This window comes from Streptomyces californicus (assembly GCF_000717645.1).
Lineage (GTDB): Bacteria > Actinomycetota > Actinomycetes > Streptomycetales > Streptomycetaceae > Streptomyces > Streptomyces californicus.
Map to the genome: position 1 here is coordinate 111,343 of NZ_JNZZ01000009.1, position 57,377 is coordinate 168,719.

49 protein-coding genes (1 of these 49 running past the window's edge) are annotated in these 57,377 nt (G+C 74.1%); 34 read left to right on the forward strand and 15 right to left on the reverse strand.

Annotated features, from left to right (window positions below; translation table 11 throughout):
* Positions 1–40: 40 nt before the first annotated feature.
* From alr to IF19_RS0114550, 4 genes are all read left to right on the forward strand, one after another.
* Entirely contained in the window at positions 41–1,264 is a 1,224-nt protein-coding gene (alr, locus tag IF19_RS0114535; RefSeq protein WP_050493760.1) for an alanine racemase, read from the forward strand.
* On the forward strand, positions 1,261–2,517 hold the full coding sequence (locus IF19_RS0114540; RefSeq protein ID WP_030276825.1) for an alpha/beta fold hydrolase: 1,257 nt from the start codon (positions 1,261–1,263) through the stop codon (positions 2,515–2,517). Before alr ends, IF19_RS0114540 begins: the two co-directional genes overlap by 4 nt.
* Positions 2,486–3,133, forward strand: coding sequence for a tRNA (adenosine(37)-N6)-threonylcarbamoyltransferase complex ATPase subunit type 1 TsaE (gene tsaE / locus IF19_RS0114545; RefSeq protein WP_030112775.1), 648 nt, complete (start codon positions 2,486–2,488; stop codon positions 3,131–3,133). The genes IF19_RS0114540 and tsaE overlap by 32 nt, the downstream gene beginning before the upstream one ends.
* 134 nt (positions 3,134–3,267) lie before the next feature.
* The gene (locus IF19_RS0114550) at positions 3,268–3,456 is read left to right on the forward strand and encodes a hypothetical protein (RefSeq protein ID WP_030112774.1); all 189 of its coding nucleotides are present in this window, start codon (positions 3,268–3,270) and stop codon (positions 3,454–3,456) included.
* Positions 3,457–3,581: 125 nt separating this feature from the next.
* Here the strand turns inward: IF19_RS0114550 and IF19_RS0114555 are convergent, their stop codons facing one another.
* Positions 3,582–4,130, reverse strand: a complete 549-nt coding sequence (locus IF19_RS0114555; RefSeq protein ID WP_030112773.1) for a hypothetical protein — start codon at positions 4,128–4,130, stop codon at positions 3,582–3,584.
* 191 nt (positions 4,131–4,321) lie between these two features.
* Between IF19_RS0114555 and tsaB the strand changes: the two genes are divergently transcribed.
* From tsaB to IF19_RS0114575, 4 genes are read left to right on the forward strand one after another with little or no spacing between them, the layout of a single operon-like run.
* Positions 4,322–4,969, forward strand: a complete 648-nt coding sequence (gene tsaB / locus IF19_RS0114560) for a tRNA (adenosine(37)-N6)-threonylcarbamoyltransferase complex dimerization subunit type 1 TsaB (protein ID WP_030276827.1) — start codon at positions 4,322–4,324, stop codon at positions 4,967–4,969.
* 29 nt (positions 4,970–4,998) lie between these two features.
* Positions 4,999–5,484, forward strand: coding sequence for a ribosomal protein S18-alanine N-acetyltransferase (gene rimI / locus IF19_RS0114565; RefSeq protein WP_170757264.1), 486 nt, complete (start codon positions 4,999–5,001; stop codon positions 5,482–5,484).
* The gene (gene tsaD, locus IF19_RS0114570) at positions 5,484–6,608 is read left to right on the forward strand and encodes a tRNA (adenosine(37)-N6)-threonylcarbamoyltransferase complex transferase subunit TsaD (protein ID WP_030276828.1); all 1,125 of its coding nucleotides are present in this window, start codon (positions 5,484–5,486) and stop codon (positions 6,606–6,608) included. The genes rimI and tsaD overlap by 1 nt, the downstream gene beginning before the upstream one ends.
* Entirely contained in the window at positions 6,605–6,874 is a 270-nt protein-coding gene (locus IF19_RS0114575) for a hypothetical protein (RefSeq protein WP_030112767.1), read from the forward strand. Before tsaD ends, IF19_RS0114575 begins: the two co-directional genes overlap by 4 nt.
* A gap of 28 nt (positions 6,875–6,902) precedes the next feature.
* Here the strand turns inward: IF19_RS0114575 and IF19_RS0114580 are convergent, their stop codons facing one another.
* Positions 6,903–7,610: a TetR/AcrR family transcriptional regulator gene (locus IF19_RS0114580; RefSeq protein ID WP_030112766.1), complete on the reverse strand. Its 708-nt coding sequence runs from the start codon at positions 7,608–7,610 to the stop codon at positions 6,903–6,905.
* Positions 7,611–7,713: 103 nt separating this feature from the next.
* Here IF19_RS0114580 and IF19_RS0114585 point away from each other — a divergent pair, with 103 nt between their 5' ends.
* From IF19_RS0114585 to IF19_RS0114595, 3 genes are all read left to right on the forward strand, one after another.
* Positions 7,714–9,189 (forward strand): MFS transporter, encoded by a 1,476-nt coding sequence (locus tag IF19_RS0114585; protein WP_030120114.1) that lies wholly within the window; start codon positions 7,714–7,716, stop codon positions 9,187–9,189.
* Positions 9,190–9,400: 211 nt separating this feature from the next.
* Positions 9,401–9,865, forward strand: coding sequence for a VOC family protein (locus IF19_RS0114590; RefSeq protein WP_030112764.1), 465 nt, complete (start codon positions 9,401–9,403; stop codon positions 9,863–9,865).
* A 57-nt stretch (positions 9,866–9,922) separates the two neighbouring features.
* Positions 9,923–10,636 carry a hypothetical protein gene (locus tag IF19_RS0114595; RefSeq protein WP_050493759.1) on the forward strand — a complete coding sequence of 238 codons (714 nt, stop codon included), beginning with the start codon at positions 9,923–9,925 and terminating at the stop codon, positions 10,634–10,636.
* On the opposite strand, the gene IF19_RS0114600 is transcribed toward IF19_RS0114595, so the two are convergent.
* The gene (locus IF19_RS0114600) at positions 10,554–11,777 is read right to left on the reverse strand and encodes a THUMP-like domain-containing protein (protein ID WP_030112762.1); all 1,224 of its coding nucleotides are present in this window, start codon (positions 11,775–11,777) and stop codon (positions 10,554–10,556) included. The two genes, IF19_RS0114595 and IF19_RS0114600, sit on opposite strands and share 83 nt — an antisense overlap.
* A 111-nt stretch (positions 11,778–11,888) precedes the next feature.
* On the opposite strand from IF19_RS0114600, the gene IF19_RS0114605 reads away from it, so the two are divergent.
* On the forward strand, positions 11,889–12,857 hold the full coding sequence (locus tag IF19_RS0114605) for a polysaccharide deacetylase family protein (protein ID WP_030112761.1): 969 nt from the start codon (positions 11,889–11,891) through the stop codon (positions 12,855–12,857).
* 210 nt (positions 12,858–13,067) lie between these two features.
* On the opposite strand, the gene IF19_RS0114610 is transcribed toward IF19_RS0114605, so the two are convergent.
* A complete protein-coding gene (locus IF19_RS0114610; protein ID WP_030112760.1) occupies positions 13,068–13,541 on the reverse strand; it encodes a DUF6234 family protein in 474 nt (157 codons plus the stop codon).
* Between the two features lie 278 nt (positions 13,542–13,819).
* Between IF19_RS0114610 and groES the strand changes: the two genes are divergently transcribed.
* Together groES and groL are read left to right on the forward strand one after the other, a co-directional pair.
* Positions 13,820–14,128, forward strand: a complete 309-nt coding sequence (gene groES, locus IF19_RS0114615; protein WP_003966899.1) for a co-chaperone GroES — start codon at positions 13,820–13,822, stop codon at positions 14,126–14,128.
* A gap of 96 nt (positions 14,129–14,224) precedes the next feature.
* Complete coding sequence (gene groL, locus IF19_RS0114620; RefSeq protein WP_030192698.1) at positions 14,225–15,850, forward strand: chaperonin GroEL; 1,626 nt, start codon at positions 14,225–14,227, stop codon at positions 15,848–15,850.
* 273 nt (positions 15,851–16,123) lie between these two features.
* Here groL and IF19_RS0114625 read toward each other — a convergent pair whose 3' ends face one another.
* The 4 genes from IF19_RS0114625 to IF19_RS0114640 form a co-directional block, all read right to left on the reverse strand.
* A complete protein-coding gene (locus IF19_RS0114625) occupies positions 16,124–16,897 on the reverse strand; it encodes an SDR family NAD(P)-dependent oxidoreductase (protein WP_030112757.1) in 774 nt (257 codons plus the stop codon).
* 10 nt (positions 16,898–16,907) lie between these two features.
* Positions 16,908–18,437: a multicopper oxidase family protein gene (locus IF19_RS0114630; RefSeq protein ID WP_170757256.1), complete on the reverse strand. Its 1,530-nt coding sequence runs from the start codon at positions 18,435–18,437 to the stop codon at positions 16,908–16,910.
* Between the two features lie 106 nt (positions 18,438–18,543).
* Entirely contained in the window at positions 18,544–20,169 is a 1,626-nt protein-coding gene (locus tag IF19_RS0114635; protein WP_030112755.1) for an outer membrane protein assembly factor BamB family protein, read from the reverse strand.
* Between the two features lie 175 nt (positions 20,170–20,344).
* Positions 20,345–21,013, reverse strand: a complete 669-nt coding sequence (locus IF19_RS0114640; protein ID WP_030112754.1) for an MOSC domain-containing protein — start codon at positions 21,011–21,013, stop codon at positions 20,345–20,347.
* Positions 21,014–21,095: 82 nt separating this feature from the next.
* Between IF19_RS0114640 and IF19_RS0114645 the strand changes: the two genes are divergently transcribed.
* Positions 21,096–21,986, forward strand: coding sequence for a LysR family transcriptional regulator (locus IF19_RS0114645; protein WP_030112753.1), 891 nt, complete (start codon positions 21,096–21,098; stop codon positions 21,984–21,986).
* Positions 21,987–22,175: 189 nt separating this feature from the next.
* Here the strand turns inward: IF19_RS0114645 and IF19_RS0114650 are convergent, their stop codons facing one another.
* On the reverse strand, positions 22,176–22,511 hold the full coding sequence (locus tag IF19_RS0114650; protein ID WP_030112752.1) for a WhiB family transcriptional regulator: 336 nt from the start codon (positions 22,509–22,511) through the stop codon (positions 22,176–22,178).
* Positions 22,512–22,963: 452 nt separating this feature from the next.
* Between IF19_RS0114650 and IF19_RS0114655 the strand changes: the two genes are divergently transcribed.
* The 4 genes from IF19_RS0114655 (at position 22,964) to IF19_RS0114670 (ending at position 27,356) form a co-directional block, all read left to right on the forward strand.
* Positions 22,964–23,575 (forward strand): response regulator transcription factor, encoded by a 612-nt coding sequence (locus IF19_RS0114655; RefSeq protein ID WP_003948568.1) that lies wholly within the window; start codon positions 22,964–22,966, stop codon positions 23,573–23,575.
* 277 nt (positions 23,576–23,852) lie between these two features.
* Entirely contained in the window at positions 23,853–24,428 is a 576-nt protein-coding gene (locus tag IF19_RS0114660) for a sigma-70 family RNA polymerase sigma factor (protein ID WP_006126954.1), read from the forward strand.
* Positions 24,429–24,624: 196 nt separating this feature from the next.
* Positions 24,625–26,127 carry an IMP dehydrogenase gene (gene guaB / locus IF19_RS0114665; protein ID WP_030112751.1) on the forward strand — a complete coding sequence of 501 codons (1,503 nt, stop codon included), beginning with the start codon at positions 24,625–24,627 and terminating at the stop codon, positions 26,125–26,127.
* 104 nt (positions 26,128–26,231) lie between these two features.
* A complete protein-coding gene (locus tag IF19_RS0114670) occupies positions 26,232–27,356 on the forward strand; it encodes a GuaB3 family IMP dehydrogenase-related protein (RefSeq protein ID WP_030192713.1) in 1,125 nt (374 codons plus the stop codon).
* A 94-nt stretch (positions 27,357–27,450) separates the two neighbouring features.
* On the opposite strand, the gene IF19_RS0114675 is transcribed toward IF19_RS0114670, so the two are convergent.
* Positions 27,451–28,098, reverse strand: a complete 648-nt coding sequence (locus IF19_RS0114675; RefSeq protein WP_234310315.1) for a hypothetical protein — start codon at positions 28,096–28,098, stop codon at positions 27,451–27,453.
* A 201-nt stretch (positions 28,099–28,299) separates the two neighbouring features.
* Positions 28,300–29,562, reverse strand: coding sequence for a nucleotide sugar dehydrogenase (locus tag IF19_RS0114680; RefSeq protein WP_030112747.1), 1,263 nt, complete (start codon positions 29,560–29,562; stop codon positions 28,300–28,302).
* 241 nt (positions 29,563–29,803) lie between these two features.
* Here IF19_RS0114680 and IF19_RS0114690 point away from each other — a divergent pair, with 241 nt between their 5' ends.
* The 7 genes from IF19_RS0114690 (at position 29,804) to IF19_RS0114720 (ending at position 45,654) form a co-directional block, all read left to right on the forward strand.
* Positions 29,804–31,510, forward strand: a complete 1,707-nt coding sequence (locus IF19_RS0114690; protein ID WP_030112746.1) for a glycerol-3-phosphate dehydrogenase/oxidase — start codon at positions 29,804–29,806, stop codon at positions 31,508–31,510.
* Positions 31,511–31,830: 320 nt separating this feature from the next.
* Positions 31,831–33,945, forward strand: coding sequence for a serine/threonine-protein kinase (locus tag IF19_RS0114695; protein ID WP_030276829.1), 2,115 nt, complete (start codon positions 31,831–31,833; stop codon positions 33,943–33,945).
* A gap of 212 nt (positions 33,946–34,157) precedes the next feature.
* Positions 34,158–37,766, forward strand: a complete 3,609-nt coding sequence (locus tag IF19_RS1000000137420; RefSeq protein WP_030276830.1) for a protein kinase — start codon at positions 34,158–34,160, stop codon at positions 37,764–37,766.
* 144 nt (positions 37,767–37,910) lie between these two features.
* Positions 37,911–39,644, forward strand: coding sequence for a serine/threonine-protein kinase (locus tag IF19_RS0114705; RefSeq protein ID WP_030276831.1), 1,734 nt, complete (start codon positions 37,911–37,913; stop codon positions 39,642–39,644).
* 382 nt (positions 39,645–40,026) lie between these two features.
* A complete protein-coding gene (locus IF19_RS0114710) occupies positions 40,027–41,643 on the forward strand; it encodes a succinic semialdehyde dehydrogenase (protein WP_030112738.1) in 1,617 nt (538 codons plus the stop codon).
* A gap of 153 nt (positions 41,644–41,796) precedes the next feature.
* Positions 41,797–43,677: a GMC family oxidoreductase gene (locus IF19_RS0114715; protein WP_030112737.1), complete on the forward strand. Its 1,881-nt coding sequence runs from the start codon at positions 41,797–41,799 to the stop codon at positions 43,675–43,677.
* A gap of 168 nt (positions 43,678–43,845) precedes the next feature.
* Positions 43,846–45,654, forward strand: a complete 1,809-nt coding sequence (locus IF19_RS0114720) for a hypothetical protein (RefSeq protein WP_030112736.1) — start codon at positions 43,846–43,848, stop codon at positions 45,652–45,654.
* 567 nt (positions 45,655–46,221) lie between these two features.
* Here IF19_RS0114720 and IF19_RS0114725 read toward each other — a convergent pair.
* The gene (locus IF19_RS0114725) at positions 46,222–46,521 is read right to left on the reverse strand and encodes a chorismate mutase (protein WP_030112735.1); all 300 of its coding nucleotides are present in this window, start codon (positions 46,519–46,521) and stop codon (positions 46,222–46,224) included.
* Between the two features lie 349 nt (positions 46,522–46,870).
* Between IF19_RS0114725 and guaA the strand changes: the two genes are divergently transcribed.
* The 6 genes from guaA (at position 46,871) to IF19_RS0114755 (ending at position 52,910) form a co-directional block, all read left to right on the forward strand.
* Positions 46,871–48,457: a glutamine-hydrolyzing GMP synthase gene (guaA, locus tag IF19_RS0114730; protein WP_030112734.1), complete on the forward strand. Its 1,587-nt coding sequence runs from the start codon at positions 46,871–46,873 to the stop codon at positions 48,455–48,457.
* Positions 48,458–48,595: 138 nt separating this feature from the next.
* The gene (locus tag IF19_RS0114735) at positions 48,596–49,207 is read left to right on the forward strand and encodes a Uma2 family endonuclease (protein WP_030112733.1); all 612 of its coding nucleotides are present in this window, start codon (positions 48,596–48,598) and stop codon (positions 49,205–49,207) included.
* A gap of 43 nt (positions 49,208–49,250) precedes the next feature.
* A complete protein-coding gene (locus IF19_RS0114740) occupies positions 49,251–50,021 on the forward strand; it encodes an SAM-dependent methyltransferase (RefSeq protein ID WP_030276832.1) in 771 nt (256 codons plus the stop codon).
* An 83-nt stretch (positions 50,022–50,104) separates the two neighbouring features.
* Positions 50,105–50,893 (forward strand): class II aldolase/adducin family protein, encoded by a 789-nt coding sequence (locus IF19_RS0114745; RefSeq protein ID WP_030112730.1) that lies wholly within the window; start codon positions 50,105–50,107, stop codon positions 50,891–50,893.
* Positions 50,894–51,005: 112 nt separating this feature from the next.
* Positions 51,006–52,274, forward strand: a complete 1,269-nt coding sequence (locus IF19_RS0114750) for a hypothetical protein (protein ID WP_030112729.1) — start codon at positions 51,006–51,008, stop codon at positions 52,272–52,274.
* A 126-nt stretch (positions 52,275–52,400) separates the two neighbouring features.
* Entirely contained in the window at positions 52,401–52,910 is a 510-nt protein-coding gene (locus tag IF19_RS0114755; RefSeq protein ID WP_030112728.1) for a DoxX family protein, read from the forward strand.
* On the opposite strand, the gene IF19_RS1000000138250 is transcribed toward IF19_RS0114755, so the two are convergent.
* On the reverse strand, positions 52,817–53,080 hold the full coding sequence (locus tag IF19_RS1000000138250; protein WP_032772673.1) for a hypothetical protein: 264 nt from the start codon (positions 53,078–53,080) through the stop codon (positions 52,817–52,819). The genes IF19_RS0114755 and IF19_RS1000000138250 overlap by 94 nt on opposite strands.
* Positions 53,067–54,407, reverse strand: a complete 1,341-nt coding sequence (locus IF19_RS0114760) for a PspC domain-containing protein (protein WP_030276833.1) — start codon at positions 54,405–54,407, stop codon at positions 53,067–53,069. The genes IF19_RS1000000138250 and IF19_RS0114760 overlap by 14 nt, the downstream gene beginning before the upstream one ends.
* Positions 54,408–54,786: 379 nt before the next feature.
* On the opposite strand from IF19_RS0114760, the gene IF19_RS0114765 reads away from it, so the two are divergent.
* Positions 54,787–56,073, forward strand: a complete 1,287-nt coding sequence (locus tag IF19_RS0114765; protein WP_030112725.1) for an ATP-binding protein — start codon at positions 54,787–54,789, stop codon at positions 56,071–56,073.
* Positions 56,070–56,765 (forward strand): LuxR C-terminal-related transcriptional regulator, encoded by a 696-nt coding sequence (locus IF19_RS0114770; protein ID WP_030112724.1) that lies wholly within the window; start codon positions 56,070–56,072, stop codon positions 56,763–56,765. The genes IF19_RS0114765 and IF19_RS0114770 overlap by 4 nt, the downstream gene beginning before the upstream one ends.
* A 19-nt stretch (positions 56,766–56,784) precedes the next feature.
* Here the strand turns inward: IF19_RS0114770 and IF19_RS0114775 are convergent, their stop codons facing one another.
* On the reverse strand, positions 56,785–57,377 hold the 3' portion of the coding sequence (locus tag IF19_RS0114775) for a C40 family peptidase (protein ID WP_030276835.1). Its footprint extends 487 nt past the window's final position; 593 of the gene's 1,080 nt are visible here — the last part of the coding sequence; its start codon lies off the right edge, out of view; it ends in the stop codon at positions 56,785–56,787.

A 57,377-nucleotide genomic window follows, 5' to 3' on the forward strand; every position in this document is an offset into this window, starting at 1 on the left:
TGCCCCAGAGGCCGCGTACGCCTCTGAGAGACTGGGCGCGATGAACGAGACAGCGTCCCTGAGAGCCCGTGCCGAGATCGACCTCGCCGCGCTGCGCGCCAACGTGCGCGCCCTGCGCGAGCGGGCGGCCGGTGCGCAGCTCATGGCCGTGGTGAAGTCCGACGGGTACGGCCACGGGGCGGTGCGCTGCGCCGAGGCCGCGCGGGAGGCCGGGGCGGCCTGGCTGGGGACCGCCACCCCGCAGGAGGCGTTCGCCCTGCGCGCGGCCGGACTCGGCGGCCGGATCATGTGCTGGCTGTGGACGCCCGGCGGGCCCTGGCGCGAGGCGGTCGAGGCCGACATCGACGTGTCGGTGAGCGGTCTGTGGGCGCTGCGCGAGGTCGTCGCCGCCGCCGGGGCCGCCGGCCGCCCGGCCCGTGTCCAGCTCAAGGCCGACACCGGACTCGGCCGCAACGGCTGCCAGCCCGCCGACTGGCCGGAACTGGTCGGCGAGGCGCTGGCCGCCGAACGGGCCGGACACCTCCGGATCACCGGGCTCTGGTCCCACTTCGCCTGCGCCGACGAGCCCGGCCACCCCTCGATCGCCGCCCAGCTCGACGTGTACCGCGCGATGGTGGCGTACGCCGAGAAGGAGGGCGTCGAGCCCGAGGTCCGGCACATCGCCAACTCCCCGGCCACGCTCACGGTCCCCGAGTCCCACTTCGACCTCGTACGGACCGGCATCGCGATGTACGGCATCTCGCCCGCTCCCGAGCTGGGCGTCCCCGCCGACTTCGGGCTGCGCCCGGTGATGACGCTCGCCGCCTCCGTCGCCCTGGTCAAGGACGCCCCGGCCGGCCACGGCGTCAGCTACGGCCACCACTACACGACGTCCGCCGAGACGACCCTCGGCCTGGTCCCGGTCGGCTACGCGGACGGCGTCCCGCGCCACGCCTCCGGCCGGGGGCCCGTCCTGATCGGCGGGAAGGTCCGCACGGTCGCGGGCCGGGTCGCCATGGACCAGTTCGTCGTGGACCTCGACGGGGACCGGCCCGAGGAGGGCGCGGAGGCGGTGCTCTTCGGACCGGGCGACCGGGGCGAGCCGACCGCGCAGGACTGGGCGGAGGCCGCCGACACCATCGCGTACGAGATCGTCACCCGCATCGGGGCCCGGGTGCCGCGCGTGTACGTCGACGGGGCGGCCGGGCCGGCCGCGACGGACGCCGCTGCCGACCGGGCCGCTCCCGAGGCCCCGGTGACCGCGACCCGGGGCGTGGCGCGGTGAGCGAGCGCGTCCCGGAGGCCGTGGTGGCCGCGGCCGCCGACGCCGTGAACGCGACCGGCCCCGGCGGCTGGCGGCGGGCCGGCATCGCCGGGGCCGCGATAGGCGTGCTGGCCGCCGGCGCGGCGGCCGGGGTCGCCGTCGAGCGGCTGACCGTGGGGCGCGGCATGCGCAAGAAGGCGCGGCTCGCCCTGGACGCCACCGGACCGTACGGCTCGCTGCGCGGCACCCCGGGCCGGGCGGTCGCCGACGACGGCACCGAGCTGTACTACGAGGTCGAGGAGGCGGAGGCGGGAACCCCCGCCGACCAGGAGGGGTCCGGCGCTCCCGGCGCCCGCCGCCGCAGGCTCTTCGGGCGCAAGAGCCCCGCCCCGGTCACCGTCGTCTTCAGCCACGGCTACTGCCTCGGCCAGGACTCCTGGCACTTCCAGCGCGACGCCCTGCGCGGCCTCGTCCGCGCCGTCTACTGGGACCAGCGCAGCCACGGGCGTTCCGAGCGCGGGCGTTCCCAGGCGGAGGGGGCGCCGGTCGGCATCGACCTGCTCGGCCGCGATCTCAAGGCGGTCATCGACGCGGCGGCGCCCGAGGGCCCGCTGGTGCTGGTCGGGCACTCCATGGGCGGCATGACGGTGATGGCGCTGGCCGACCAGTTCCCGGCGCTCGTCCGGGACCGGGTGGCCGCAGTCGCCCTGATCGGCACCTCCAGCGGGCGGCTCGCCGAGGTGAGCTTCGGGCTGCCGGTGGCGGGCGTGAACGCGGTGCGCCGGGTGCTGCCCGGGGTGCTGCGGGCGCTCGGCTCGCAGGCGGAGCTGGTGGAGAAGGGGCGGCGGGCCACCGCGGACCTCTTCGCCGGGCTGATCAAGCGGTACTCGTTCAGCTCGCGGGACGTGGACCCGGCGGTCGCCCGGTTCGCGGAGCGGCTGATCGAGTCCACCCCGATCGACGTGGTCGCCGAGTTCTACCCGGCCTTCACCGAGCACGACAAGAGCGGGGCGCTGCCCGCGTTCCGCGATGTGCCGGTGCTGATCCTGGCCGGGGACAAGGACCTGGTGACGCCCAGCTCGCACAGCGAGGCCATCGCGGACGCGCTGCCCGACGCCGAGCTGGTGATCGTGCCGGACGCCGGGCACCTGGTGATGCTGGAGCACCCGCAGACGGTGACCGGCCGGCTGGCCGACCTGCTCGTCCGCAGCGGCACGGTGCCGGCCGCTAACGTTGGCGGGCATGGAAGCACCGCACAACAGCCCGGCCGCTGAGACCGCCCCGAACCCCGCCGGGACGGACCCCGCCTCCGCCCCGAACCCCGCCGCTCCGGACTCCGCCGCCGCCCCCGCGTCCACCGCCTCCGCCGAGCACGGCGGGTCTGCCGGGGGCGCCGGGGCCGTACCGGAGGCCGTCACCGTGGCGCTCACCGTCACGTCCCCCGAACAGATGCAGGAGCTGGGCCGCCGGCTCGCCCGTGTCCTGGCCCCCGGCGACCTGGTGATGCTCACCGGCGAGCTGGGCGCCGGGAAGACGACGCTCACCCGGGGCCTCGGCGAGGGGCTCGGCGTACGCGGCGCGGTCACCTCGCCGACCTTCGTCATCGCCCGCGTCCACCCCTCCCTCTCCGGCGGCCCCGCCCTCGTCCACGTCGACGCGTACCGCCTGGGCGGCGGGCTGGACGAGATGGAGGACCTGGACCTCGACGTGTCGCTGCCGGAGTCGGTGGTGGTCGTGGAGTGGGGCGACGGCAAGGTCGAGGAGCTGTCCGACGACCGGCTGCGGGTCCTCATCGACCGCGCCACCGGCGACACCGACGACGAGCGGCGCGAGGTCACGCTGGTCGGCATCGGGGCGCGCTGGGCGGGGCTCCGGGAGGCGCTGGGGTGACGCCCGCGCCCTAGCCTTCCCGACAGTGCGTCGGTAAATTGTTGCGTACGGGCCCGTGGTCGTGGTCACATGGGTACGAGGCATGGTTAGGCTTACCTAACCGCGCCCTCCACCGGAGCTTCAAGGAGGCATCCATGCCGACGCCCGAGCGCGCAGCGCAGCCGCGACCGACTCCGTCCGCCCTGTCGATGAAAGACCTGCTCGCCTCGTGCGCGGCGGCCACCGCCGTCTCCACCCCGCCCGCCGCGACGGCGAAGCGGACGGCGGCCCGTGACGGGGCGGGCCCCCGCGACACGGCGAGCGCCCACCCGCAGGCCGCGTAACGCGTGAAGGCCGCCCCGGACCTCACGTCCGGGGCGGCCTTCACACGGTTCCGCACGGCGCGGCCGGGCGGCAGGGGGCCGCTCGTGCGGCGGCCGTCGCCCGCCCCCGTGCGCGCGGCTCGCGGTTACGGGACGACGACGACCTTCGCGCCGACCGTCGCGAACGTCCACATGGCGTCGCCGTCCTCGCGCGTCATCCGCACGCCGCCGGTCTTGGCCGTCGGGTCGGGGGAGGCCATCGAGCCGTCCTGCGCCGCGCTGAACCCGACCGCCACCTCGTCCACGTTGGCGAAACGGACCACGTGCTCGATCGGGACGCCGTCCGAGCCCTGGACCGTGCCCGAGCGGGAGGTGACCCGGTGGACGCCGGGCGGCGGACTGACGGGGCTCGGCATCACCGTGAATGTCCGGGTCGCCTTGTTGCTCTCGTCCACCAGCCACACCCGCCGGTCCTTCAGCGCGTACACGACGCGCTCGCCCGTCCCGGACCGCGCCGGGACCGCCAGCGGATCGGCCGTGGGCTTCGGCTTCGGGGCGGGCTTCGCCGGGGCCGAGGCCGAGGCGGATGCCTTCGGGCCGGCCGTGGACGCCACCGAGGCGGGGGCGTTCGCCGAGGCCTGGTAGGCGAGGAAGGCGACCGCGACGATCGCCGCCGCGGTGAGCCCGGCCACCATTCCCGAGCTGCTCCTTGCCACCGTGCATCCCCTTTCGGCGGCCCTGTGCCGCAAGTCGTACAAGCGTTTACGTCGTACCCGTCGGATACCCCGGTGACGGTAACAGCAGCGCGGGTGGCCGCCGGGACGCCGTACGGACGCCGTAACGCCGTCGGCGGAGACCGTAGGCTGTTTGCGTGCTCTTGCTCGCCATGGATACCGCCACGCCCGCCGTCACCGTCGCCCTCCACGACGGTACGTCCGTCATCGCCTCCTCCGGGCAGGTCGACGCCCGCAGGCACGGGGAGCTGCTGCTCCCCGCCGTCGACCGGGTCCTCGCTGAGGCCGGGACGAAGCTCGACGCCGTGACGGACGTGGTCGTGGGCGTCGGCCCCGGCCCCTACACCGGCCTCCGGGTCGGCCTGGTCACCGCCGCCACCTTCGGCTCCGCCCTCTCCGTCCCGGTCCACGGCCTGTGCACCCTGGACGGCCTCGCGTACGCCGCCGGGCAGGAGGGGCTGGACGGCCCGTTCGCCGTGGCGACGGACGCCCGCCGCAAGGAGGTGTACTGGGCGCGGTACGAGGACGGCCGCACCCGCGTCGGCGAACCCGCCGTGGACCGGCCCGCCGACATCGCCGAGGCGCTCGCCGGGCTCCCGGTGGTCGGCGCGGGCGCGGTGCTCTACCCGGACGCCTTCCCCGACGCGCGCGGCCCCGAGCACGTGGCCGCCGGGGCGCTCGCCGCGCTCGCCGCCGAACGGCTCGCCGCCGGGCGGGAGCTGCTCCCGCCGCAGCCGCTGTACCTGCGCCGCCCCGACGCCCAGGTCCCGAAGAACTACAAGGTGGTCACGCCCAAGTGAGCACCGCCACCGCCGCCGTACTGCGCGAGATGCGCTGGTGGGACATCGCGCCGGTGCTCGACCTCGAACACGCCCTGTTCCCGGACGACGCCTGGTCGCCCGGCATGTTCTGGTCCGAGCTGGCCCACGCCCGGGGCCCCGGCGCCACCCGCCACTACACCGTCGCCGAGGACCCGGTCACCGGCCGGATCGTCGGATACGCCGGGCTCGCCGCGCTCGGGGACCTGGCCGACGTCCAGACGATCGCGGTCAGCCGGGACGCCTGGGGCGCCGGCCTCGGCTCCGAACTCCTCACCGACCTGCTCAAGGCCGCCACCGACTTCGAGTGCGCCACCGTGCTGCTGGAGGTCCGGGTGGACAACGCCCGGGCGCAGAAGCTGTACGAGCGCTTCGGCTTCGAGCCGATCGGCTTCCGGCGCGGCTACTACCAGCCGGGGAACATCGACGCCCTGGTCATGCGCCTCACCCTGAACGAAGACCTCGCGGACACCGCACCAGAGACCGGGACTGAATGATGGCTGCCGACGAACCCCTCGTACTCGGCATCGAGACCTCCTGCGACGAGACCGGCGTGGGCATCGTGCGGGGCACGACCCTGCTCGCCGACGCCGTCGCCTCCAGCGTCGACACCCACGCCCGGTTCGGCGGTGTCGTCCCGGAGATCGCCTCCCGGGCCCACCTGGAGGCGATGGTCCCCACCATCGAGCGCGCCCTGAAGGAAGCGGGCGTCAGCGCCCGCGACCTCGACGGGATCGCCGTCACCTCCGGCCCCGGGCTCGCGGGCGCGCTGCTCGTCGGCGTCTCGGCCGCGAAGGCGTACGCGTACGCGCTCGGCAAGCCGCTCTACGGGGTCAACCACCTCGCCTCGCACATCTGCGTCGACCAGTTGGAGCACGGGCCGCTGCCCGAGCCGACGATGGCGCTGCTGGTCAGCGGCGGCCACTCCTCGCTCCTGCTCGCCCCCGACATCACCAGCGACGTCCGGCCGCTGGGCGCGACGATCGACGACGCGGCGGGCGAGGCGTTCGACAAGATCGCCCGGGTGCTCGACCTCGGCTTCCCCGGCGGCCCGGTCATCGACCGGCTCGCGAAGGAGGGCGACCCGGCGGCGATCGCGTTCCCGCGCGGTCTGACCGGCCCGCGCGACGCCCCGTACGACTTCTCCTTCTCCGGGCTGAAGACGTCGGTGGCCCGCTGGATCGAGGCCAAGCGCGCGGCGGGCGAGGAGGTGCCCGTACGGGACGTGGCGGCGTCCTTCCAGGAGGCCGTGGTGGACGTGCTGACCCGCAAGGCGGTCCGGGCCTGCAAGGACGAGGGCGTGGACCACCTGATGATCGGCGGCGGCGTCGCGGCCAACTCCCGGCTGCGGGCCCTCGCCCAGGAGCGCTGCGAACGCGCCGGCATCCGGCTGCGGGTGCCGCGCCCCAAACTCTGCACCGACAACGGCGCGATGGTCGCGGCGCTCGGCGCGGAGATGGTCGCCCGCAACCGGCTCCCCTCCGACCTGGAGCTCTCCGCCGACTCCTCGCTGCCGGTCACGGAGCCGCACGTGCCGGGGGCCGCGCACCCCCACTCCCACGCGCATTCCCACGACCACGACCACGTGCACGAGATCAGCAAGGACAACCTGTACTCATGAGCGCCACGACCGTCGTCCTGATGTGGGAGGCCCGCGCCGCCGACGGGCGGGGCGGCGAACTCCTGGAGTGGGCGCGGGCCCGCGCCGCCGAGCTGTCGCGCGCGCCGGCCCGCCGCGAGCTGCTGCGCGCCCCGCAGGACCGGGTGCTGGTGATGACGTGGTGGCCGGACGCGGCCTACGGCGACGACCTCCCCGAACTCCCCGAGCCCGCCGCCGGCCTGATCACCCGCCCGGTGCACCGGTGGCGGTTCGAGGCGGTGGACTGACGGCGCGCGCGGGGGCCCGCCGGGGGCGTCAGGTCCCCGCGCCCCGGGTCCCGCGCCGGATCAGGCCCTCCACGATCGCGTCCAGCTCCTCGACCGTCTCGTAGTCGGCGGCGTACTCCCGCCAGCGGTCCTTGACCTCGGTGAGCCGGGGCAGCGCCGCCGCGTCCTCCTCCGTGACCATCTCCGGGAAGAACTCCCGGCGCGAGGGGTTCTCGGCCCGGCGGTCCGCCGCCCTGCGGAAGACCAGGTCCCCGTACACGTAGCTCCAGATCGTCCGGTACGCCCGGACCGCGCGCGCCGGGGAGAGACCGCAGGCCAGCGCGCAGTCCACGATCTCCTCCACCATCCACAGCGCGTCGCGGTCCGTCAGCTCGCCCAGCGCCAGGACGTCCAGCACCCAGGGGATGCGGGCGATGATCGCGTGCATGTGCGCGGCCACCGCCACCATCCGCTCGCGCGGGTCCTCGGGCAGCTCCGGGCGCGGGAAGGCCGCCGCCGTGCCGGACAGCGTGAGCATCAGCAGCTCGTCCTTGTCCCGCACGTAGTGGTAGAGCGCCATGGGCGTGCTGCCCAGCTCCTTCGCCACCCGCCGCATGGAGAGGGCGTCCACCCCCTCCTCCTCGACGATGCGGCGCGCGGTGGCGACCATCGCGTCCGGATCGAGCCGGCGGGGCCGTCCCACGGGACGCCCCGCCGGCTTTCTCGTCTTCTTCTCGGTCTTCTCGCTGCCTGACACCTGGGCATTCTCCCCTTACGGGCCCTTCTCCGTACCGGCGCGTTTAATTTCTATACGTGTATGGTAATTCTCTGACCGAGGGCGCGAAGGGGAAGGGGACGTCATGGGCGGCGCGGGGAGCAGGGAGACGGCGGGGGAGCCCGGGGGCGGGGCGGCGAGCGCGCCGGACACGGGGGAGCGGCCCGCGCGGTGGCAGCTGGTGGTGGCGCTCACCGTGCAGTTCCTGGTGTCGCTGGACATGTCCGTGGTCAACGTCGCGCTGCCGGACATCCGCGCCGACCTCGGCTTCGACGGGGGCGGGCTGCTGTGGGTGGTCAACGCCTACGCCCTCGCCTTCGGCGGGCTCCTCATGCTCGGCGGGCGCCTCGCCGACCTGGCGGGGCCCCGGCGCGTCCTGACGGCGGGCCTCGCCCTGTTCGGGCTGGCCAGTCTGGCGGGCGGGCTGGCCTGGTCGCCGGGTTCGCTGGTGGCGGCGCGGGCGGTGCAGGGCGTCGGGGCGGCGGCCCTCGCCCCGGTGGCGTTCGCCCTGATCACGCTCGCCTTCCCGGCCGGGCCCGCCCGCTCCCGGGCGCTCGGGCTGTGGGGCATGGCGGGCGCGGCGGGCGGCGCGGTCGGGGTGCTGGCCGGCGGGGTGCTCACCGACGTGGCGGGCTGGCGGTCCGTGATGCTGGTCAACGTGCCGATCGTCGCCTTCGCCCTGGCCGCCGCCGCGCGCACCGGGCGGGCCGGGGAGCGGGGGCGGACCGGCGCGCGGCTGGACGTGGCCGGGGCGCTGCTGGCCACGGCCGGGACGACGCTGCTGGTCCTCGGCCTGGTGCGGACCGCCGACCACGGCTGGACCTCACCGGTCACGCTCGCCTCGCTCGGCGGGGCGGTGGTCCTGCTGGCCGCCTTCGTCGCCGTCGAGCTGCGGACCGCCTCCCCGCTGCTCCGCCCCGGCCTGCTGACGGGGCGGCCGGTGCTGACGGCGAACCTGTTCTGTCTGCTGCTGGCCTCGGCCCAGTTCGGCGCGTTCTACTTCGTCTCGCTCTACCTGCAACTGGTCCTCGGCTTCGGGCCGACCGCCGCCGGATTCGCGTTCCTGCCGTTCTGCGCGGGCGTGGTCGCGGGCTCGATCCTCGCCACCCGCGCGGTCGCCGTCCTCGGCGTGCGGCGGCTGATGACGCTGGGCGCGGCGACGGCGGCGCTCGGCATGGGCTGGTTCGCGACGACCGCCACGGTGGAGGGGTCCTTCCTCGTCTCGGTCCTCGGCCCGTCGCTGCTCTGCTCGTTCGGCATCGGGCTCTGCTTCGTCCCGCTCGGCACCGCCGCGACGACCGATGTGGCGGCCGAGGAGACCGGGATGGCCTCGGGGCTGCTGAACAGCTCGCGCCAGGTGGGCGGTTCGCTCGGCCTCGCGGTCCTGGTCACCGTCGCCGTCCAGGTCACCGGCGGCTCCACGGGGCTCGCCGAGCTGTCCTCGGGGTACGCGGCCGCGCTCTGGGTCGCGGCGGGCCTTCTGGCGGCGGCGGCTCCGGCGGCGTACGTCCTGCTGCCGGCGGAGGGGAAGGCCGCCGCCGCGCCGACCGCTTCCGGCTGAGGGCGCTCCCTGGCGGCGCGCTTCCGGGTGAGGGGGCCCCAGGCTGAGGGCACGGGTGAGGGCGCCCCCTGGTGAGGCCCCGGGTGGGCCGTACGGGTGCGGGCGGACGGGCCGGGACGGCCGCGATGAGTTCCGGCGGCGGGCGCGGTCTACCTTCCAGACGTCCCGGCCGCCCGGCCGGACGCACGGGCGGTACGACGAGGAGAAGACCATGCAGAAGATCACCCCCTGTCTCTGGTTCGACGGACAGGCCCAGGAGGCCGCCGAGCACTACGTCGCGATCTTCGGCGGCGACTCCCGCATCCTGGACACCACCTACTACAGCGAGGCCGGTCCCGGCGAGACGGGCTCCGTGCTCACCGTCGACTTCCGGCTCGCCGGCCAGGACTACATGGGGCTCAACGGCGGCCCGCAGTTCCCGTTCACCGAGGCGATCTCGCTCTCCGTGGACTGCGCCGACCAGGCCGAGGTGGACCGGTTCTGGGACGCGCTCTCCGAGGGCGGCGAGACGGGGCAGTGCGGCTGGCTCAAGGACCGCTACGGCGTCTCCTGGCAGATCGTGCCGAACGAGCTGCCGAAGCTGCTGGCCGACCCGGACAGGGCGAAGGCGGACCGCACGATGAAGGCGATGCTGGGCATGACCAAGCTCGACATCCAGGCGCTGCGGGACGCCTGAGCGCACGGCCGGCAGCGGCCGAACACCCCGCTCCGGCGGGCGAGTAGTGTCCCGTACATGCAGAACCGTTCTTCGCTGCCCCCGCCCCCGCCGCCCGTGGAGCTCCGGTCCTGGCCCAGCCGTGAGGCGATGCTCGCCGACCGGGCGGTCGTCCTGCGCGAGCTGGTCCGGATGCACGTGGGGCCGGGTCGGCTCGGCGTGCTGATGATGTGGGCCGGGCTCACCGCCCTCGGCTGGCTGCTCGTGGGGTCCGGGCTCGTCATCGTGGAGCAGGCGGCGGACTTCCTCGGCGGGATCGCCGGAATCGTGTCCCTGCTCCTGGGGGCCGGGGCGCTGATCCCGGCGGTCGTCCTCAGCGCCCTCTACGTCGCCCGGGACCGGGAGGTCCGTACGCTCCTCGCGCAGTGGGGCGCGCTGGACCGGGACCCGGAGCGCGACCGGGAACTGCGGCTGCCCGGGGTGAGCCTGGTCTGGCTGCTGCTGTCGTTCGTCCTGGCGGCGGGCGGGCTGGCGCTGTGCGTGATCGGTCCGGCGAGCGCCCGGCCCGGCGACGACACGTACGGCATGGTCGCCCTGATGATGGGCCTCGGCATGGTCGCCTGGCTCACCGGACTCATCGGCGCCGTCAAGGCGTCGGCGCACCGCCGCTGGGTGCTGCGCGTGCTGACCGCGCCCGCCCCGGCCCCGCTCACCCCAGCGGACGGCCGATCAGCATCGTCGGAGCCCCCGCCACCCGGGTCAGGAACACCGTCGCGGAGTTCGGGCCGCTGAGCTTCATCCGGCGGCGCAGCTCCTCGGGTTCGACCGCCGAGCCGCGCTTCTTGACGGTCAGGACGCCCACCTGGCGCTCCCGCAGCAGCGCCTTCAGCTTCTTCATGTTGAACGGGAGCCGGTCGGTGATCTCGTACCCGGAGACGTACGGGGAGGAGTACGGCTCGTCGCCCGTGACGTAGGCGATCGTCTCGTCCACCAGCCGGCCGCCGCACCGCTCCACGATGTCCGCGACGAGGTGCGCCCGGATCACCGCGCCGTCCGGCTCGTACAGGTAGCGCCCGACCGGGCCCACCGGCGGGGCGGGCAGCGGGGCCGGGGCGGTCAGCGTGGCGCCGGACGGCAGCAGCGTGGCCCGGAACGCGCCGGGCGCGAACCCCTCCCCGTACCAGAGCACCGCCTCCTTCACGTCGCCGCCGACCGAGATCCACTCGGCCTCCGCCTCCGGGCCGATCGCCTCGTGCGGGACGCCGGGCGCGATCTTGAGGGCCGCGCGGGGGGCCTTGAGGGCGGCGGCCGTCGCCCAGGAGAGCGGCGGTGAGTACGCCTCCGGGTCGAAGACCCGGCCCCGGCCCCCGCGCCGGGCCGGGTCCACGAAGACCGCGTCGTACGGGGACGTGTCGATCTCCGCGACGTCGGCGCACCGCACCTCGATCAGCCCGGTAAGGCCGAGCGCGTCGGCGTTGGCGCGGGCCACCTCGACGGTCAGCGGGTCGCGGTCCACGGCGAGCACGGAGATCCCGGCGCGGGCGAGCGCGATCGCGTCGCCCCCGATGCCGCAGCACAGGTCCGCCACGCTCCGCACGCCGAGCCCGGCGAACCGCGTGGCGCGGTGGGCGGCGACCGAGGTGCGGGTCGCCTGCTCGACCCCGTCGGGCGTGAAGAACATCCGGTACGCGTCGTCCGCCCCGAACTTCGCCACCGCCCGCTGCCGCAACCGCGCCTGCCCCAGCGCCGCCGACACCAGCTCCGCCGGGTACGTGCGGCGCAGCCGGGTCGCGGTGGCCAGTTCGTCGGCGGGGTCGTGGTCGCGCAGGTCGGCCAGCAGCTGTCCGCCCTCGGGGGTGCGCAGCGCGGCGAAGGCGGCGCGGGCGGGGTCGTCGGCCGATGCGGGGGAGGTCGAAGCGTTCACCCGGTCCATTGTGGGCCAGGCGGGCCGCGCCGGGTCCGTGTGGGCCGCCCGGGGGACGGTGCCGGCCCGCTCGCGGTGTCGAAAGGGCGCACGGTGCGACGGCTGGCAGGATGCGGCGCCATGCAGCTAGTACGACAAAACGAAAAATCAGTCGTTAAGTGGCACAGAAAGGGCGCCCTCGTGCTGGCGGCCCTGCTGGCCGCCGCCGTCGCCTCCGGGTGCGCGGCGACACCGGAGAGGGGCGGGGGCGGGGGTGAGAGCGCGGCCGGCGGCGGGCCCGTGGAGTCCGCCACCGGCCGGCAGGGCGAGGCGGCCCCCCAGGCCGGGCCGGGCCGCGCCCCGGAGACGTACGCGCAGAAGGTCGCGAAGAAGCAGGCCGTGCGAGCCCTCGCCGCGAAGAGGTGGGGGCTGGCCAAGACGCCGCTCGCCGCCCCCGAGCCGCCGGTGGTGAAGCCGCGCGTCACCACCCGCCAGGGGTTCGAGGTCCGGGACGACGCGGGGCTGCCGCCCGTCTTCACCACCGTCCCGACCAAGGAGAAGATCGTCTTCCTGACGATGGACGACGGGGCCGAGAAGGACCCCGAGCTGCTGCGGATGATGACCGAACTCGACATCCCGTACAGCGCCTTCCTCAGCGACTACGTCACCAACGACGACTACGGCTACTTCAAGAAGATGCAGCGGCTCGGGGTGACCCTCAACAACCACACCCTCAACCACCGCTACCTGCCCGGCCTCTCCGCGGCCGAGCAGGAGCGGGAGATCTGCGGCCAGCAGGAGAAGATCCTCAAGCACTACGGGAAGCGGCCCACCCTCTTCCGGCCGCCCTACGGCAACTACAACCGCGACACCCTCGTGGTCGCCAAGTCCTGCGGGATCACCGCCGTGCCCCTGTGGGCCTCGGAGGCGTTCCCGGACCGCATGGAGTGGCGCGAGTGGGACCGGGACCTGCACCCGGGCGACATCGTCCTCACCCACTTCCGGGGCAAGGGGGACTGGAAGGGCTCGATGCCCGACATGATCCGCCGGGTCATGAAGACCATCACGGACAAGGGGTACGCGGTGGCGAAGCTGGAGGACTACGTCTGACCGGCTGACCGGCTGACCGGCTGGCCCTCGCTGACCGGCGCTGGCCTGCCGGCCCGTCACACCCGCCGGTCCGCTGGGGCCGCCGTTCCGCCGGTCCGCTGCCCGGCCGTCCGCCGGCCCGGCTGACCCGTCAACCCGCCGGCCGCCGGCCGCCGGCCCCCGGCCCCTGGTTCCCGCGCCCGCCCCCGTACGTACGCCCCGAGTGCGCGCTCAGCCCCCGCTGCGCGCGCACTCGTCGCTGTCGCCCCCGCTGAGACAGGGCGGCGCGTTCCGGACGGGGGCCGGTTCCTCGGCGTCCCGGCCGCTTCCCTGCACGGCGGACGCCAGGAGCGCGACGCCCAGCGCCACCGCGACGACCGCCTGGATCCCGCCGGACCAGTGCCACCCGGTGAGCAGCAACGCCACGGCGACGCAGGCGACCACGAGGACGAAAACGCCGATCGCGACGATCGGCGTCCAGTCCGTGCCCGGGTCCGCGGGCGGAGGCGCGGACAGTTTGCCGTCGGCCGCCTCGTGCGACCGCGTCATGCCCCGTACCACCAGCCACAGCACCAGCAGCGCCCCGGCCGCCGCCTCCGCGACCACCAGCAGCACGCCCGTCAGCAGGTCCGCGCCCCGGCCCGGCCTCTTCGCCGCCGAGCGCTCGCCCGGCCGGCCCGGCAGTCGCCCCGCGGAATCGGTCATCTCCGTACCGTCCTACGGAACCCAGCGCTCCACCCCCGCGTTGTCCGGACGGTGACCCGATGGAGGCCCGGCCGAGACGGCGCGAGGGTGGTGAATTGGCACTCCGCTTGACCGAGTGCTAATCGCGGTCATAGTCTCGGGTCTGGCACTCCCCCCTGGAGAGTGCCAGCACCACCTTGTGCGACAGGGCAGGTCCGGCACCCGCGACGACGGATCGGTCCGATCGCCTCCCACTGACTGTTAAACCCCGTGAGATCTCCGAAGGGGGAGACCGGATCGTGTCGACCACCAGCTCCAAGGTTGCGATCAAGCCGCTCGAGGACCGCATTGTGGTCCAGCCGCTCGACGCCGAGCAGACCACGGCTTCCGGCCTGGTCATTCCGGACACCGCGAAGGAGAAGCCCCAGGAGGGCGTCGTCCTCGCCGTGGGCCCGGGCCGCTTCGAGAACGGCGAGCGGCTTCCGCTCGACGTCAAGACCGGCGACGTCGTCCTGTACAGCAAGTACGGCGGCACCGAGGTGAAGTACAACGGCGAGGAGTACCTCGTCCTCTCGGCCCGCGACGTCCTCGCGATCGTCGAGAAGTAATTCACCCACGTCTGCCTGTGTTCTGCGCCCCTGGCCCCCAGCGACTGACTAGCCGGGCGGCGAGGGGCGCAGTTCATTTTGAGAGGGATACAGCCCATGGCGAAGATTCTTAAGTTCGACGAGGACGCCCGTCGCGCCCTTGAGCGCGGCGTCAACAAGCTTGCCGACACGGTCAAGGTGACGATCGGCCCCAAGGGCCGCAACGTCGTCATCGACAAGAAGTTCGGCGCTCCCACCATCACCAACGACGGTGTCACCATCGCGCGCGAGGTCGAGCTCGACGACCCGTACGAGAACCTGGGCGCCCAGCTCGTCAAGGAGGTGGCGACCAAGACCAACGACGTAGCGGGTGACGGCACCACCACCGCGACCGTCCTGGCCCAGGCGCTCGTCCGCGAGGGCCTGCGCAACGTCGCCGCCGGCGCCTCCCCGGCCGCCCTGAAGAAGGGCATCGACGCCGCCGTCAAGGCCGTGTCCGAGGAGCTCCTCGCGACCGCCCGCCCGATCGACGACAAGTCCGACATCGCCGCCGTGGCCGCGCTCTCCGCGCAGGACACCCAGGTCGGCGAGCTCATCGCGGACGCGATGGACAAGGTCGGCAAGGACGGTGTCATCACCGTCGAGGAGTCCAACACCTTCGGCCTGGACCTGGAGTTCACCGAGGGCATGGCCTTCGACAAGGGCTACCTGTCCCCGTACATGGTGACCGACCAGGAGCGTATGGAGGCCGTCCTCGACGACCCGTACATCCTGATCCACCAGGGCAAGATCGGCTCCATCCAGGAGCTGCTCCCGCTGCTGGAGAAGGTCATCCAGGCCGGCGGCTCCAAGCCGCTCCTGATCATCGCCGAGGACGTCGAGGGCGAGGCGCTCTCCACCCTCGTCGTCAACAAGATCCGCGGCACCTTCAACGCCGTCGCGGTGAAGGCCCCGGGCTTCGGCGACCGCCGCAAGGCCATGCTCGGCGACATCGCCACCCTCACCGGTGCGACCGTCATCGCCGAGGAGGTCGGCCTCAAGCTCGACCAGGCCGGTCTGGACGTGCTCGGCACCGCCCGCCGCGTCACCGTCTCCAAGGACGACACGACCATCGTCGACGGCGGCGGCAACGCCGAGGACGTCAAGGGCCGCGTCAACCAGATCAAGGCCGAGATCGAGTCCACGGACTCCGACTGGGACCGCGAGAAGCTCCAGGAGCGCCTCGCGAAGCTGGCCGGCGGCGTGTGCGTCATCCGGGTCGGCGCCGCCACCGAGGTGGAGCTCAAGGAGAAGAAGCACCGCCTCGAGGACGCCATCTCCGCCACCCGCGCCGCGGTCGAGGAGGGCATCGTCTCCGGCGGTGGCTCCGCCATCGTCCACGCCGTGAAGGTCCTGGAGGGCAACCTCGGCAAGACCGGCGACGAGGCCACCGGTGTCGCGGTCGTCCGCCGCGCCGCCGTCGAGCCGCTGCGCTGGATCGCCGAGAACGCCGGCCTGGAGGGCTACGTCATCACCTCCAAGGTCGCCGACCTCGACAAGGGCCAGGGCTTCAACGCCGCCACCGGCGAGTACGGCGACCTGGTCAAGGCCGGCGTCATCGACCCGGTCAAGGTCACCCGCTCCGCGCTGGAGAACGCCGCGTCCATCGCGTCGCTGCTGCTCACGACCGAGACCCTGGTCGTCGAGAAGCCGGCCGAGGAGGAGGCCGACGCCGGTCACGGCGGCCACGGCCACTCCCACTAGTACCGCCCGTACGGCCCGTACCGCTTCCGGTACGCCCGTCCGGTACGCCTGAGGCCCGGTGCCCCCGTCGCGGGGGCACCGGGCCTCGGTGCGTCGGGGCCCGGCACGCGACCGGGGCGGCGGCGGCGTGCGCGCGCGGGCCCCGGCGACCGGCGAAACCGGCCGGCGCGACCGACTGGCGCAACCGGCACAAGCGTCACGCCGACCGGCACAAGCGTCACACCGACCGGCGCCACCGACCCTGCGCCACCGTCACACCGACCGGCACAACCGTTACTGCGGGCCGTACTTGCGCCCCGTCCGCGAGGTCACCCCGCCGAGCAGACCCCGCGGGGCCACCTTCACCAGCCCCATCAGCGCCTTGTAGCGCGGGTCCGGGATCGACACCGTCTTGCCCCGGCCCAGATCCGTCAGCGCCGCGGCCACCAGCTTGTCCGCGTCGAGCCACATCCAGCCCGGGATGTTGTCCGTGCCCATGCCGGCCCGCTCGTGGAACTCCGTCCGCACGAACCCGGGGCACAGCGCCATCAGCCGCACCCCCGACCCGGCCAGGTCCCGCGCCGCGCCCTGGGTGAACTGGACCACCCACGACTTGGACGCCCCGTACGTACCGCGCGGCACGAACGCCGCGACGGACGCCACGTTGACGACCCCGCCCCGGCCCCGCTCCCGCATCCCGGCGACCGCCGCCGAGGTCAGCCGCAGCACCGCCTCGCAGTGCACCTTCAGCATCGTCAGCTCGTCGGCCATGGACACCTCCAGGAAGCGCCCCTTGTTGCCGAACCCGGCGTTGTTGACCAGCAGGTCGACCGGGTGCCGGACGTCGGCGAGCCGCTTCTCGACCGCCTCGATACCGCCGTCCGTGGACAGGTCGGCGCTCAGCACCTCCGCCTCGATGCCGTGCCGGTCGTGGAGTTCGGTGGCCTGTTCGCGCAGCCGCGCGGTGTCCCGCGCCACCAGCACCAGGTTGTGGCCCTGGGCCGCGAGCCGCCGCGCGAACGCGGCCCCGATGCCCGCCGTCGCGCCCGTGATCAGTGCAGTCGTCATACGCGGCACGTTAGTGCCCCGCGTGGTCCGGGACCGCACCCGCCCGCCGCCCCTTCTCCACCACCACGAACTGGCCCATCATCCCGAGGTCCTCGTGGGACAGCAGGTGGCAGTGGTACATGTACGGGATGTCCGGATCGGGCGGCCCGTCGAACCGCAGCGCGATCCGCACGGTCGAACCCGTCGGCACCGCCACCGTGTCCTTGCGGCCCCGCAGCGCCCGCTCCGGCCGCTTCCCGTCCACGTCCAGCACCCGGAACTCCGCGTCGTGCACATGGAAGTTGTGGGTCATGTCGCCGGCGTTGCGCAGCGTCCACACCTCCGTCGTCCCCCGGGTGACCGTCCGGTCGATCCGGTCCATCGCCATCGGCCGCCCGTTGATCCCCGACCGGCGCAGTTCGAAGTGGCGGGCGCGCACCGCGTCCCCGGCCTCCGGCAGCCCCAGGCCCGGGTCCGCCGCCAGCCGGGCCGGCACCGCGGGGGAGGGGCGCAGCCGTTCGGCCGCCCGCAACTGGAGGACGTCGAAGGAGTCGTCGCCCCCGTCGAACCGCCGTTCCCAGCCGTTGCCCTGCCGCCACGGATAGCTCCGCAGCACCGTCCGCTCACCCGGCCGCACCGTCACGACGATCTCCGCCCGCTCGCCCAGCGAGAGCTGGACCCGGTCCATGGACGCGGGCTCCGGCAGCAGTCCGCCGTCCGTCCCCACCAGGGCGAAGGGGCGGTCGTCCGCGAAGCCGAAGGTGTAGATCCGGGCGGTCGAGGCGTTCAGCAGGCGCAGCCGTACGCGCTCGTCGCGCACCTCCGCGTACGGGTCGAGGGTGCCGTTCACCATCGTGCGCTCGCCCAGGAAGCCGCTGTTGGCCAGGAACCGGTGCCCGTGGTCGAACTCCGCCCCGTCGAACGTGACGTCCTGCACCATCACCGGCAGATCGTCCACGCCGTACGTCTTCGGCAGCTTCAGCCTCTCGCTGTCCTCGTCGTCCAGCAGGAACATCCCGGCCAGCCCGCGCCGCACATGACGCTCCGTCGCCCCGTGCGGATGCGGGTGGTACCAGAGCGTCGCGGCCGGCTGGTCGACCGTCCAGCGCGGGGTCCACGCGGACCCCGCCGCCACCGTCTGGTGCGGCCCGCCGTCCATCGCCGCGGGCAGGTGCATGCCGTGCCAGTGCACGCTCGACGCCTCGTCGAGCGCGTTGCGCACCCGGACCGCGACCCGCTCACCGCGCTTCGCCCGCAGCGTCGGTCCCAGGTGGCTCCCGTCGAACCCCCACGTCGGGGTCGCCACCCCTTTCCGGAACTCCGTGGTCCCCGCCCGCATCCGCAGGTCGAAGACGCGCGTGCCGTCCCGGTCCACCGTCGAGCGCGCGAGCGGCGGCACGGCCAGCTCGTCGGCGAACCGGACCTTCCCGACCGTGCTGATGTCGGCCGACGTCCACCACCACGCGAGCGAGCCGCCCACCGCGGCCCCGAACACGCCCACCACCACCGCCAGGGTGATGAGCACCCGCCTCAACCGCCGCCGCCCCCCGCGTTTCTCCATGCCCGTCAGCATTCCGGCGGCGGACCCGGCCCGGCATGGGGCAGGGCCCTGAACCGCCCCCGACCGGACCCTTACGGCCGGGCCGGGGGAGAACCCCCAGGACGGGTCAGGGGGAGCCCGGGGCGAAGGACAGCATGCGGGCCTCGCGTACGGGCTTGTGGTTCTCGTCGCCGCTGACCTGCGTCGGCGTCAGCACGAGCCGTCCGTCCACGTACGCGGTATGTGCCGAGAACATCTCGTACTCCCACGGTGCGGTCGCCGCCGGATGCTTCACGACCTCCGTCTCCGTTCCGGCGCCGCGCGGCCCCATGAGGTAGGTCCGGCCGGGGGAGCTGGGGCCTGCCGCCTCGTAGACGCGCATCGCGTTGCCGTCCTCCGCGCGCAGGGGATAGAGCGTCCGCATCCGGTTGTCCTTGACCCCCCACAGGAACTTCCCGGTCCTGGCGTCGTACGCGCCGACCTGGTCCGTGCCGCCGACCATGATCATGCCCTTGCCGGCCCCGGAGCCCCGGCAGGGCTGCAGATCCTCGCCGGCTCCGGCCCCGGCGCAGTGCTCGAACCCCTTGGCACGGGCGTCGAAGGTGACGCGGTGCTTGCCCCCGGGGTCCAGGACCGTGATCCGCCAGTCCTTCGCGACGTCCTCGTTGTTGTAGACGGTGAAGGCGACCGGGTCCATGGAGATCAGACTGCCGACGCTCCAGCCGGTCTCCGTGCGGTAGCGCCACAGGATCTTCCCTGTACGCGGGTCGAGCTCGCGCACCTGCCCGAAGTTCTTGCTCCGGTCGATGGCGACCATGCAGGTGGAGCTCACCAGCAGCCGGTCGCCGCCCGCCACCTTGTCCGGGATGCACGCCCCCTTGTTCTCCCGGGGGACCTTGTAGAGCTTGCTCCCGTCGGCCATCCGGTAGGTGGTGGTGAACATGTCCCGGGCCACGGCGAGGACATCGCCGCTGATGGCGCTGTAGACGAGGTGCGTGCTCCTCTCGTCACCGGGCTCGTCGAGCTTCGCGTGCCATCCCTCCTTCCCGGTCTTCAGGTCGATCATCTGCATCTGGTTGCAGAGGTTGTTCCGCTCGTTGTCCGGCCGCTCGTGACGGAACACCACGACCTTGCCGTCCGGCGTGGGGTTGGCCGGGGTCTCGCACACGGCGGAGGGGAGCGTCAGGCTCCAGACCTCGGCGCCGTCGGAGAGCCGGTAGGCCGTGACCTTGCGGTACAGGGCCTGGACGGCGGTGTCGCCGACGATCCACAGGTCGTGGACGGGGTTGATCTGCTTGGGTATGTCGGTTCTGTCGTCGGCGATCCACGCCGCCGCCTCACCCGGCTTCCGCGCGGCGGCGACCTCCGCCGTCGTCGGGATGCGGCTCAGCTCCGGGCCGCCCGCCGGGGGAGCGGAGGACGGGGACGCCGAGGCGGAGGGGCCGGGCGACTTCTTCGCCACGGGCTTCGCGGGCTCGCCCCGGCCCCGGTCGGTGGCGGCGTACACCCCGCCCGCCACGACCACCAGCACCAGCGCGACGACCGCGGCGACTACCGGGCCCCGGCCGAACCGGCGGCGCGGGGGCGGAGGCGGCGGGACCGCCGCCCCGTACCCCGGCTGCCCGTACCCCGGCTGCCCGGAGTCCTGGGGCGCACCGGGCCCCGGGCCGTCCTGCGGGGAGGCGTACGGGTTGCCGGGTACGGGCTCCTGCCGCGGGCCCGGGGTGTACCAGGGCTGCTGCGGATCGGGCATGGTCTTCCCCCTGAGACGTGCCGCTCGGTGTGGTGTCCCGGGCACGGCGTCCCGTGCGCGGGTCACTGGTGGGGGACGCACCGGACGCCCCGCCAGTTCCCGCCCCCCGGAAGCCCCGACGCGGGGCGGGCCGGGGCTCCGGTCCCCGCCCCGCGCGGCGGACTCTCCCCCTCGGTCAGCCCTGCCGGGCGGTGTACTCCCGCGCCTTGCGCAGCGCCTCGGGGTGCAGCGCGTCCCCGGCCGCCAGCAGGGCGGGCAGCAGGGTGCGTTCGGTCGTCACGGCCCGGAACTGCAGGGCGGCGGTGACCTCGTGGTCCGGCCGGTGCACGATCTCGACGGGGTCCCCGGCGCGGACCGTCCCCGGCTCGACCACCCGCAGATAGGCGCCGGTGACGCCGTGCTGGGTGAACCGCCGGACCCAGCCCTGCTCGCCGAGGTGGCCCGCGAAGGTCCGGCACGGGATGCGCCCCGAGGTGACCTCCAGCACGAGGTCCGTCCCCACCCGCCAGCGCTCACCGATCAGCGCGCCGCTCACGTCCACGCCCAGGGTCGTGAAGTTCTCGCCGAACACCCCGTTGGCCAGCGTCCGGCCGCCCAGCTCCCGCTCCCAGGCGTCCAGATCCTCCCGGGCGTACGCGTACACCGCCTGGTCGCTGCCGCCGTGGTGGCGCAGGTCGCACACGGCGTCCCCGGCCAGACCGCTCCCGCCGGCGCCCTTGGGGCCCGGGTCGCGCACCTCGACGGGGCCCTCCGCCGGTCGCTTGTCGATCCCGGTGAGGCCGTCCGGGCCGTCGGTGTGGGTGGAGGGGCGGGGGCGGCCGGTGTTCACGGTCAGCAGCTTCATGGCCTCACGCTAGCGGCCCCGTCCGCCCCAAGTCATCCGAGATGAATGGGCCCGCTCTCCAAGCGTTCCTTATGCTGGAGGGGTGATCGAAGCCCGCCACCTCCGTGTCCTGCGCGCCGTCTCCGCCACCGGCTCGTTCTCCGCCGCCGCCCGGGAACTCGGCTGCACCCAGCCCGCCGTCAGCCAGCAGATGAAGGCCCTGGAGGCGTCGGCGGGTACCGCGCTGCTGATCCGCACCGGACGCGAGATGCGCCTGACGCAGGCCGGCGAGGCGCTGGTCCGGCACGCCGCCGGCATCCTCGCGGGACTCACCGCCGCCGAGGAGGAGGTCGCCGCCATCGCCGGGCTCCGGGCCGGCCGGGTCCGGCTGGTCTCGTTCCCCAGCGGCAGCTCCACCCTGGTCCCGGGGGCGCTGGCCGCCCTGCGCGCCGAGCACCCCGGCACCCGGGTCTCGCTGGTCGAGGCCGAGCCGCCGCGCTCGGTGGACCTGCTGCGCGAGGGCGACTGCGACATCGCGCTGGCGTTCCGCTACGGGGCGACCGGCGGCGAATGGGACGACCTGGTGGTCCGCCCGCTGCTCACCGACCGGCTGATCGGCCTCCTCCCGGAGGGGCACCGGCTGGCCGGGGCGTCGAGCGTCTCCATCGGGGAGCTGGCCGATGAGTCGTGGATCGCGGGCTGCCCGCGCTGCCGCCGCCAGCTCGTGGAGGTCTGCGAGGAGTCCGGCTTCGCCCCGCGCATCGACTTCGCCACCGACGACTACCCGGCGGTGATGGGCCTGGTCGGGGCCGGGCTCGGGGTGGCGGTGCTGCCGGAGCTGGCCGTGGAGTCGGTACGCCCCAAGGGGGCCAGGGCCGTACCGGTCGAGCCCGCGATCGAGCGGGAGATCGTCGCGCTGACCCTCCCGGACCTGGCCCGGGTCCCGGCCGTGGCGGCCACCCTGGACCAGCTCGCGCGCACGGCCGCCCGCTGACACGGCGCGGGTCCGCACCGCCCGTCGCGCGGGGGACGGCGACGGGGCCGGTGACGCCGACCCGTACGGGGGCGTCGGCCCTGCCGGGACCTGCCGGGACCTGCCGGGACCTGCTGGGAACGCCGACCCGTGCCGGGACGTCGGCCGTGGTGGAAAAACGTTTCTGCGTTCAGGTGGCGCGTGCGGGTGTCAGCCGGCGCCGGAGCCCGGGGCCTGGGGGCTCCCGGCGGCTGCGGTGATCAGGCGGGTTCTGGCCCGGCCCATCAGCTCTTCGCGCTCGTCCTCGGTCAGGCCGCCCCACACGCCGTAGGGCTCCCGTACGGCCAGGGCGTGCGCGGCGCACTCGGACCGTACCGGGCAGCGCATGCACACCTCCTTCGCGGAGGTCTCGCGAGCGCTGCGGGCCGCGCCGCGCTCGCCCTCGGGGTGGAAGAACAGGGAGCTGTCCACGCCGCGGCAGGCGGCGAGCAGCTGCCAGTCCCACAGATCTGCGTTGGGTCCGGGAAGGCGGGAGAAATCTGCCATTGCTTGTCCCCTCGGAGCTGTGCTGCGTCGGAAGCGGCATCCTCGACCGGCTCGGATCGACGGCCGCGGTGGGCGGACCGCCGGTGATCGGTGTGACCGAAGTCTCGACCGTACATCTACGGTGCTAGTAGATGTAAATATGACTGTTTGCGAATCTAGCCACAGACACCCTCGAAAGGGAAGAAAAGCTGCCAAATAGGGCATGCCGGAGAGTGAAGATCAAGTTGAGGGATGAATCAACCGCGTCGTTCTCCTCTGTATTCAGGGGTTCACGTAGAGTGCCGAACTCGGTCGCCTGGCCCGTAACTCTTTCGAGTGACCATCGTTAAGAGAGCGGATGCGGTTGACGGATATCCGGCTCGGGCACATGTCCGAGGGGGTCAACCGCACAGGTGACGACTTGATTCAGCCTGGAGGCTCAAGGTGACGCGCATCAGCTGCGGAGGACGGTCATGACATCCGTCCTCGTCTGCGACGACTCCCCGCTCGCCCGAGAGGCGCTCCGTCGCGCGGTGGCCACCGTGCCCGGCGTCGAGCGCGTGACGACGGCCGCCAACGGCGAGGAAGTCCTCCGCCGCTGGGGCGCCGATCGTTCGGACCTGATTCTGATGGACGTACGCATGCCCGGTCTGGGGGGTGTGGAGACGGTCCGGCGGCTGCTCTCCGCCGACCCCGGAGCGCGGATCATCATGCTGACCGTCGCCGAGGACCTGGACGGGGTCGCCCTGGCGGTCGCCGCCGGGGCCCGCGGCTATCTGCACAAGGACGCCTCGCGCGCCGAGTTGCGGGCCACGGTCACCCAGGCGCTGGCCGACCCGACGTGGCGGCTCGCCCCGCGCCGGCTGCGGTCCGCCGAGATGGGGGCGGCCCCGACGCTCACCGCACGGGAGATTCAGGTGCTCGAAGGCATGAGCCACGGCCGCTCCAACGCGGAGATCGGCCGGGAGCTGTTCCTCTCCGAGGACACCGTCAAGACCCACGCCCGGCGCCTGTTCAAGAAGCTCGGCGCCTCGGACCGCGCCCACGCGGTGGCCCTCGGATTCCGCTGGGGCCTGGTCCGCTGAGGGGCCGGCCCGGACCGCGCCCCGTCCGCCGTTCCGCGGGCGGGGTCACGGAAGCGGACCCGGTGGTCCGCACCGCACGGAGGCGCCCGCGCAGGCGTCATGTGACGCTTCCCGGCCGATGACGCATCCTTGAGTCGTGGAGTTCCTCGGGAACGATTCGGTCGAGCGGAAGGGGAGGGCGCAGGACATGACATCCGGCGCACCCGCTCATAACGCTTCGGTGCACAACTCGGGACGCGGTGGAGCGGACCCGGACGCAGCAGGGCACCATGGTCCGATGCGCGACGACGAGACCACGGTGATCGGTGCCCTGGTGCACCGGGCCGTCGACGGCGACGCGCAGGCCACCCACGATCTGCTGGCCCACGTGCACCCCCTCGCGCTGCGCTACTGCCGCTCCCGCCTCAACCGCCTCCCCGGTGACGCCCGTCACTTCGTGGAGGACCTGGCGCAGGAGGTCTGCGTCGCGGTGCTGATGGCGCTGCCGCGCTACAAGGACACCGGCCGCCCCTTCGAGGCGTTCGTCTTCGCGATCGCCGGCCACAAGGTCGCCGACCTCCAGCGGGCCGCGATGCGCCACCCCGGATCGACCGCCGTCCCCTCCGACGAGATGCCGGAGCGGCCCGACGACTCCCTCGGGCCGGAGGAGCGCGCCCTGCTCAGCAGCGACGCCGCCTGGGCCAAGAAGCTCCTGGCCAACCTCCCGGAGAGCCAGCGCGAGCTGCTGGTCCTGCGGGTCGCGGTCGGGCTCACCGCCGAGGAGACCGGGCGGATGCTCGGGATGTCGCCGGGCGCGGTCCGGGTCGCCCAGCACCGCGCGCTCAGCAGACTCAGAGCGCTCGCCGAGCAGTAGGAGCCCTTCGCGTCCGGGCCCCGTGCGGCGCCTGCGCGGCGGGCCGCGGTGATCCGGCGCCGGGGCTCGCGGGAGGCTCGCGCCGTTCCGTAGGAAGCTACGGAACAGCCAAGTGATCTTGCTCGTGGAATGAGACACCTCCGCGGGCCGTTAGCATGGACATCCGCACCGATCAAGGCCATTTGGGGAAGGTGTCATGACTGCAAACGTCGACGGAGTGCCCGAGAAATTCGCGACGCTCGGGTTGACCTACGACGACGTGCTGCTGTTGCCCGGCGCGTCCGAGGTCCTGCCCAACGCTGTGGACACCTCCTCGCTGATCTCGCGCAACGTACGGGTGAACATCCCCCTGCTGTCCGCCGCCATGGACAAGGTGACCGAGGCCCGCATGGCGATCGCCATGGCCCGTCAGGGCGGCGTCGGCGTGCTGCACCGCAACCTCTCCATCGAGGACCAGGTCAACCAGGTCGACCTGGTCAAGCGGTCCGAGTCCGGCATGGTCACCGACCCGATCACCGTGCACCCCGACGCCACGCTCGCCGAGGCGGACGCGCTCTGTGCGAAGTTCCGTATCAGCGGTGTCCCGGTCACCGACGGCGCGGGCAAGCTGCTCGGCATCGTCACCAACCGCGACATGGCCTTCGAGTCGGACCGCTCGCGCCAGGTGCGCGAGGTCATGACGCCGATGCCGCTCGTCACCGGACGGGTCGGGATCTCCGGCGTCGAGGCGATGGAGCTGCTGCGCCGCCACAAGATCGAGAAGCTGCCGCTGGTCGACGAGGCGGGGCTCCTCAAGGGCCTCATCACGGTCAAGGACTTCAAGAAGGCCGAGCAGTACCCGAACGCCGCCAAGGACGCGGACGGCCGGCTGCTGGTCGGCGCTGCCGTCGGCGCCAGCCCCGAGGCGCTGGACCGGGCGCAGGCGCTCGCCGCCGCCGGTGTCGACTTCCTCATCGTCGACACCTCGCACGGCCACAACCGCAACGCCCTCGACTGGATGGCGAAGATCAAGTCGAGCGTCGGCGTCGACGTCATCGGCGGCAACGTCGCCACCCGCGACGGCGCCCAGGCCCTGATCGACGCCGGTGTCGACGGCGTCAAGGTCGGCGTGGGCCCCGGCTCGATCTGTACCACCCGTGTGGTCGCCGGCATCGGCGTCCCGCAGGTCACCGCGATCTACGAGGCGGCGCTCGCCGCCCGTGCCGCGGGCGTCCCGGTGATCGGCGACGGCGGCCTCCAGTACAGCGGCGACATCGGCAAGGCGCTGGCCGCCGGCGCCGACAGCGTGATGCTGGGCAGCCTGCTCGCCGGCTGCGAGGAGTCCCCGGGCGAGCTGATGTTCATCAACGGCAAGCAGTTCAAGTCGTACCGGGGCATGGGCTCGCTCGGCGCCATGCAGTCCCGCGGCCAGGGCCGGTCGTACTCCAAGGACCGCTACTTCCAGGCCGAGGTGGCCTCGGACGACAAGCTCGTCCCCGAGGGCATCGAGGGCCAGGTGCCCTACCGCGGCCCGCTGGCCAACGTCCTCCACCAGCTCGTCGGCGGCCTGCGCCAGACCATGGGCTATGTCGGCGCCGCCACGGTCGACGAGATGGAGAGCAAGGGCCGCTTCGTCCGGATCACCTCGGCGGGCCTCAAGGAGAGCCACCCGCACGACATCCAGATGACGGTCGAGGCGCCGAACTACAGCAAGAAGTAACGCGTCACCGCAGGTGAGGGGCGGTACCGGAGTTCCCGGTACCGCCCCTCGGGGCGTGTCGGGGATACTGGTCAGCGCAGACGTAGAGGGAAAGGCCACACATCGTGACTGAGATCGAGATCGGGCGCGGCAAGCGCGGCCGCCGGGCTTACGCATTCGACGACATCGCTGTCGTTCCGAGCCGCCGCACCCGGGACCCGAAGGAGGTCTCGATCGCCTGGCAGATCGACGCCTACCGCTTCGAGCTGCCGTTCCTGGCCGCTCCGATGGACTCCGTGGTCTCCCCGCAGACCGCCATCCGGATCGGTGAGCTCGGCGGCCTCGGCGTGCTGAACCTGGAAGGTCTGTGGACCCGGCACGCCGACCCGCAGCCGCTGCTGGACGAGATCGCCGAGATGCCCGCCGAGCGCGCCACCCGCCGGCTCCAGGAGATCTACGCCGCCCCCATCCAGGAGGAGCTGATCGGGCAGCGCATCAAGGAGGTGCGGGACTCCGGCGTCGTCACCGCCGCCGCGCTCTCCCCGCAGCGCACCGCCCAGTTCTCCAAGGCGGTCGTCGACGCGGGCGTCGACATCTTCGTCATCCGGGGGACGACGGTCTCCGCCGAGCACGTCTCCGGCGCGGCCGAGCCGCTCAACCTGAAGCAGTTCATCTACGAGCTGGACGTCCCGGTCATCGTCGGCGGCTGCGCCACGTACACCGCCGCCCTGCACCTGATGCGGACCGGTGCGGCCGGTGTCCTCGTCGGCTTCGGCGGCGGCGCCGCGCACACCACGCGCAACGTCTTCGGCATCCAGGTCCCGATGGCCACCGCCGTCGCGGACGTCGCGGGCGCCCGCCGCGACTACATGGACGAGTCCGGCGGCCGGTACGTGCACGTCATCGCGGACGGCGGCGTCGGCTGGTCCGGCGACCTGCCCAAGGCCATCGCCTGCGGTGCGGACGCCGTGATGATGGGCTCCCCGCTGGCCCGCGCCACCGACGCGCCGGGCCGCGGCCGCCACTGGGGCATGGAGGCCGTCCACGAGGACGTGCCGCGCGGCAAGCTGGTCGACCTCGGCTCGGTCGGGACGACGGAGGAGGTCCTCACCGGCCCCTCGCACACCCCGGACGGCTCGATGAACATCTTCGGGGCCCTGCGCCGCGCGATGGCCACCACCGGCTACAGCGACCTCAAGGAGTTCCAGCGCGTCGAGGTGACGGTGGCGGACTCGCAGCACAGCCGCTGACCCCGCCGCCGCACGTCACGTACGGACGCGAAGGGCCCGGACCGGCTCCCCGAGGGGATCGGTTCGGGCCCTTCCGCGTGGCGTGCTCGCGGTGTCAGCCGGCCTTCTTCGCGCCACCGACGGCGGCGACCGCGCCGAGCGCGAGGAAGAGGTACGTCATGAAGTCGGCCTCTGCGGACCACGCCTTCGTCACGGTGTCGAAGTGGTCGCCGACGACCTCGGAGAACGGGATCTGCGCCACGTCGGCGAGGACCATCGAGATGCCGACGAGCTGGCCGAGGTAGACCGCGCCGATCGAGAAGACGGCCGCGGCGGCGACGATCACCGGGTTGGAGCCGCCGAGCTTGCTCGCCGCGAAGCCGACGAGGAAGCCGACGCCGACCGCCGCGTAGCCGACCTCGCGCTCGATGGAGCCGGCGAGCACGCCGTACAGGATGCCCGCGACGATCGCCACGCCGAGGGCGACGCCGATGCCGAGCAGGAGGTTTTCGCGTGCCGGGGGAGCCGGGGCGAACGGCGCGCCGCCGCCGAACGGGGCCTGCTGGTCCGGCTGCTGACCCGCGAACGGGTTGCCGCTCGGGGGCTGCTGGCCGTACGGGGCGCCGGGGCCCTGCTGGCCGTACGGGTTGCCGGTCGGTGCGGAGGGTGCGCCCTGGCCCGGACCGCCCGCGTACGGGTTGCCGTCGACCGGCTGACCGTAGGGCTGCTGGGGCTGGTTCGGCGGCTGCACGGGCTGACTCACGGCGGGACTCTCCCTGGGACGACGGCGCACGCATGTGCGGGATCGCACGTGTGTGCGCCCTGTGACGCCGCAGAGTAGCAGCACCCCCCTGATTCGGTCACGAACAATCTTTCGACAGTCCGTCACGTCTCAGTGGGCGGACAGTCACGGGCGTCCGGACGCCCCGTCAGCAGCCGTGCGAGGGGGCGTGCGCCGGGGCGGTCACAGCCGGTGGGCAGCCCCCGCCGGGGTGGCGCCCCGGGTGTCCAGGAGGAGTTGGGCCTTCACCGCGAGGCCCTGGAGGTCGTAAGTGCGGTGCTGCTGGAGCAGGACGGTCAGGTCGGCCGCGGCCGCCGCCTCGTACAGCGAATCGGCGCGCGGGACGGGGCGTTCGCGCACCCGCCAGTCCAGGACGTGCGGGTCGTGGTAGCCGATCTGCGCGCCCATGTCCATCAGCCGGGCGGCGATCTCCCGGGCGGGCGCGGCCTCCTGGTCGGCGGTGTCCGGCTTGTAGGTGACGCCGAGCAGCAGGACCCGCGCGCCCCGGACGGACTTGCCGTGCTCGTTCAGGAGGGTGGCGCAGCGCTGGATGACGTAGCTGGGCATCCGGTCGTTGATCTCCTGCGCCAGCGAGACCATCCGCAGCGGGTGCCCCGGGGTGCGGGAGCTGTAGGGCAGGCAGCCCGGGTCCACCGGCACGCCGTGGCCGCCGACGCCGGGTCCCGGGCGGAAGGGCTGGAAGCCGAACGGCTTGGTCTCGGCGCACCGGATGACGTCCCAGAGGTCGACGCCGAGGTCGTGGCAGAGCACCGCCATCTCGTTGACCAGCGCGATGTTGACGTGCCGGAAGTTGGTCTCCAGCACCTTCGTCATCTCCGCCTCGCGAGTGCCGCGCGCCCGGACGACCTTGTCGGTGAGCCGGCCGTAGAAGGCGGCGGCCGATTCGGTGCAGGCGGGGGTGAGGCCGCCGATGACCTTCGGCGTGTTGGCCAGGGTGCGGGTGCGGTTGCCGGGGTCGAGCCGGCCGGGGGAGCAGGCGAGGTGGAAGTCGCGTCCGGCGACCAGCCCGGAGCCCTCCTCCAGCAGGGGGCGCAGAAACGTCTCGGTGGTGCCGGGCGGTACGGCGGACTCCAGCAGCACGGTGGTGTGCGGGCGCAGTCTGGCCGCGAGCGCGCGGGCGGCGTCGCCGAGGGCGGTGAGGTCGAGCGTGCGGTCGGGGCCGAGGGGGACGGGGGAGCAGATCACGGCGGTACGGACCCGGCCCAGCTCGGCGGCGTCGGTGGTGGGCCGGAACCCCCCCGAGAGCATCCGGCGCACCTCGGAGGCGGTGAGGACGCCCTCGACGGGGGTGCGGCCCGCGCGCAGTTCGGCGTACGCGCGCGGGTCGGGGTCGTAGCCGACGGTGTCGATTCCTGCGGTCACGGCGGCCTGGGCGAGGGGCAGGCCGAGGTGACCGAGTCCGATGACGGCGAGGTCTGCTGGCATGGGAGAGCCCCCCTAACGGCGGAGAACGAAGATCGCAACTGCTGTGGACAGCGCTATGTCAGACTAGGCGTAAATATGACCTATATGTCGCATTGTGGGGCTCCGGACGCCGGGGTGTTGTCCACAGGCGGTGGCTGAAGTCGCGGAGCGCGGACAGAATCGAGGGGTGGACACGGGCGGCCGGCCCCTCGGCCGGGTGGCACTCCCGTGTCCGACCACCCCGATCCACCGGGAGGCAGCAGTGAGGACAGCGACACTGGGACCCGTCGAGCGCGTCGAATCGCTCGCCGCCATGGCCGCGCGCGAACTGGACGTGCTGGTCGTGGGGGCGGGCGTGGTCGGCGCGGGCACGGCGCTGGACGCCGCCACCAGAGGTCTGACGACCGGGCTGGTCGAGGCGCGCGACTGGGCGTCCGGCACCTCCAGCAGGTCGAGCAAGCTGATCCACGGCGGTCTGCGCTATCTGGAGATGCTCGACTTCGCCCTGGTCCGCGAGGCCCTCAAGGAGCGCGGCCTGCTCCTGGAGCGGCTCGCCCCGCACCTGGTGAAGCCCGTGCCCTTCCTCTACCCCTTGCAGCACAAGGGCTGGGAGCGGCTCTACGCCGGCTCCGGCGTGGCGCTCTACGACGCGATGTCGGTCTCCTCCGGCCACGGGCGCGGCCTGCCCGTCCACCGCCACCTCTCCCGCAAGCGCGCCCTCCGGGTGGCCCCCGCCCTGCGCAAGGACGCCCTGGTCGGCGCCCTCCAGTACTACGACGCCCAGATGGACGACGCCCGCTTCGTCACCGAGCTGGTGCGCACCGCCGCCTCCTACGGGGCCCACGTGGCGAACCGGGCGCGGGTCACCGGCTTCCTCCGCGAGGGGGAGCGGGTCGTGGGCGCGCTCGTCCAGGACACCGAGGGCGGCCGGGAGTACGCGATCCGGGCCAAACAGGTGGTCAACGCCACCGGCGTGTGGACCGACGACACCCAGGGGCTCATCGGCGAGCGCGGCCAGTTCCACGTCCGCGCCTCCAAGGGCATCCACCTGGTCGTCCCCAAGGACCGCATCCACTCCTCGACCGGCCTGATCCTGCGCACCGAGAAGTCCGTCCTCTTCGTCATCCCCTGGGGACGACACTGGATCATCGGCACCACGGACACCGACTGGGATCTGGACAAGGCCCACCCGGCCGCCTCCAGCGCCGATATCGACTACCTCCTGGAGCATGTCAACGCCGTCCTCAGCACCCCGCTGACCAGGGACGACGTACAGGGCGTCTACGCCGGGCTGCGTCCGCTGCTGGCCGGCGAGTCGGACGCCACCAGCAAGCTGTCCCGCGAGCACACGGTGGCCCACCCGGCCCCGGGGCTCGTCGTCGTGGCGGGCGGCAAGTACACGACGTACCGGGTCATGGCGAAGGACGCGGTCGACGAGGCGGTGCACGGCCTCGACCAGCGGGTCGCCGCCTGCGTCACCGAGGACACCCCGCTGGTGGGCGCCGAGGGGTACAAGGCCCTGTGGAACGCGCGGGCCCGGATCGCGGACCGCACCGGCCTCCACGTCGTCCGGGTGGAGCATCTGCTCAACCGGTACGGCTCAATGACCGAGCAGATTCTGGAGCTGATCCTCGTCGACCCCGCCCTCGGCGAGCCGCTGCCCGCCGCCGACGACTACCTGCGCGCCGAGGTCGTCTACGCGGCCTCCCACGAGGGCGCCCGCCATCTCGACGACGTCCTGACCCGGCGCACCCGGATCTCCATCGAGACCTTCGACCGGGGCACCCGCAGCGCCCGGCTCTGCGCGGAGCTGATGGCCCCGGTGCTGGGCTGGGACCAGGAGCGGATCGACCAGGAGGTCGAGCACTACGAGAAGCGGGTGGAGGCCGAGCGCGAATCGCAGCTCCAGCCCGACGACCTGACGGCGGACGCCGCCCGGCTCGGCGCCCCGGACATCGTGCCGGGCTGACCCGCACGCCGCCGCTCCCGCCCGGCCGGCCCCCTCCCCGACGTGGGGCGTCTGCGCCGGACGGGCCGTCACCGTCGATGACCGGTGCGCCAGTTGGGGTTCACCGCGACGCCGGCCGCGCGCCGCCTCCGCTCCACGGGCCCGGGGGAGCGGAGGCGCGGCCCCGGTCCGGCCTGGACGGGGAGGCCCGGTTGGTAGCAGGCTGTGGGCATTCCCTCCCGGGCCGCGTCGCGGCGGACCCCGGACCCGGCACCAGGACCGGTCCCGGGGTGAGGGACAATGAACGCTCTGCCAGGGCGGGTTGATCGCAGAGGGGACGCATGTCGGAGGCGGAGCAGGCACGGGAGCCCCAAGGGGACAAGGACGGTCGTCTCCTCGCGGGGCGCTACCGGCTCGGGGGAGTGCTCGGCCGGGGTGGCATGGGCACGGTCTGGCGCGCCGACGACGAGACGCTCGGCCGCACGGTCGCGGTGAAGGAACTGCGGTTCCCCTCGGCGATCGACGAGGACGAGAAGCGCCGTCTGATCACGCGTACGCTGCGCGAGGCCAAGGCGATCGCGCGCATCCGCAACAACAGCGCGGTGACCGTCTACGACGTGGTCGACGAGGACGACCGCCCGTGGATCGTCATGGAGCTGGTCGAGGGCAAGTCCCTCGCCGAAGCGATCCGCGAGGACGGCACGCTGACGCCGCGCAGGGCCGCCGAGGTCGGGCTCGCCATCCTCGACGTGCTGCGCTCGGCGCACCGCGAGGGCATCCTGCACCGCGACGTGAAGCCGTCCAACGTGCTGATCGCCGAGGACGGGCGCGTCGTGCTCACCGACTTCGGCATCGCCCAGGTCGAGGGCGACCCCTCGGTCACCTCCACCGGCATGCTCGTCGGCGCCCCCTCGTACATCTCGCCGGAGCGGGCGCGCGGCCACAAGCCGGGACCGCCCGCCGACCTCTGGTCGCTCGGCGGCCTGCTGTACGCGAGCGTCGAGGGCTGCCCGCCGTACGACAAGGGCTCGGCCATCGCCACCCTGACGGCCGTGATGACCGAGCCGCTCGACCCGCCGAAGAACGCCGGTCCGCTCACCGACGTCATCTACGGGCTGCTCGAACGGGACCCCGAGCAGCGGCTCGACGACGCCGGGGCGCGCGCGCTGCTCAACGCCGTCGTCAACGCCCCCGCCGTGCCCGCGCCCGCACCGGTGGACTCGACCCAGATCATGGCCATCCCGCCGGCCCCCACCACCGACCCCCTGGTCAAGCGGGTGCCGGGGCCCAAGGCCGCGAAGCCGTCGAAGCAGTCCCCCGGACCGGGTGAGACCGGCGAGGGCGCCCGCGACCGGCTGCGCGGGGCCCTGCGCTCCGTGCGCAACGCGAAGACCCCGGCCGTCGCGGCGGGCGCCGCCGCCGGTGCGGCCGCCGCCTCGACCGGCACTCCGGCCGCCGCGGCCACCGGTTCGCCCGCCGCCCCGCCCAAGCCCCCGACGCCGCCCGGGACGTCCGCCACCGGCGCGAAGCCGGCCGCTGCCTCCGCCCCGGCGGCCGCGAAGGGGTCCGCCTCGGGGGCCGCCGCCGCCACGACGACGGCGAGCCCCTCCGTACCGGGGCAGCGCCCGCCGTACGGTCCCCCGAGCACCCGTGCCTCGATCACCGACGTAGTGCCCCGCCGCACCCTCGCGATCATCGCGGCCGTCGTCGTCCTCGCCATCCTCGGCACGGTCCTCGCGCTCACCCTCGGCGGCGACGACGCCGACAACGGCGCCAAGGGCGACCCCGCCGCGTCGGCCGGGGCCTCGGCCGGCGGGGACGGCAAGGGCGAGGACACGGGCGGCGGTTCGCCCGGGGAGCAGGGCGGCGGCCAGAAGGAGAGCCAGGGCACGGAGGAAGGCAAGCCGAGCGGCGACCCGTCCGGCGACGCCTCCGAGGACCCGAAGACCGAGGAGCCCGGGGACGAGGGAGGCGAGCCGGACAAGGGCGACGCCCTGCCCGCGGGCTACAAGGAGATCAGCGACAGCCGGTTCCGCTTCACCATGGCGATGCCCGAGGACTTCACGCGTACCGGCATCGCCGGCCGCAACTCCGGCGGCATCTACAACGCCGGGAAGGGCGGCTTCCCCCGCGTCCAGGTCGACTTCAACGACTCGCCCAAGGACGACGCGGCGGCGGCCTGGCGCGGGGCGGTCGGCAGCGCCAAGGCGTTCAGCGACGGCTACAAGCACGGCGGCATAAAGAAGGTCGAGTACAACGGCTATCCCACGGTCGCCGACTGGACGTTCGAGCGCACCCAGAACGGCGTCCGGGTCCGGGTGCTCAACCGGGGCTTCAAGGTGGACGCCCGGCGCGGCTACTCGATCATGATCAGCTGCAAGGCCGATGCGTGGGACGGCGAGGAGTGCACGACGCTCCGCGACACGGCGTTCGGCACGTTCGCGCCCACCGGCTGACCGCCGGACCGCCGTCGGGGGGACAGCGGGCAGACATCTGTTCGGGCCGGGTTGGCACGACCCGGCCCGTCCGCTCGCGTTGCCACGTATCGTAAGAGGCCGGAGACCGTACGCAGCCGGTACGGCGGGCCAACTGCCCGCCGCCCGGCCGTGGCTGACGGATACGTAGGGCCGTCATCGGCCGGGGGAACAGCGCGCTCTGGGGAGGCGACGTGGACGACTACGCGGGTCGGGTGCTCGCCGACCGCTACCGCCTTCCGCTGCCTCCGTCGGACGGGTACGAACTGGCGGAGACCCGGGCTTTCGACACGTACAGCGGGCAGGAGGTCCTGGTCCGCCAGGTGCCGTTGCCGGAGGTCGTGGACGCGGAGGTGCTCGACGCGGACGGCCGGCCCTCGGCATCCGGACGCGCCGCCGGGCACGCGGTCCGGCGCAGTGCGGACCCCGCCGTGCGGCGGGCGATCGAGGCCGCGCAGGCCGCCGCCCAGGTACCCGACCACCCCCGGCTCGACCAGGTCTTCGACGTGTTCGCCGAGGCCGGTTCGCTCTGGATCGTCAGCGAGCTGGTCGCGGCCCGCCCGCTCGCCGCGCTCCTCGCCGAACGCCCGCTGAACCCGTACCGGGCCGCCGAGATCGGCTCCGACGTCCTCGCCGCCCTGCGCGTGCTGCACGCCCACGGCTGGACCCACCGCAACATCACCGTCCGCACGGTCCTGGTCTGCGACGACGGGCGCGTCATGCTGACCGGCCTCGCGGCGGGCGCCGCCGAGGAGGCGCTCTGCGGGTACGCCCCCGCGCCGCTGCCCGACCCCGACCCGGCGGACGGCCCGACGACGTACGGCGTCCCGGACCCCGGCCCGGACCCGCGCGAGGAGTTCGACGACACCCGCTCGCTGCCGCCGGGCAGGGGCGACGCCTACGAGGGCGTCGAGGACGTCCGGGAGTACGCGTACGCCGAGGACGACCGGGGGTACGGACGCGCTCCGGAGTACGCGGAGTACGGCGACGGGGAGCGGTACGCCGACGTGCTGGACGCCGAGGACGTCCAGGAGTACGACGGGGACCCCGGGCGGCGCGCGGACGACGAGGACGCTCAGGGGTACGGCGGATACGGCGCGTACGCCGAGGACGAGGACGCCGGGGAGTACGGCGCGTACGCCGGGGGCGAGGGCGCCGGGGAGTATGGCGCGTACGCCGGGGACGAGGACCGTGACCGCCGTGACGCCCCCGCGAGCGGCGGGCTGCCGGTGCCGCCGCTGCCGCAGGGGTACGTGCCGCGCGAGGACGAGCGGGGGTACGGCCGGGAGGACGGTCCGTACGACCGGGAGGACGGCCGGTACGGGCTGCCGCCGGGCCGGCAGCCGTACGAGGAGCCCTCCGGCCGGGACGACGCGCCCTCACGTGGGCCGGCGCGGCCCTCGGACGCGTACGAGGACGCGTACGACGGCGGTGAGGAGACCCGCCGCCCCGGCGCGCCCGACGCCGGGCAGGAGATAGTCCCGCGCCCCGCCGCGCCCACCGTCCCGTACACCGCGATACCGCCCGCCGAGCCGGGCGCGTCGAACGCCGCCCAGCTCCGGGCCGCCCGCGCCGGGGCCATCGCCGCCTACCGGGCGGGGGCGCGCGCCGCCGCCCGGGTCACCGAGGACCGGCAGGAGGCCGACCGCGCCCGGACCGCCCCGGCCGACCTCACGAAGTCCCCGCAGCGGGACGGGCGCACGCCGCACCCCGCCCCGCCGGGCGACGCGCCGACGCCGGCCGGTGCCGGCGGATACCCGGACGGCGGGCGCGCGCCGCACCCCGCCCCGCCGGGCGACGGGCCGACGCCGGCCGGTGCCGGCGGATACCCGGACGAGGGCCCCGACGCGGTCACTGGCGACCACGGCGCGGGCACCGACAGTGGCGCAGGCACCGGCCACCAGAGCGACCACGGCGACCACGGCGCGGGCACCGGCCGCCAGGGCGACCACGGCGACCACCGCGCAGGCATGGGCGACAGCGGCACCGCCGGCCGTGCCGTCGGCACGGGCGACCCCGGCTCGGGCGGCCCCGGCGCCACCCCCGACGTCCTGCCCCTCCAGCGCCGTCCCGGCGCGCCCGCCCCGGACGCCCCCGCCGCGCCCCGGCCGCTGTCCGCCCCCTGGGGCGCTCCGGCCGAGAGCCCCTACGACGACGAGGACGACGAGGACGACGACGAGGGCCCCCGGCCGCCCGCCCGGCGCGTCCACCTCGCCGGCACCTGGGACGACGGGCCCGGCGCCGGACGGCCCGTGCCCGCCGGCGGCTCCGGCGCGGACGCCCTGCGCGCCGACTCCCGCCGCCCCGGGCAGGCGCCCCCGGCCCCGCGCCCGTCGGCGGAGCGCGCCCCCGCCTCCGCCTGGGAGGACGCCGTCACCGGCGGCCGTGAACCCGCCGTCCACCGGGGCCCCGCCACCCCGCTCGCCGCCGAACGCGCCCGCCAGGCACGGATCACCGTCGTCGGGGCCGTCACCGAGCGCTGGGCCCCCGAGCAGGCGGGCCCGGTCCACGAGAACTGGCAGCTCGCGCCGCCCATCGGCCCCTCCACCGACCTGTGGGCGCTCGGCGCGCTGCTCTACCGGGCCGTGCAGGGCCACGCCCCCTACCCCGAGGAGAACGCGGCCGAACTGGTCCAGATGGTGTGCGGCGAGCCGCCCGCCTTCGCGGAGGAGTGCGGTCCGCTGCGGCCCGTCGTCGAGTCGCTGCTGCGCCAGGACCCGAGCGAGCGGCCCGACGTCGAGGAGCTGAGCGGCTGGCTGCGCTCCCTGGTGCGCTCCGCGCCGGAGCCGGAGGCGGGCGCCGACGTCGTGCCGTTGCCCGCGCCCGACGCGGCCAAGCTCCCCGTCGTACGCCGCAGGGGCGAGCTGGTCCGGCGGCGTCGGGGCCGGTTCGGCGGCGGAGCGAACCAGGGGCGGCACCGCCAAGGCAGGGGGCGCAAGCCCGCGCGGCGGTTCGACGACGACCACCACGACTCGCTGCTGCCGCCGCCCGAGCGGACCGCGCCCATGGCCGTGGGGCACTGGGAGGAGGAGCGCCCGGCCCGCGCGCCGCGCGCGCCCAAGGGCCCCCGGGTGCTGCGGGAGCCGCCGCGCCGGGACGAGCGGCCGTCCTCGCCGCGCAGCCTGGGCCGGCTGCTGCTCATCCTGATCCTCCTGCTGATGGCCGCCGCCGTCGCGTTCGCCGTGATGTTCATGCCGAAGCAGGAGCCGGGCCAAGACGGCGGGGCGCCCGCGCCCTCCGGCTCCGCCGCGCCGCCCGCCGCCTCGGCGGAGCCCCGCCCGTCCGCCTCCGACGACGACGCCGGCACCGGTTCGCAGCAGCCGCAGACCAGCCGCTCGGCCGTCGCGCTCCCCTCCGGCTACGCGCTCCGCAAGGACGCGGAGGGCTTCGAGGTCGGCGTACCGAAGGACTGGCAGCGCAGCCCCGCCAACGCGGACCGTCAGATCCGTTACGGCAGCGACGGGTTCACCCTGCTCGTCGTGCCAGGCCGGGACACGGTGAAGTCCGGCGGCAGCGATCCGCTGGACTACCAGCGGGACAAGGAGCCCGAGCTCCAGCCGTTCCGGGATTCGAGCTGGTCCTCCTCGTCCGGGGTGCGCCGTGTCGACGTCGGGCGGCAGGCCATGGCCGAGGGGCAGTTCACCTGGCAGGAGAGCGGCGGGCGCGAGGTGTTCGTCCGCAACCTCGCGATGATCGTCGACGGCCGCTACCACGTCATCCAGGTCATCGGCCCGGAGAACGACCGGGACCGGGTCACCGAGGTCTACCAGCAGGCCGTCGCCTCGTACCGGACCACCGGCTGACCGCACGTCACCGCGCCGTCCGCGCCACGGCGGTTGTAGGACGGCGACAACCATCACGGTGCGGTCTCGTGGGCGATCCCCGGTTCCGCCCGCGCGCTCCGCCTCCGTACTGTGGCTTTTCGAGGAACGGGGCGGGGACTTCACGTGGATCGATCACACGGCACGGACGCGGGACTGGTGCTGGCGGGGCGCTACCGGCTGGGCGACGTGCTCGGCCGGGGCGGCATGGGCAAGGTCTGGCGGGCCCACGACGAGGTGCTGCACCGCACCGTCGCCGTCAAGGAGTTGACCGCCGGGCTGTACGTCGCCGAGGCCGACCGGCTCGTCCTGCACGCCCGGACGCAGAAGGAGGCGCGGGCGGCGGCGCGCATCACGCACCCCGGGGTCGTCACCGTCCACGACGTCATCGAGTACGACCAGCGCCCGTGGATCGTCATGCAGTACGTCGACGGGCCCTCGCTCGCCGACGCCGCCAAGGAGAGCGGCGAGATCGCCCCGCGCGAGGCGGCCCGCATCGGACTCCACGTACTGAGCGCCCTGCGCGCCGCCCACAGCGCCGGGGTGCTGCACCGCGACGTCAAGCCGGGCAACGTCCTGCTCGCCCGCGACGGGCAGGTGCTCCTCACCGACTTCGGGATCGCCGCGATCGAGGGCGACTCCACCATCACCCGGACCGGCGAACTGGTCGGCTCCATCGACTACCTGGCCCCCGAACGGGTACGCGGCGGCGATCCCGGCCCCGCCTCCGACCTCTGGTCGCTGGGCGCCACGCTGTACACGGCGGTCGAGGGGACCTCCCCGTTCCGCCGTACGTCCCCGATCTCCACCATGCAGGCCGTCGTCACCGACGAGCCGCCCGCCCCCGTCAACGCCGGTCCGCTCGGGCCCGTGATCACGGCGCTGCTCCGCAAGGACCCGGACGACCGGCCCACCGCCGCGCAGACCGAGCAGATGCTGCTGGACGCCATGGAGGGGCGTGAGCCCCGGGCCGCGCAGGCCCATGTGCCCACCCAGCGCTACCCGGAGGAGTCCCGCTACGGCTACCGGGACCCGCGCGGCGCCGACGCCCCGGCCGACCCGCCCGGCTCCGACGGCTCCACCGCCCGGCTGCCCGGAGCGGCCGATCCCGCCGCCGAGCGCACGGCCCCCGACCAGCCCGCCCCGGCCCCGGCGCACCCGGTCACCGGCCCCGCCTCCGCGCCGGTGACCCGGCGCTCCGGCTCCCGGTGGCGCACGGTGCTCGCCGTGGTCGTCGCCGCCGCTGTGCTCGGCGGCGCGGCCGGACTGGTCGCGATGAAGTACGGGGAGGGCTCGGACACCCCCGGCGGCACCGGCGGCGGCACGGCCGCGAGCAGTCCGCAGGCCACGCCCGGCACCACCCCGGAGGCCACCGACCCCGCGCAGGGCGTCCCGGACGTGCCCGACGGCTGGCAACGGGTCGAGGATCCGGCGGGCTTCAGCCTGGTCGTCCCCGACGGCTGGAGGCGGCAGGTCCAGGACGGCCAGATCGACTACACCCCGGACGGCGGGGCCCACCGCATACGCGTCAGCGTCGATCCGGACCCGGACTTCGACCACCCGTTCCTGCACATGGAGAGCATGGAGGAGCAGCTTTCCGAGCGGCTGCCCGGCTACCGGCGGATCGGCCTGGAGAAGAACACCTTCCGCGACCGGCCGGGCGCCCTCTGGGAGTTCACCTGGAACGAGACCAAGGACCACGCGGGGCTCCGGCACGGGATCGACCAGATGTACTACGGCGGCCCGGGCGGTCCGGAGTACGCGCTGTACCTGACCGCCCCCGAGGACGGCTGGGCGGAGAGCCGCGAGAAGTTCGACATCATGCTGCGGAGCTGGCGCGCCCCCAAAGCCCAGCGGTGACCCCGGCTCGGCCCGGAGGTGGCCCCGGCACCCGGCGGTGGTCCAGGCCCGACGGTGGCCCCCGGCACCCGGCAAAGTTCCGCCCGGCGCGGCCCGCCGCCCGGGCCAAGCCTCGTCCGCCGTCCCCGTCCCCTGACACCGCCTCCGAGCCCCCTGACACCGTCCCCGTGCCCCGTGGCACGGTCCCCGTGAACATTCGCGCCTTCCGGGCGCGGAGGGCCGACCGTCGTCCGGCGGTCAGTCGCAACACCACTGATCAGCGGTTATGTCGCCAGCGATCACTGGCTTGGTCGGAGAGGGTGCCGGACGGGGGCGGCGGGTCCTGTGAAAAACTGTTACCCACGGGTACCCAAAGGCTCCGGCGGGACATACTCTCGGCCTCATGACGGACTCGCAGGCCCCTGACGCCCCTCTCGGTAGCAACCCCGTGGCGGTCGCCCCCGCCGGCGTGCGCACCGCCGCCGACGTGGTCACCCCCGAGGTGATCGCCCAGCTCACCCGCGGTGTCGTCGGGTCGGGCCGTACGGCCAACCACACCCCGTTCACCGGGGAGAAGCTGGCCGACCTGCCCGAGTCCACCCCCGAGGACGTCGCCACCGCCTTCGACCGGGCCCGCGCCGCCCAGCCCGCCTGGGCCGCCGTGCCCGTACGGCAGCGGGCCGCGGTCCTCCTGCGCTTCCACGACCTCGTCCTCAGCCGCCAGTCCGAGGTCCTCGACCTCATCCAGCTGGAGACCGGCAAGGCCCGTCTGCACGCCCACGAGGAGGTGCAGGCCGTCGCGGTCGCCGCCCGCCACTACGGGCGCAAGGCCGCCGGCTACCTCAAGCCCCGCCGCCACACCGGCGTCGTCCCGACCCTCACGAAGGTCACCGAACTGCGCCAGCCGCGCGGCGTCATCGGCCAGATCGCCCCGTGGAACTACCCGCTGGAGCTGTCCGTGGGCGACGCGCTGCCCGCGTTCGTCTCCGGCAACGCCGTCGTGATGAAGCCCGACACCGAGACCGCGCTCACCGCCCTGTGGGCCCGCGACCTGCTGATCGAGGCCGGCCTGCCCGCCGAGGTCTTCCAGGTCGTCCTCGGCGAGGGCCCGGTCGTCGGCCCGGAGGTCGTCAGCCGCGCCGACTACGTCTCCTTCACCGGCTCCACCCGCACCGGCCGCGAGGTCGCCGTCGGCGCCGCCTCCCGGCTGGTCGGCGTCTCGCTGGAGCTCGGCGGCAAGAACGCCATGCTCGTCCTGGCGGACGCCGACGTGGAGAAGGCCGCGGCGGGCGCCGTCCGCGCCTGCTTCTCCTCGGCCGGACAGCTCTGCATCTCCATCGAGCGGCTGTACGTCCACGAGTCCATCGCCGACGACTTCGTGCAGCGGTTCGCCGCCCGCACCCGGGCCATGCGGCTCGGCAGCTCCCTCGCGTACGGGGCCGACATGGGCTCGCTCGTCGGTGAACGCCAGCTGGAGACAGTCGCCCGCCACGTCGAGGAGGCCGTCGAGAAGGGCGCGACCCTCATCGCCGGCGGGGTCGCCCGCCCCGACATCGGCCCGCTGTTCTACGAGCCGACCATCCTCGACGGGGTCGAGGCCCCGATGGCCGTCTGCACCGAGGAGACCTTCGGCCCGGTCGTCTCGATCTACCGCTTCAGCGACGAGGACGAGGTGATCGGACTGGCCAACGCCACCCCGTACGGCCTCAACTCCAGCGTCTGGACCACCGACTCCCGGCGCGGCCACGAGGTCGCCGCCCGGCTGCGCACCGGCACCGTCAACATCAACGAGGGGTACGCCCCCGCCTACGGCAGCGTCCAGTCCCCGATGGGCGGCATGAAGGACAGCGGCCTCGGCAGGCGGCACGGCTCCGAGGGCATCCTCAAGTACACCGAGGCCCAGACCGTCGCCCAGCAGCGGCTGATCCCGCTCGCGCCCGCCTTCGGGATGGACGACGAGAAGTACGCCGCGTTCATGACCCGCAGCCTCAAGGCGATGAAGGCGTTCAGACTGCGCTGATCCGGGACCGCCGCGCCTCCCGGGGGCCGTTCCCGGAGGCGTGGCGGGGCCCGGGGCCGCCGGGCCCGTACCGGCACGCCGACCCGTGTCCGCCGGTCCGCCCGCCGCCGCACCGTCCGCCCTTTTCGTACCGATTCCGTTCCGAGGAGTGCCATGTCCCAGGTCAGCCCTGCCCAGAAACCGGCCGTGAGCCATGTCCCGGCCGAGGACGACGCCGCGTACGACTACGACGTGCTGGTCGTGGGCTCGGGCTTCGGCGGCGCGGTGACGGCCCTCCGGCTGACCGAGAAGGGCTACCGCGTCGGCGTCCTGGAGGCGGGCCGCCGCTTCACCCGCGAGACGCTCCCCAAGAACTCCTGGGACATCAAGAACTACCTCTGGGCTCCCGCCCTCGGCCTCTTCGGCCTCCAGCGCATCCACCTGCTCGGCAACGTCATGGTGCTCGCCGGGGCGGGCGTCGGCGGCGGATCGCTCAACTACGCCAACACGCTGTACGTGCCGCCCGCCCCGTTCTTCGAGGACCGTCAGTGGGCCTCGATCACCGACTGGCAGGACGAGCTCAAGCCGTACTACGACCAGGCCCGCCGGATGCTCGGGGTCCGCCTCAACCCGACCATGACCCCCTCCGACGTCCACCTCAAGGCCGTCGCGGAGACCATGGGCGTCGGGGACACCTTCCACCTGACCCCGGTCGGCGTCTTCTTCGGCGACGGCAAGGACGCCGACGGCACCGCGAAGGCCAAGGCCGGCGGCACCGTCCCCGACCCGTACTTCGGCGGCGCGGGACCCGACCGCAAGGCGTGCACCGAGTGCGGCGAGTGCATGACGGGCTGCCGCCACGGCGCGAAGAACACGCTCAACGAGAACTACCTCCACCTCGCGGAACAGGCGGGCGCGGTCATCCACCCGATGACCTCCGTCGTCGCCGTCACCGACGACGCCCGGGGCGGCTACCGCGTCCTGACCGTCCCCACCGACCGCCGCCGCCGGGCCCGGCCCACCAGGCTGCGGGCCCGCGAGGTCGTCATCGCCGCCGGGACGTACGGCACCCAGACCCTGCTGCACACCATGAAGGACCGGGGGCTGCTGCCCCGGATCTCCGCGAAGCTCGGCGAGCTGACCCGGACCAACTCCGAGGGACTGGTGGGCGCGCAGACCAGCGACCGCCGCTACCGCAAGAAGCACGGGGTCGCCCGGGCCGACTTCACCCGGGGCGTGGCGATCACCTCGTCGATCCACCCCGACGAGAACACCCACATCGAACCCGTCCGCTACGGCAAGGGCTCCAACGCCATGGGCTCGCTGACGATCCTCCAGGTCCCCTACGGCGGCCGCCGGGTCCTCGGCTGGCTCGGCAACATGGCCAAGCACCCCACCCTCGCGCTGCGTTCGCTCTCCAACCGCCGCTGGTCCGAGCGCACCATCATCGGCCTCGTCATGCAGTCGCTCGACAACTCTCTGACCACGTACCGCAAGCCGGGCGGCGTCGGCAAGGGCCTGCTCACCGCACGCCAGGGCCACGGCGCGCCGAACCCGGTCCAGATCCCCGACGCCACCCGGGGCGCGACCCTGCTCGCCGAGGAGATCAACGGCTTCGCCGGGTCCAACATCGGCGAGCTGATGGGCACCCCGCTCACCGCCCACTTCCTCGGCGGCTGCCCGATCGGCGCGAGCGCGGAGGAGGGCGTCATCGACCCGTACCACCGCCTCTACGGCCACCCCGGCATCAGCGTCGTCGACGGCTCCGCGGTCTCCGCCAACCTCGGCGTCAACCCGTCCCTGACGATCACCGCCCAGGCCGAGCGCGCGATGTCGTTCTGGCCGAACAAGGGCGAGGCGGACCCGCGCCCGGAGCAGGGGGCGGCGTACGAGCGGCTCACCCCGGTCGAACCGCGCACGCCCGCCGTGCCGAAGGAGGCGTTCGGCGCGCTGAAGCTGCCGTTCCTGGGCATCCCGGTGGTGCCGCCGAAGGGGACGACGGAGGCGGGGAAGGGCGTGGAGGGCGTCGGGAACACGCCTGTGCCCAATCCGTGATCTTCCTCCGGGCAACTGTCCGGGGAGCGGCGCGGTCGAACCCGTACCGTGTCACCTGCCGCAGCGACCGCAGGGGACACGGCGACCGCAGTGAGCGCGGCCCCCGCGACCGGGGCAGCCGCGAGGGTCCTGCCGGGCGGCGGGCCCCGCCGAGTACCAGAGGTTTCGATGACACGCTTGTCCCCGAGGAACGCGCTGCGCCGTGCGGCGGGTCTCCTCGCCGCCGCGGGGCTGCTGGCCGTGGTCCCGCTCGCCGGGGCGGCGGCCCCGGCCCGCGCCGACGAGCCGCCGGTGTTCACGCTCGGCGGCCCCGCGGAGACGAGTCTGCACCCGTACCGGGCGGGCGGCGGGCCGAAGCCGTCCAGGCTGGGGATCACCGTCACCGCCCCCTCCGGCGAGGAGGGGACCGGCTTCGCGGGGCGGTTCACGCTCACCTTCGACCTGAGCGGTGTCGCGGGCGTCGCCGACGTGGCGTTCGACGGGGCTGCGTCCGGCGCCGAGACATCTGACGGCGGGGCGTCCGGCGGCGAGGCGTCCGGCGGTGGGGCGCTCGGTGCCGGGACGTCCGGCGGCGGGACGGCTCCGGACTGCGATGTCACCGGGGCGAAGGCGGTCTGCGTGGGCACGGGCGTCCGGCCCGGCACCCACCCCGTCGCCGTCCTCGTCGTCACGGCCGCCGCCGGCGGCGAGCGGGGCGACAGCGGCACGATCACGGTGACCGGCGAGGCGGAGGGCGCCGCCTTCACGCCGTTCACCACGCGGGTCACGGTCGGCGGCCCCGACCTCGTGATGGAGGAGCTGCCCTTCCGGACGGAGCTGGTTCCGGGCGACCGCCAGCAGGCCCCGATCACCTTCGCCAACCGGGGGGCCGGGGACGCCGAGGGCGTGCTGCTCACCCTGCGGTACACCCGCGGCCTGGACATCCCGCAGCGCTACTCCAACTGCCGCTACTCCGAGGACGACCCCGGCCCGTCCGGCGTCGGCCGGACCACGGCGCTCTGCACCGTCGAGGGCGCGTTCGAGGCGGGGGAGGCGTACACCCTGGCCACCCCGCTGACCATCGAGGCCACCGAACGCGCCTACCGCGACACCTTCCTGTACCGGATCGAGGAAGCGGGCCCGCCCCGGCCCGCCCCCGCCGCGTTCGAGCGCGGCGACGGCGCCGTCCTGAGGGCGGTCCCGGTGACCGGCCCGCAGAACCGCGTGGCGGGCCGGACCGCCGACCCCACCCCGCACGACAACGAGCGCGAGGCCGACTTCCGTACGGAGAACACGGCGGACTTCGCGGCCTACGGCGACCGGGTCTCCGGGGCCCGGGGCGCGACCGTCACGGCCGACGTCGGGTTCCACAACGTGGGCCCGGCCTGGATCGGCCACCTCCGCTCGGGCGAGGACGTGGCCGTCGTCGACTTCACCGTGCCCCGGGGCGCGTCGGTCGTCGCGAAGCCGGACCGCTGCCGCGCGGTGACGGCCGCGGGCGAGTACCGCGAGGACCAGCGGAGCCCGGCGCCGCGCTACCTCTGCCCGACCTCGCCGGCCGTCCACGACGGGGAGGGCCTCGACCTGCCGTTCGCGCTGCGGATCGAGGAGGTCCTGATCGGGGCGGAGGGCGAGGTCACCGTCCGCGCGCCCAGCGCGCGGAACCCGGCGCTCCCGTTCGACCCGGCCCCCGCCAACAACACCGCGCGGCTCGTCCTCAACGCGGGCGACGACGGCGACGGAGGCCCGTCCACCCCGCCGACCTCGGACCCGGGCCCGGACGCGAGCCCGTCCGGGGCGCCGGCCACCTCCGCCCCGGGCGGGGGAGCGGCGGGTGCGTCCGGCGGCTCGGACTCCGGTACCGGTTCCGGGCACGGGGGCGGCCTCGCCTCGACGGGATCGGGCGCGCTGACGGTCGCGGGCGCGGCGGCGGTGGCGCTGACGGCGGGCCTGGCGCTGGTCGCGGCGGCACGACGGCGGACGGGCCGGCACTCCTGACCCGTACGGGCCGGAGAGGAGACGGCGGAGGAGGGAGCGGGCCTCCGCCCGAGGACGTTCCGATGCGGCCGGTCCCGGGCGTCCCCGGCACCGGCCGCATATGGGGTGACCGGGCTGCTGTCCCCTGCGGACCGGTCACATACGCCGGGATGTGGTCCCACGACGCACCTGCAGTACGTCACACGTCCCGGCGGAGCCACGCGTGGTTGTTTCCTAGCGGCGCCGCCCCTGGTTGGCACGGACACCGGGAACAACGAAGGCACCGTGCTCCCGGTCACGCGCCGTACGGGTGAGACGGCTCCCGAACGCAGGTGCGTCCCTGGCACGCCAAGCGGAGAACCGTTCCCTCGCCGGGGCCCGCCGCACGCCGGTCCGCCCGCCGCACGCCGGTCCGCGCGGGGACCGGCGTGCCCGCACGGGGAGGGACCGGGGTTCCCCGCCCCCGGGCTCGCGGGAGCGCACCGGTCCGTCCCGGCCCGCCCGCGCGAGGACCGGCGTGCGGCACGCGGACGGACCGGCGCGCCCCGCCCCGGCTCGCGGGGACGTACGTACGACTGCCCGGCGTCCTCACACCCGGCCGCGGCACAGCTCCAGGAGCGTCATCGCGAGCGCGGTGCCCGGCTTGCCCAGCGCGTCCCTGTAGTGGCCGAGCACGGCGGTCTCGCGCGAGAGGTTGACCCGGCGGCCGCCCGAGGTGATCCGCGCCTCCTGGATCACCGCCGAGACGGCCATCCGTTCCTGGACGAGGCCGATGATCCGGTCGTCGAGGGCGTCGATGCGCTCCCGGGCCCCGCCGATCAGGGCGGCGGCCTCCTCGGTGCGGGCTCCGGTGGCCGTGGTGGTGCCGGTGGTGGTGGTGCTGCTCATGGCGGTGACTCCCGGTGGGTCGGTGGGCGGCGACCCCGGGGCGAACGGGCCCGGACAACGCAGAGCGCCCCGGGCCTGTCGGCCCGGGGCGCCTGGAGCGTTGCTTGTCAGTTGCTCAAGCAGCACGACCATGGCAGCCGGCGGGCCGGATGCCATAGGTAAAGACGAAGGTCGTGTGCTGACGCATGGCGGACAGTATGGCCCCGCCTCCGCCGCCCCGGCAAAACGGGGCCCGGATCGTGAGACGCGGCGGGCGGGGTGCGCCCGCGACCGGCCCGGACGGCCGTGCGCGCACGGCCGGTAGAATCGGAAGAACCGACCCCCTTCACCACCGCCGGAAGGCCGCCCCGTGCCAGCAGCACCCCCCGCCGCCCCCGACGCCACGGCCGACGTGGTCCTCGTCGTCGACTTCGGCGCGCAGTACGCCCAGCTCATCGCCCGCCGTGTCCGTGAGGCCCGGGTCTACAGCGAGATCGTCCCCTCCACCATGCCGGTGGCGGAGATGCTGGCCAAGAACCCCCGCGCGATCATCCTCTCCGGCGGCCCTTCGTCGGTGTACGCGGAGGGCGCGCCGTCCCTGGACCGCTCGCTGTTCGAGGCCGGCGTCCCGGTCTTCGGCATGTGCTACGGCTTCCAGCTGATGGCCACCGCGCTCGGCGGCACGGTCGACGACAACGGGGCCCGGGAGTACGGCCGTACCCCGCTGCACGTCACCAAGGCGGGCTCGACGCTCTTCGAGGGCACGCCCACCGAGCAGCCGGTGTGGATGTCGCACGGCGACGCCTGCTCGGCCGCCCCCGAGGGCTTCACGGTCACCGCCTCCACCGACGTGGTCCCGGTCGCCGCCTTCGAGAACGACGAGAAGAAGCTGTACGGCGTCCAGTACCACCCGGAGGTCATGCACTCGACCCACGGCCAGCAGGTCCTGGAGCACTTCCTCTACCGCGGCGCGGGCATCGAGCCGAACTGGACCACCACCAACGTGGTCGAGGAGCAGATCGCCCTCATCCGCGAGCAGGTCGGCGACAAGCGCGCCATCTGCGGCCTCTCCGGCGGCGTGGACTCCGCCGTCGCCGCCGCGCTCGTCCAGAAGGCCATCGGCTCGCAGCTCACCTGCGTCTACGTCGACCACGGCCTGATGCGCAAGGGCGAGACCGAGCAGGTCGAGAAGGACTTCGTGGCCGCGACCGGCGCGAAGCTGAAGGTGGTCGACGCGGAGAAGCGCTTCCTCGACGCCCTCGCCGGGGTCTCCGACCCGGAGCAGAAGCGGAAGATCATCGGCCGCGAGTTCATCCGCGTCTTCGAGCAGGCCCAGCTGGAGATCCTCCAGGAGGAGGGCCCCGAGGTCGCCTTCCTCGTCCAGGGCACGCTCTACCCGGACGTCGTCGAGTCCGGCGGCGGCACCGGCACCGCCAACATCAAGTCGCACCACAACGTCGGCGGTCTCCCCGACGACATCGAGTTCCAGCTCGTCGAGCCGCTGCGCCAGCTGTTCAAGGACGAGGTCCGCATGGTCGGCCAGGAGCTGGGCCTCCCCGAGGAGATCGTCCAGCGCCAGCCGTTCCCCGGCCCCGGCCTCGGCATCCGGATCGTCGGCGAGGTCACCAAGGACCGCCTGGACCTGTTGCGCGACGCCGACGCCATCGCCCGCGAGGAGCTGACGGCGGCCGGTCTCGACCGTGACATCTGGCAGTGCCCGGTGGTCCTCCTCGCGGACGTCCGCTCGGTCGGCGTCCAGGGCGACGGCCGCACCTACGGCCACCCGATCGTGCTGCGCCCGGTCTCCTCCGAGGACGCCATGACGGCCGACTGGTCGCGTCTGCCGTACGAGACGCTGGCGAAGATCTCGACCCGCATCACCAACGAGGTCGCCGACGTCAACCGCGTCGTGCTCGACGTGACGAGCAAGCCGCCGGGGACGATCGAGTGGGAGTGACCTTCCCGCTCCTGGTGAGCCCGTAGGGCCTCTCCTGGTCAACGCCGATGCCGTCGCTCATTCGTTTGGGCGGCGGCATTGTCGTATCGCATGGGTACGCTGAGTGAAGAGACGAGACTTCGGCGTATGGGAGCAACTATGAGCGCCGCACCCGAGGACAGGCTTGAGCAGGAGCCGAACCGGTGGCCCGTACCGCCGGAAGGCGGCTGGACGGCGGACGACCTCGACCGGATTCCGGGCCTCCCGCCCCACACCGAGCTGATCGACGGGAGTCTCGTCTTCATGAGTCCGCAGCGGAAGTTCCACACGCGAGCCCTGTGGCTCCTGGAATCCGCCCTCCTCGCCCACGTCCCCGCGGATCTGGACGTCGACCGGGAGATGACCATCAGGCTGGACACGAGCAACCGCCCGGAGCCCGATCTGCTGGTGTACCGGGCCGACGCCGACACCGGACCCGACCAGACCTGGTACGCACCGGAGGACGTCGTCCTCGCCGTCGAGGTCGTGTCCCCCGATTCCGTCGAGCGCGACCGGGGCGTCAAACCGCGCAAGTACGCCGAGGCCGGGGTCAAGCACTTCTGGCGGGTCGAGCAGGGAGACGACGATCTGCCGGTCGTCTACGTCTACGAGCTCGACCCGGCGACGCGCGCCTACACGCCCACCGGAATCCACCACCAGAAGATGAACCTGTCCGTTCCCTTCCCGATCGATGTGGACCTCGGCGACCTCTACCGCCGGGGCCGCCGGTAATTCCCTGGCACGGGCCGCTCCGCCCGTGCCAGGCTCCACCCCCATGTCCGCCGAAGAAGTCCGCGCTCTCATGTCCGCCGCCGGTAACGACCGCCTCACCTGGAACACCCCGCTCTCCGAGGAGCACGCCGCCCGGCTCGTCGCCGCCTGCGCGCCCGCGCCCGGTTCCCGGATCGCCGACCTCGGCTGCGGGTGGGGCGAGCTGCTGACGCGGCTCGTGGAGGCCGCGCCCGGGGCCGCCGGGGACGGGATCGAGACCGACCCGGCCGCCGTGGCGCGCGGACGGAGGCTCGCGGAGGAACGGGGACTCGCGGAACGGGTGCGGTTCCACGAGACGCCCGCCGCCGCATGGGCCGAGGGCGGCTACGACCTCGCGGTCTCCATCGGCTCCTCGCACGCCTGGCCCGGCGCCACGGCGCGGGAGTCGACCGGGAACGCCCTCGCCGCCCTCGCCGCCGCCGTGCGCCCCGGCGGGCGGGTGCTGTTCGGGGAGGGGATCTGGCAGCAGGAGCCGACCCCCGCCGCGCTGGCGGGCCTCGGCGCCGAGCCCGGCGACTACGGCTCGCTCCTGGAGCTGATCCGGCTGGCGGAGTCCCACGGGCTGCGCGCCCTCCAGATCACCGTCGCCGACCAGCGCGAATGGGACCTCTTCGAATCGGAGGGCCCGATCGGACGCGGACAGCGCTGGGCCCTGGAACACCCCGGCCACCCGCTGCACGCCGAGGTGACGGCCGAGGTCGACGCCCGCCGCACCGGCTACTACGGCGGCTACCGCTCCTCCTTCACCCTCGCCTATCTGGTGCTCTCCACCTGATCCCGCCCGGCGGAGCCCTTCTCACCGACCCCACCCGGCGGTAACTTCCGGTCCCGTACGCCCTGGGAACACGAGGAGCCGCCATGTCCGAGCACGTCGCCGTGCCCGCCCCCGCCCCGATACCCGTCGAACAGCTCCACTTCGCGATGCCGCCCGTGCACGCCTCGCCGGACGAGGAACGCGCGTACCGCAGGGAGCGGCTGGCGGGCGCGTTGCGGCTGTTCGGACAGCTCGGGTACGAGGACGGGGTGTCCGGGCACATCACCGTCCGCGATCCCGAGCTGGCCGACTGCTTCTGGGTCAACCCGTTCGGCGCGCCCTTCGCCGATATCGCCCCGCAGGACCTCATCCTCGTCAACGGCGACGGCCAGGTGGTGCGGGGCCGCTTTCACGTCAACCAGGCCGCGTTCGCCGTCCACGCGGCCGTGCACCGGGCCCGTCCGGACACGGTGGCCGTCGCGCACACCCACTCCACGCACGGCCGGGCACTGGCCGCGCTCGGCGAGCCGATCGAGCCGATCACCCAGGAGTCCTGCGCCTTCTACGAGGACCACGCGCTGTACGACGCGTACACGGGGGTGGTCGTGGACGAGGAGGAGGGGCGCCGCATCGCCGCCGTGCTCGGCCCGCGCAAGGCGGTGATCCTGCGCAACCACGGGCTGCTGACCGTGGGGGACTCGGTGGACGCGGCGGCCTGGTGGTTCCTCACGCTGGAACGCGCCTGCCAGGTGCAACTGCTGGCGCGGGCCGCCGGGAAGCCCGTGCTGATCTCACACCAGGACGCCCTCACCACCCGCGACCAGCTCGGCAGCGACCTGGTGGCCTGGATCAACTACCAGCCCCTGTGGCAGCGGATCAGTCGAACGTTCTGACGAGGCCCGCCCCCGGGCCGCCCCGCCGCGCGGCCGGCCCGCCCGGTACGGCACAATTCGCAGATATCGCGGGTGAGTTGGCTGGACGGGCCGGGAAAGGGCGTAATCCTCCGTGGCGTTGGACGAAGCACAGGTGAACGGCACGCACGGGGGCGGTTGTACGTGCGGCGACTGCCCGCACGGGGCACGCCGGGGACATCGGCGCGCGGTCGCCGCGTTCCTGGCCAAACGGGACGCACTGGCCGCCGGCGACGGGCTGCCCGCAGGGGTCGCGCAGTCGCCCTCCGCGTCCCGGCAGTGGGTCTCCGACGAGCTGACCGGGTCCGCCCGCACCGTCGCCGAACGGGCCCGGGAAGCCGGGGACGCCTGGCTCCACCAGGTGTGGCGGACCACCCTGTTCACCGTCTGGGGCGCGGTCGGGGCGCTCCTCGTCGGCACCTGCGCCACCGCGGTCGGGGCCGGCTGGTCCACCGCCCGCACCGCCGCTCTCCTCGCCGCCCTCGTCACGGCCGCCCTGCTCACCGCCGCCGCCCGCTACCACCGCGCCCGGGGCGGCCTCCTCGCCCCGCTGATCGGTGAGGACAACCGGCTCTCCACCTCCCGGACGGTCGCCGCCGCCTGGGTGCTGCTCGTCGTCTTCGCGGTCCTCGTCCTCGCCCTCCAACTGGCCGGGGCCTCCGACCCGGACGAGCGGGACGCGCTCATCGAGGGGCTCGACCTGGTGCGCTCCGCGGGCGTGGTGGCCGTGCTGGCTCTGGTGTGCGCGGTCGCCGTCGTCGTACGCCGGGTGGTGACCGTACGGGTGTTGGGCCGGCGGCTCCAGAAGCTGCGCGCGGACCGGCCGCGCGCCGCCGACCTGCTCACCGACGACTCGGGGCGCGGGTCGTTCACCGATGTGCAGTACGTGCTGGTCAGCGCCGTCGCCGTGCTGTTCGCCGCGGTCCGCCTGGCCCGCCGCCCCGAGCAGGTGCCTGATCTGCCGTGGGGGCTCGCCCTGCTGGTGGCGGTCTCGGCGGCGACCTACTTCGCCGGGAAGTACGCGGAGGGCGGCCGCCCCGTCGTGCTCTCCGTCGTACGGGCCCGGGAGGCCGGGGACCTCGACGCCCCGATCCGTACCGGCGACGACATCGAGATCCGGGGTGCGGGCTTCGTACCGCCCGGCGCGGGCACGCCCGACCTGTTGGCCCGGCTCGTCGTCCGGATAGGGACCGTCCACGTACACGTCCCGCTGGTCCCGGTCGCCGGGGGCTTCGCCAACCCGACGGACACCGTCCTCACCGTGCCCGTCCCGGTCGAGGTCGAGCCGGGCACCGTGGACGTCCAGGTCATCACCGCCGCCGGGGTGGAGACCGAACGCGTCGCCATCGACGTCACCGACTGACCGGCTCTCCCGCCTCCTTCCTCCCACCGCCCGGCCGCTCTGCTCGCATACGGCCCCCGGTGCGCGGCGCACCGGAGGCGTGCGTAGGGTCTGGAGGATGGGATTCCGGACAGTGGGTCGGCGGCGATGAACGGGTACGGCGGCGGATCGTACGGTCCGGGCGGGCGCAGGACGCCGAAGGAGCAGGCGGGCAGGTACGCCCTGCTGCCCCTGCGGATCTTCCTCGGCGTCACCTTCGTCTACGCGGGGCTCGACAAGCTCACCGACGGCGCGTTCCTCGCCGCGGACGGGGCCGGATCGATCGCCGCGGTGATGCGCGGGGTGCGCGACTCCTCCGCGATCCCCGCCCTCGTCGACCTGGCGCTCAAGAGCCCCGAGGGGTTCGGCTACGCCATCGCGATCGGCGAACTCCTCGTCGGACTCGGCACCCTCGTCGGCCTCTGGACCCGGCTCGCCGCGCTCGGCGGCGCGCTGATCTCGCTGAGCCTGTGGCTGACGGTGAGCTGGCAGTCCACCCCGTACTACTACGGCAACGACCTGCCCTATCTGATGGCGTGGCTGCCGTTGGCACTGGCCGGCGCGACGGTGTTCTCCGCCGACGCCTTCCTCGCCTCGCGACGCCGCCGCACCCTGTAGGCGACCCAGGTCACCGTCGCGGCCAGCCACAGCCCGCCGAGGAACAGCGGCAGGAAGAACGCCCACGGGGCGTCCCAGGCCCCGGCGGCGTCGGCCGCGTAGCCACCGGCCAGACCCAGCATCGTCAGGCCCGCCACCGCGCGGCCGGGCCGGAACTCATGACGCGGCACGGGTGACCTCCACCTGTCCGATGCCCACTTCCACCCTCAGCTCGATCGTCCCGGCGGGCGGCGTGCCCTTCGGGGGTCTCAGTGTGCGCTCGGTCGACTCGCCGTTGTCGATCCGGACCCGGACCCGCTGCCCGTCCTCCAGCCGGACCTCCCCGAGATCCGCCTCGGCCCGCACCTTCACCGTCACGTTCGCCGGGACGACGACGGCCGCCCGGCCCGCCGCCACGTCGAGCCGGGTGCGGACGGTCTCGCCCGCCGGGACCTTCAGCCCGGACAGGTCCAGCCGCGCGTCGCCCGTGCTCAGCTCGTAGTGCGGCCGCACCGCGCCCGCCGAGACGGGCCGCCAGTCCCGCTCCCCCCACGAGGCGTCGATGTCCTTCGGCAGCGCCGACGCACCCGCCAGCAGACCCGCCGTGGCGACCGCCAGGAAGACCGTGCCGAAGCCGGTCCGCCCCAGCACCGAGGCGATCAGCAGGCCGAGCCCGAAGACGCCGAGCGCCGCGGCCAGGCCGATCTGGAGCGCGGTGCCCAGCGGCTGGTGGTCCCAGCTCAGGCCGGTGCCCAGACCGCCCGCCACCAGCGCGGTCAGGAAGACCGGGCCGCCGATGGAGCGCGGACCGCGCGGGGAGGACGCCGGCGCCGGCGTCCGGAACGGGGCGTCCGGGCCGGGCCGGGACGCCCTCAGATCGTCGCGCGCCGCCGCGGGGTCCGTGTCCGACGGGCCCCACAGATACCCCGCGCCCACCGGACCGGTCGTGCCGTCCTTGACGATCGGGTCCCGCCACCACGACGGGCCGCCCGGCTTCGGCGGGGCCTTCACCTCCGGCGGCGGGGCGCCGAGCCCGCCGGTGTGCGCGGGACCGGCCGGGGCCGCCGGAGCGCCGGGCGGGGCCGCCGGGTCCTCGGGGGCCGAGGAGCGGGTCCACACGAAGAAGCCGACGACGGCCACCGAGAGCAGCGCGGCGAAGGACAGCATGCCCCGGTTGTGCAGCATCGAGAGGAACATCCCGCAGCCGATGAGCGCCAGCAGCAGCGCCGCCAGCGCCGCCCCGTCGACCCGGCCGGACAGCAGCTTGCGCCCCTCGTTCTGGTCCTCGCCGTCGGCGGGCAGCAGCAGCCAGGCGAAGCCGTAGAAGATCAGACCGATGCCGCCGGTCACCGAGAGGACGCCGAGCACGATCCGGAAGATCACCGGGTCCACGTCGCAGTACCGGCCCAGCCCGCCGCACACCCCGGCGACGACCTTCTGGCGCGGGGTGCGCCGCAGCGCCGGCTTCGGCGCTTCGGGGGGCGCGACGCCGGGAGCGGCGTTGGAGGGAGCGGTCATGCCTCCATGGTGACGGGCCGGAACGCCCGCCGGGACCCGCCCCGACCCTGGCCGGTCCCTGATATTGCCCGCGTACGCCCCTGAAGGGCCGGGGAGGCGGGACGCGGCGCGGGGGAGCCGGACGCGCCGGGAGGCGGGGGGCGTCGGGGGTCGCGGGCCGGGCTCACGGAGACACGCCGGGTACGCGGGCCGGACGCGTCGGGGAGGCGACGGCGTGGGGCCGACGGGCGCGGGGAGCCGGCGGCGCGCGCGAACCCGCGCGCGCCGGTCGTGAAGGTGAGGGGGGCTGCCACCAGGCCGTGCGCGGGGGAGGGCGTCAGGGTCAGTTCGGGGGACTACCCTGATGCCGCCCCGCACCCGCCCGTGTGACGATCGGGGTATGCCAGCCGCCACCGCCCGAGCCGCCAGCTCCCTCGCCGCCGACGCGGAGGAGCCCGCACCGCGCAAGCTCTACCGCAGCGCCGACGGACGGCTGCTCGGCGGCGTCGCGCGCGGGCTCGCCGGACACCTCGGGCTGCCGGTCGCCTGGGTGCGGCTCGTCTTCCTCGGACTGTTCGTCACCGACGGCCTCGGCTCCCTGCTCTACGCGGTCTTCTGGATCGTCGTCCCGCTCGGCGTCGGCGGCGTCGAGCCGACCCGCTCCGTGTTCGAGACCTCCCCGGACGGCCGCCGCAAGCTCCGCAGACCGGACAAGGGGCAGGTCTTCGCGCTGGTGGCCCTGGCCGTCGGCGCCGTCGCGTACTTCGTCAACGTCGACATGGGCGGCGAGACCGGCCGCTACATCTGGCCCACCCTCATGATCGGCGCCGGCTCCGTGCTGGTCTGGCGGCAGGCGGACAACGCCCGCCGCGCCCGCTGGATGGAGGTCGGCCGCAACCGCAAGCTGCTCCACCTCGCCCGCGGCCTCGCCGGGGTCGCCCTGGTCGGCCTCGGCCTCGCGGTCTTCCTCGTCGTGCGCGGTTCGGCCGCCCAGCTCGGCAACGTCCTCACCGCCGCCATCGCCGTGCTGACCGGCATCTTCCTGCTCGCCGGCCCCTACCTGGTGCGGATGACCCAGGACCTCTCCGAGGAGCGGCTGATGCGCATCCGCGCCCAGGAGCGGGCCGAGGTCGCGGCCCACGTCCACGACTCCGTGCTGCACACCCTCACCCTGATCCAGCGCAACGCCGACGACGGCGGCGAGGTCCGGCGCCTCGCCCGCGCCCAGGAACGCGAACTGCGCAACTGGCTCTACAACCCCGAGGGCACCGGCAAGGACGAGGCCGAGGAGCCGGAGACCCTGGCCGAGGCGGTCAAGCGGGCCGCCGCCGAGGTCGAGGACAAGCACGGCGTGCCCCTGGAGGTCGTCGTGGTCGGCGACTGCCCCCTCGACGAGAAGCTGACCGCACAGCTGCAGGCCGCGCGCGAGGCGATGGTCAACGCCGCCAAGTACGGTGGCGACGGCGGGGCGGTCCAGGTCTTCGCGGAGGTCGAGGGACGCACGGTCTTCGTGTCCGTACGGGACCGGGGCCCGGGATTCGACCTGGACGAGGTTCCCGCCGACCGCATGGGCGTACGAGAATCAATCATCGGCCGGATGCAGCGCAACGGCGGGACCGCCCGGCTGCGTTCGGTGCCCGGCGGGGGCACCGAGGTCGAGCTGGAGATGGAGAGGGCGAGCGAATGACCGAGAACACCGAAGCCACCGGGGGCCCGGAGCGACGGGTACGGGTCGTGCTCGTCGACGACCACCGGATGTTCCGCACCGGGGTGCAGGCGGAGATCGGCCGCACCGAGGAGACCGGCGTCGAGGTGGTCGGCGAGGCCGCCGACGTCGACCAGGCGGTCACCGTCATCACGGCGACCCGCCCCGAGGTCGTCCTCCTCGACGTCCACCTCCCGGGCGGCGGCGGCGTCGAGGTGCTGCGCCGCTGCGCCCCCCTGATGGGCACGGCCGAGGATCCCGTCCGCTTCCTCGCGCTGTCCGTCTCCGACGCGGCGGAGGACGTCATCGGCGTCATCCGGGGCGGGGCGCGCGGCTACGTCACCAAGACGATCACCGGCACCGACCTGGTCGACTCCGTCTTCCGGGTCCAGGAGGGCGACGCGGTCTTCTCGCCCCGCCTGGCCGGTTTCGTACTGGACGCCTTCGCCTCCACGGACGCCCCGCCCGTCGACGAGGACCTGGACCGCCTGACCCAGCGCGAGCGCGAGGTGCTGCGGCTGATCGCCCGGGGGTACGCGTACAAGGAGATCGCCAAGCAGCTGTTCATCTCGGTGAAGACGGTCGAGTCCCACGTCTCCGCGGTGCTGCGCAAGCTCCAGCTCTCCAACCGGCACGAACTGACCCGCTGGGCGACGGCCCGCCGCCTGGTCTGAGGCCGGGGCGGGGCGGGGACTACGCCACCCGCGTCGCTCCGGCGAAAGGCATCTGGTCGATCGGCGCGATGCGTACCGGCGCACCCGGGCGCGGGGCGTGGATCATCTGGCCGCCGCCGATGTAGAGGCCGACATGGCTGATCCCGGAGTAGAAGAAGACCAGGTCGCCCGGGGCCAGTTGGGAGCGCGGGACGCGCTGTCCGGCGTTGATCTGCGTGTACGTGGTGCGCGGCAGGCTGATGCCGGCCGCCTTCCAGGCCGCCTGGGTCAGGCCGGAGCAGTCGAAGGCGTTCGGGCCGGTCGCGCCCCAGACGTACGGCTTCCCGATCGCACCGTGGGCGAAGGCGATAGCCTGCCCCGCGCGGGAGTTCGGCGCCGAGACCGGGGCGGCGCGGCCGGTGGAGCGGTCGGCGTGGGCGGGGCCGCCGCCGTGCCGGGCGTCGGCGGAACGCTCGTAGGCGGCGCGCTGCTCGGCGGTCAGGGTGGCCAGCAGCTTGCGGGCGTCGGCCAGTTTGGTGCGGATCGCGGTGCGGTGCTCGCGCAGTTCGGCGCGGCGGGCGGCGAGGCGTTCGCTCTCCTGGTCGGCGCGGGCCTTGACCCGGGCGATCCGGG

Excerpts from the sequence above, each read along its gene's own strand:
- groL (WP_030192698.1), top strand. The coding sequence starts at position 14,225 with ATGGCGAAGATTCTTAAGTTCGACGAGGACGCCCGTCGCGCCCTTGAG.
- IF19_RS0114740 (WP_030276832.1), top strand. The coding sequence starts at position 49,251 with ATGTCCGCCGAAGAAGTCCGCGCTCTCATGTCCGCCGCCGGTAACGAC.
- IF19_RS0114635 (WP_030112755.1), bottom strand. The coding sequence starts at position 20,169 with ATGCCCGATCCGCAGCAGCCCTGGTACACCCCGGGCCCGCGGCAGGAG.
- rimI (WP_170757264.1), top strand. The coding sequence starts at position 4,999 with ATGCGCTGGTGGGACATCGCGCCGGTGCTCGACCTCGAACACGCCCTG.
- alr (WP_050493760.1), top strand. The coding sequence starts at position 41 with ATGAACGAGACAGCGTCCCTGAGAGCCCGTGCCGAGATCGACCTCGCC.
- IF19_RS0114760 (WP_030276833.1), bottom strand. The coding sequence starts at position 54,407 with ATGACCGCTCCCTCCAACGCCGCTCCCGGCGTCGCGCCCCCCGAAGCG.
- IF19_RS0114585 (WP_030120114.1), top strand. The coding sequence starts at position 7,714 with ATGGGCGGCGCGGGGAGCAGGGAGACGGCGGGGGAGCCCGGGGGCGGG.
- guaB (WP_030112751.1), top strand. The coding sequence starts at position 24,625 with ATGACTGCAAACGTCGACGGAGTGCCCGAGAAATTCGCGACGCTCGGG.
- IF19_RS0114725 (WP_030112735.1), bottom strand. The coding sequence starts at position 46,521 with ATGAGCAGCACCACCACCACCGGCACCACCACGGCCACCGGAGCCCGC.
- tsaE (WP_030112775.1), top strand. The coding sequence starts at position 2,486 with ATGGAAGCACCGCACAACAGCCCGGCCGCTGAGACCGCCCCGAACCCC.
- IF19_RS0114655 (WP_003948568.1), top strand. The coding sequence starts at position 22,964 with ATGACATCCGTCCTCGTCTGCGACGACTCCCCGCTCGCCCGAGAGGCG.
- IF19_RS0114590 (WP_030112764.1), top strand. The coding sequence starts at position 9,401 with ATGCAGAAGATCACCCCCTGTCTCTGGTTCGACGGACAGGCCCAGGAG.
- IF19_RS0114770 (WP_030112724.1), top strand. The coding sequence starts at position 56,070 with ATGACCGAGAACACCGAAGCCACCGGGGGCCCGGAGCGACGGGTACGG.
- tsaD (WP_030276828.1), top strand. The coding sequence starts at position 5,484 with ATGGCTGCCGACGAACCCCTCGTACTCGGCATCGAGACCTCCTGCGAC.
- IF19_RS0114605 (WP_030112761.1), top strand. The coding sequence starts at position 11,889 with ATGCAGCTAGTACGACAAAACGAAAAATCAGTCGTTAAGTGGCACAGA.
- IF19_RS0114610 (WP_030112760.1), bottom strand. The coding sequence starts at position 13,541 with ATGACCGATTCCGCGGGGCGACTGCCGGGCCGGCCGGGCGAGCGCTCG.
- IF19_RS0114720 (WP_030112736.1), top strand. The coding sequence starts at position 43,846 with ATGACACGCTTGTCCCCGAGGAACGCGCTGCGCCGTGCGGCGGGTCTC.
- IF19_RS0114715 (WP_030112737.1), top strand. The coding sequence starts at position 41,797 with ATGTCCCAGGTCAGCCCTGCCCAGAAACCGGCCGTGAGCCATGTCCCG.
- IF19_RS0114660 (WP_006126954.1), top strand. The coding sequence starts at position 23,853 with ATGCGCGACGACGAGACCACGGTGATCGGTGCCCTGGTGCACCGGGCC.
- IF19_RS0114765 (WP_030112725.1), top strand. The coding sequence starts at position 54,787 with ATGCCAGCCGCCACCGCCCGAGCCGCCAGCTCCCTCGCCGCCGACGCG.
- IF19_RS0114600 (WP_030112762.1), bottom strand. The coding sequence starts at position 11,777 with ATGGACCGGGTGAACGCTTCGACCTCCCCCGCATCGGCCGACGACCCC.
- IF19_RS0114735 (WP_030112733.1), top strand. The coding sequence starts at position 48,596 with ATGAGCGCCGCACCCGAGGACAGGCTTGAGCAGGAGCCGAACCGGTGG.
- IF19_RS0114550 (WP_030112774.1), top strand. The coding sequence starts at position 3,268 with ATGCCGACGCCCGAGCGCGCAGCGCAGCCGCGACCGACTCCGTCCGCC.
- IF19_RS0114650 (WP_030112752.1), bottom strand. The coding sequence starts at position 22,511 with ATGGCAGATTTCTCCCGCCTTCCCGGACCCAACGCAGATCTGTGGGAC.
- IF19_RS0114640 (WP_030112754.1), bottom strand. The coding sequence starts at position 21,013 with ATGAAGCTGCTGACCGTGAACACCGGCCGCCCCCGCCCCTCCACCCAC.
- IF19_RS0114555 (WP_030112773.1), bottom strand. The coding sequence starts at position 4,130 with ATGGTGGCCGGGCTCACCGCGGCGGCGATCGTCGCGGTCGCCTTCCTC.
- IF19_RS0114575 (WP_030112767.1), top strand. The coding sequence starts at position 6,605 with ATGAGCGCCACGACCGTCGTCCTGATGTGGGAGGCCCGCGCCGCCGAC.
- IF19_RS0114595 (WP_050493759.1), top strand. The coding sequence starts at position 9,923 with ATGCAGAACCGTTCTTCGCTGCCCCCGCCCCCGCCGCCCGTGGAGCTC.
- tsaB (WP_030276827.1), top strand. The coding sequence starts at position 4,322 with ATGGATACCGCCACGCCCGCCGTCACCGTCGCCCTCCACGACGGTACG.
- IF19_RS0114755 (WP_030112728.1), top strand. The coding sequence starts at position 52,401 with ATGAACGGGTACGGCGGCGGATCGTACGGTCCGGGCGGGCGCAGGACG.
- IF19_RS0114625 (WP_030112757.1), bottom strand. The coding sequence starts at position 16,897 with ATGACGACTGCACTGATCACGGGCGCGACGGCGGGCATCGGGGCCGCG.
- IF19_RS0114745 (WP_030112730.1), top strand. The coding sequence starts at position 50,105 with ATGTCCGAGCACGTCGCCGTGCCCGCCCCCGCCCCGATACCCGTCGAA.
- IF19_RS0114695 (WP_030276829.1), top strand. The coding sequence starts at position 31,831 with ATGTCGGAGGCGGAGCAGGCACGGGAGCCCCAAGGGGACAAGGACGGT.
- IF19_RS0114710 (WP_030112738.1), top strand. The coding sequence starts at position 40,027 with ATGACGGACTCGCAGGCCCCTGACGCCCCTCTCGGTAGCAACCCCGTG.
- IF19_RS0114680 (WP_030112747.1), bottom strand. The coding sequence starts at position 29,562 with ATGCCAGCAGACCTCGCCGTCATCGGACTCGGTCACCTCGGCCTGCCC.
- IF19_RS0114630 (WP_170757256.1), bottom strand. The coding sequence starts at position 18,437 with ATGGAGAAACGCGGGGGGCGGCGGCGGTTGAGGCGGGTGCTCATCACC.